Here is a 57,671-nt window from a genome sequence, read left to right as displayed (position 1 = left end):
TGTTTCAGACAAGGATCTTTTGAATAAAGTAGTGAAGGTAAAGCACAACATCCCTTCCCTACAGGGTATTTTTACTTTTGACAACATCAGTGGAGCGGCCAACTGGCGGGAAATCCTTGATCTTGGTGAAGACGATTCTACCCAGATTGAGGTGGAAGATCTTGCCAATACCATCAATCCTGAAGATTTAGCAACCATAATCTACACTTCCGGAACCACAGGAAAACCAAAAGGCGTAATGCTTACGCACCATAATATTGTTTCCAATGTATTGGGTTCCATGCCGAGAATTCCTAAGAAAAAAAGCCTTGATTATAAGGATACAAGAGTGCTGAGCTTCCTTCCAATCTGTCATATTTTTGAAAGAATGCTTTTTTACCTTTTCCAGTACAATGGTTTTTCCATTTACTTTGCAGAAAGCATCGAAAAAATGGGTGAAAATGTAAAAGAAGTGAAACCTCACTACATGAGCGTTGTCCCTAGACTTGTGGAAAAAGTATATGATAAAATTTATGCAACCGGCTCATCTGCAGGCGGCTTGAAACAAAAAATATTTTTCTGGGCTTTAAATTTAATCTCTAAAAAGAAAACCGTTTCAAGGCCATCAGGATTACAGGAAATCATTGCTGACAAGCTGGTTTTCAAAAAATGGAGAGAAGGTCTTGGAGGCGAAATCATCACATTGGTTTCAGGATCCGCGGCTTTATCTACAAGGCTGAATTTAATGTTCCAAAATGCCGGAATTCCTATTCTGGAAGGATATGGTTTAACGGAAACATCCCCCGTAATATCGGTAAACAGCTTCGAGAAAATGAAAATCGGAACAGTGGGTTTACCACTTGACAATCTTGATGTTAAGATACAGGAAGACGGAGAAATTACCGTTAAAGGGCCATCAATTTTCAAAGGTTATTTTAAAAATGAACAAATGACTGAGGAGACTTTTACAGAGGACGGCTATTTCAAAACAGGCGACATCGGACATATCGACAGCGAAGGATTTTTACAGATTACTGACCGTAAGAAAGAGATGTTCAAAACTTCCGGAGGGAAATACATTGCACCGCAAACCATTGAAAATCTGGCTAAAGCATCGAAATTCATAGAACAAATCATGGTAGTAGGTGATGGTGAAAAAATGCCAACTGCATTTATTCAGCCTGATTTTGAGTTTGCAAAAAGCTGGGCAATGAGAAATAACCTGAGCATTGGTTCTACACCGCAGGAAATTGCTAAAAGCCCTGAACTTAAAGAAAGAATCAAGAAGGAAATCGATGATATGAATGAGCATCTCGGAAACTGGGAACAGATCAAAAAAATAGAGCTGACACCAGAAGTATGGACCATTGAAAGCGGACTTCTTACTCCAACCTTAAAGCTGAAAAGAAAAGCCATAAAAGAGAAATTCATTGATCTTTACAATAAGATGTATGAACATCATGAGTAAATAATAACCGCTTCTTTTGAGGCGGTTTTTTTTATGTCATTGCTCCTCGCAAGGACATAAAAAAAGCTGCTTCAGAATTGAAACAGCTTTATATTTTTAAAATCTTAATTAAATTAGAATTTAATCACAGATTTCATTTTTTCGTTTTCTTCCATTACCAACTCGTCGTCAACAAGGATTTTCCCTGAATGCTCATCAATAATAATCTTTTTTCTCTGGGCAATTTCCATCTGCTTCTGAGGCGGAATTGTAAAGAATGAACCTTTTGGAGCTCCTCTTTCAAGGCCTACTACTGCAAGTCCATTCGGAGAGTTTGTTCTGATTCTGTTGTAAGAAGCCAATAATCTTTCATCGATTTTAGCTGCAAATTCTTTAGACTGCTCGATCAGATATTCTTCTTCTTTCTTCGTTTCAGAGATCAGGCCGTCTAATTCTTCTTTTTTGAATTTCAAATGATTTTTAAGCTCATTGATCTTATCGTTCAATTCACTTAATGTTTCATTTTTGTGACTGATCTTAGCACCGAATTCTTTGATTCTTTTTTCTGCAAGCTGAATTTCAAGTTCCTGATATTCAATCTCCTTGCTCAATGCTTCAAACTCTTTATTGTTTCTTACATTATCCTGCTGAGATTTGTATTTTTCAATTAAAGTTTTTGCATGGTTTATTACTTCATGCTTTGTTTTGATCTGATCGTCCTGATCTTTGATATCTGCATGAAACTTTTCAGCTCTTTTTTCAAGACCTTCGATTTCAATCTCAAGATCCTCTACTTCGATTGGCAATTCTCCTCTTGTATTTCGGATTTCGTCCAATCTAGAATCAATGATCTGCAAATCGTATAAAGCTCTTAACTTCTCTTCAACTGAAATATCGTTGGTTTTTGCCATATTTTAAATGAAATAATTTACCGGGTTTGTTTTCTCAATAGATTTTGAGATTGCAAATGTACTAAATTTTTGTGACAAAATTTCAAATAATTGTTGAGTTACAAATTGTTCTGATTCAAAATGCCCTATATCACAAATCATCATTTTTGATTCTACCAGGAAAAAATCATGGTATTTCACATCTCCCGTAAGATAAGCATCACATTTTTTGGAAATTGCAGACCGAATGCCGCTTGCTCCCGAGCCTCCCAAAACCCCTACTCTTTTAATTTTTTTATTGTTAAAATCAGAATGGCGGATTACTTCAAGATTAAATTTTTCTTTTACCAGCTTTAAAAAGTCCGTTTCTTCCATTGGCTCTTCAAAGTCTCCGTACATGCCTAATCCCGCGTGATGATTGGTATTATCCAGACTGTAAATCTGATGGGCAACCTCTTCATAGGGATGCGCATTTTTCATTGCGGAAAGAATCTGCCCCTGCTTATAATCTTCAAAAATCACAGAGATCATATCTTCATCTGCATTTTCACGGATATTTTGCTGTCCGGAGAACGGATTTGACCCTTCTACAGGCCTGAAAGTACCGTTTCCATTGATCGTAAAACTGCACTCATCATAAAACCCGATATTTCCTGCGCCGGCAGAAAAAAGGGCTTCTTTTACTTTTTCGGAATAATCTTTCGGAACAAAAACCGTCAGCTGCTTTAGATTATTTTTTTTAGGCTGAAGAATTTTAAGATCTTTCAGACCTAACTGAGAACATATTCCGTGATTCACCCCAAAAAAATCATTGTCAAATGCCGTATGAATGGCATAAATGGCAATTTTATTCTCAATAGCTTTTACCACTGCTCTTTCCACATAATTTTTTCCTGTTAAAGATTTTAACCCTGAAAAAACAATCGGGTGAAAACATACTATTAAATTACAATTTTTATGAATTGCTTCTTCCACTACATTTTCAAGAGCGTCATGACAAACCAGAATTCCGCTTACATCACGATCCCAGGATCCGCACAGCAGCCCCACATTGTCAAAATCTTCTGCCTGATGGATTTGTATTCTTTCTTCTATTTTTGATATTACAGTTCTTAGCTTCATTTTCTTAAAAAATTTGGAGTACAGCGAAGATATTAATTTTTGGATTAAAATTTTTGTTTTATTGGAAGAGGCTTATAAATGTATTTTGCTGATCTCAATATTAAAATTATTAACTTTACCTTGATATAAATAAACAAAATGGAAAGAGAACATAACCTTGTTCCCGGAGATAAATTTTGGAAAAGGTATCTTTTTAGAATAATTTACCGCTCCGATACGAGGCTCGGAAAGCTGTTTGATATTGTTTTGCTATGCCTTATCCTCATTAGCACCTTTATTATCCTCATGGAAAGTGTACCGAAGCTTGATGAAAGATTTCATTACACCTTCATTGTTCTTGAGTGGATTATTTCATTGATTTTTACAGCAGAATACTGGTCCAGGATTGCTGTTATTAAAAACAAGAGACATTACATCTTCAGTTTTTTCGGGATTATTGATTTTCTGGCGCTGGTTCCGTTTTATCTGAGCTTTTTCTTTCCGGTTACTAAATATTTCCTGATTTTCAGAATGCTGAGAATGCTGAGGGTTTTCAGAGTCTTTAATCTTATGGATTTTATGAATGACGGAACTGTCATCGTAAGGGCCTTAAAAAACAGCTCGAGAAAGATTTATATTTTCCTTTTATTTCTTATTATTTTCTCTGTAATTGTCGGTTCGCTGATGTTTATGGTGGAAGGCGGCAGGCCGGGCTTTGAAACTATTCCGCAATCCATTTACTGGGCCGTGGTAACGGTAACTACCGTGGGATATGGTGATGTATCACCTATTACGCCCATGGGTAAATTTTTTGCCGTGATCCTGATGCTGGCCGGTTATTCCATCATTGCAGTACCTACCGGGATTGTAACCGCCGAAATGCGAAACAAAAGACAAAACCTGGAAAAGATATGTGAAAGATGTGGAAATGAAGATATTGATGATGATGCACGATATTGTAAGCAGTGTGGCAAGAAATTAGCTTAATATGAAATATCATAGTAATCTATTAACCAAATACCGCAAAAATCATGGAACCTAAAAAGAAAAACAAACCAAACACTTTAGTAGTAATATTATTTTCATTAGTTGTTTTAATGGTCGTAATTTATTTTATTCTTGTAACATTTTTCCCGGCCGTTTTTTCAAGTCTGAATACAGGAGATCTTCAGCCAGTGCAGGACAGATGATAAGTGATTAATAAATATAAACTATTATAAAAAACTTGTTTAAACTTCTTATTTTAACCACGAAAGACACAAAAGATTTTGATATTTTATTTAAAGATTGATTTCTTTTGCTTCTTATGGTTAATTTAAAAATTAGTTTAACAACTTTAAAAAGAAAAGACGACCGAATAAACGGCCGTCTTTTTTGGTTATATATTTTTTATCCTTTAGATATAATTAAAAATTACTTTTTAATTGTTTTGATTGTCTGTTTAGAACCATCTTTCATATTAAGTGTAACTAAATACATTCCCTGTCTCAATTCCCCAAGTTGAAGAGCAGAAGCCGGATTATCAATTACCCTTACCAATCTTCCTGAAATATCAGAAATAGATACTGATTTTACATTAGAAGCATCTGAAATGTTTAATACATCAGAGAATGGGTTTGGATAAAGCTTGATTGTATTTTTATTAGCTTTTACATCGCTGGTTGCTAAAACTCCTTTTGTGATATTAATAGAGAACGCCCCTTCAGGCTCATCTTGCCAGCTTCCATACTGTCCTACATTCACATAATATGTATTTCCTGCAAGTGTAGGGATAGAAACTGTTTCCGTACCTCCCTGTCCACCGTCGTCCACAGTATCCTCACAAGATAAAGCTGAGCAGCTTCCGCTGTAAACCCCGATCTGTGGGTCAAAATCACTTCCTGCAGGCATTGTAACAGTGATATTAAATGTATCTCCGTCTCCTACGAAAGTAAACCATGTTCCGTCATTCATTTCATTAGAACAAGAAGTAATCATTCCTGCGTTGTTTGTAGAACCTGCACCATCTACCTGGTTGTAGTCATACGGGAAAGTAGTAGCCGTAAGTGCTCCAAAACAATCGTCATTTACCGGTGGCGGAGGGAAAGTTCCTACACAGATATCAAAACTTTGATGGCTGCCTGTATCACCGTAGCTGTATACTCTTACCCAATATGTTTCTCCCACAGTAAGACCTGTAACAACTCCTGATGGCGGATCTGAACAATAGATACTGGATAACGCTCCACATCCTCCACTGAAGACCTGGAAGTAAGTATCTGTATCATCAGCATTAGAACCGACAGACTGAACATTAAGAAGAGAAATTTTATGAGTAGCTGCAGTTGCTGTAAATTTATACCAAACGTCATCATCTGCAGTTCCGTAACAAGGATCAGGAACAGTTCCTGAATCTGTAGCCCCGATTGTATATCCCGGAGTTACCGTACCGCAGTTCAGGTCAGAATTCACCGTTAAAGTAACTGCTGTCGCGCACTCATCATTAGTAGGTGCCGGCGGCGCAGATTTAAACATAATTTCAGAACATCCTGAAGACTCTCCTCCTGTTCCCACTGCGATTACTTTCACATAATGCATTGTATTCGGTGCAAGAGGTGTCGCAGGCATATAGCTGTTTGTAGCTGCAGATACCTGGTTTGCCACATCTGTACCACCCGGAGTAGTCCCAATGGAAACCTTATAACTTGTAGCTCCTGAAGAATTATTCCAGGTAATAGTAGGTGTTAAAGGAACGAATGTAGCATTATTAGCCGGATACGTTACGATAGGACATGCAGGAATCGGGCTTGCAGTTAAACCAAGAAAAGTGGTAACCGATTTATAATTCCTTAGCACTCCATCAGTAGCCGGCGGAGAAGCCGGATCCGGATCTGTATAATCATTTCTGTAATACAGTGTAGAGTTTGGAGCTCCATTATACACGTAGATTGCTTCATCATAATCGTTATCATCATAACCTGCAGAGTTTTCTTCTGCCGCAAGTACAAGATTCGAAGTATTGTTGTAAGCAAACGGTGTAGCGAAAGTAATCTCTATCACTCCATTGTTATTGGTTACAGTTCCCGAATAGACCTGGGTTAATTGAGCCAAAGGCACCCAATCCGTTTCAGAAGTGAAGGAAGTTTTAGTAGTATGCCCCAGATAAACCACCCATTGGGAAGAATTGGCGATTGACATCGAAGGATCCATATAAAACTTAAGACCAGTAATATTTCCTGCGGCATTGGCATTGATTTCCTGCTTTGTGAAAACCTGCTGCACATAGGAATATCCGTAATAGGTGCTGATAGGCGCAACACCAGTGTCCGTACTTCCTGTACCCAGATCAATCTGGGCAGATAGATTCATACTTAAAAATATCAAGCATGAGAGTAGAAATTTTGTCATAAATAAGGGTTTTTGCTGATTTGAACACTAAATTAATAATAAACTTTCGATTAAAGCATTAATATTTTAATTTTTTTAAAAAAAATATAGCGACTAGAAAAAATCCAGCCGCTATATTATCTATAAGAATAATCAGAAAATTATTTTTTTATTGTTTTTATTGTTTGCTTAGAACCATCTTTTAATTCTAAAGTAACCAGGTACATTCCTTGTTTTAATTCTCCTAAATGTAACTGTGCACCAGGATTAGCAATAGTTTTCACAAGTCTTCCTGAGATATCAGTTATCTGAACATTTTTAACGTCTTTAATATCAGAAATATTCAATACATCAGAGAACGGATTCGGATAAAGCTTTATCTGGTCTTTCTTAGCAGATGCTTCATCAGTAGCTAATAAAGAAGCGTCATAAGCAGAAAGCTTAAACTGTCCCGTTGTGCTTCCCCCTCCTGCTGTTCCTGTATATCTCCAAACACTAACATATAATGTAGTTCCCGGCGTCTGACCTGTAAGAGTAACTAATGAATAGTTATCTACCCCAGCGTCATCATCACAAGCAATGCTAGTAAGTGATCCGCAAGTACCTGAATGCACTGAAAGTATTGTATCCGTGAAACCAGAACCTGTAACACCCTGAGTTTCAATTTTAAGATTTCCACTCGCAGGAACTACAACGGTATACCATACATTATCTCCTCTGCTTGTCTGGCAAGAAGTAGTTCCGTCTGTTAAAGCTCCGGCATTTGTGGTAGTTATTGCATTAGCTGCAAAATTTCCTCCTACTGTTAAAGCTATTGCTCCGGAGCAAACGTCGTTTACAGGCGGTGGCGGCGGAGTTCCGACACAGATATTAAAGCTATTGCTATATCCTGCGCCGTTGCTGTTGTATACTCTTACATAATAAGTTTGTCCCGGAGTCAATCCACTTACAACAGTAGTGTTTGAAGTACCGCAAACTACACTTGCCAAAGTTCCGCAAGTCCCGCTAAGAACCTGGGTATAAAGACTTGTAGATGAAGAGCTTCCTGTAGATACTACATTGGACAAAGTAATTACATGCGCTGTAGAACTTGCTACAAATGTGTACCAAACATCATCATCTGCAGTTCCTGTACATGGAGAAACAGCTAAATTTGAGTTGGTGGCACTTAAAGTAGTACCTGCAGTAGTTGATCCGCACGCTAAATCCGGGTTAACTGTTAAAGCAACTGCAGAATTACATTCGTCATTTGCAGGTGGCGGCGGCGGAGTTCCGATACAGATATTAAAGCTTGCGTTTGCTCCGCTTCCTGCGTAGGTATAAACTCTTACATAGTATGTTTCACCAACCGTTAAACCGGTTACCGTTCCTGTATTTGGGTCAGAACATAGTAAGCTTGTCTGAGACCCGCAGGCTCCACTTAATACCTGAAAATACATATCTGTTGCAGAACTTGTTCCTGTAGATACTACATTTGATAAAGCAACTACGTGTACTGAGTTTGTTGCAACAAATTTAAACCAAACATCATCGTCCGGATTTCCGTTACAAGGCGTTGCAGCCATAGATAATGAAGCTCCTAAAGTATTTGCAGGCGTTGTCGCTCCGCAGTTAAGATCAGGATTTACAGTTAGTATCACTGCTCCGGCACAATTGTCATTAGCAGGCGGCGCAGCGGCCGTAGTTGTAAATGATCTTACCGTACACCCCGTTGAGCTTGAAGCCGTGTTATAAGCCGTTACCAAATAATAATATGTGGTAGAAGCACTTAAAGCCGAAGCAAAGGTATATGAAGTAACATTTCCTAAATCAACATTATTTAAAACATCTGTACCCCCAGAAGTTGTCCCTACTGTAAGCCTGTATCCGGTAGCTCCCGTTACTGTTCCCCAAGAAATAGTAGGAATAGTTGAAACTCCGGTAGCAGCTGAGCTTGGTGAGCTTACTGTAGGACACGGCATTGCAGCAGTAGTAAACATATTTCCATTACAAGCTACCGCCTGTCCGATGGCATTTTTAGGGATTACTGTTACGTAATACGGTGTAGAATAATTCAAAGGTGTAGCCGCAGGAATTGAATAGGAGGTAACATTTCCTACATCTACCCCATTCATGATATCTGTTCCGCCAGGCGTTGTGCCAAGATTTACAACATAGCTTGATGTAATAGGGGTAGCAGCCCATGTAATAGTAGGTGTTACGGAAACTCCGGTAGCCGCATTGGCAGGTGCCGAAATTGTAGTACAAGAAGGTACTGTAGTTGGAGGCGGCACTGTAGCATCAAAAGCAATATGTGGCCTTCTGTAATCTGATGAGGTAAGAGTTGCCCCGAAAGCGGAAGAAGTAGTTACATACTTTGTAGTATTGCTGTTTGACGTATTTACGCATGGTGAAGAGTATTCATACTCCCAGTTGATAGTAGACGTCTGGCCGGTAGCCTGAACATACTCTGTGAAAACCGCAAGATTACTTCCTGCAGTATAAACAAAATTTGCAGAATGCTGAAATTTTTTGAATCCTGCAGTGCTTCCCACAGCGGTATCAGGATTGGAATCATATACCAGAGTAGCACCAGTAATGGCAGTAGCCCAATCCAAAGCTCCGGAACCAAAATCCGTTGCTGTAGTATTTTTAAGATAAATTTTAAAGGTTGCGCTGGAATTCAAAGTTCCGGAGGAGCTCAATCTTTTCAAATAAGTGGAAGTAATAGTTCCGTCTGAGATATTGATAAGCTGCGAAGAAGGAATAATAAAAGCTCCACGGCTTTTTGCATTAGCTGTGGTATTACTGTTTAGCGTTCCATAGCTGTTCGTCCCGATCGTACCGTTACATACCGGTACGGTGTACGTTTGTCCTGAATACATCTGACAGGTGAATCCCGCCAGCAATCCAAATAAAAGTAATAGTTTTCTCATACTTAGTAAAAATTAAATTAGGGAGTAAATGTAAAAAAATTATTAAATAAAATTAACAAATATTAAAAAATAATTAACAATAACTTAATAAAATAAACGTTTGATTAATAAAAGATCATATTTATATTGGTTAAGTTATATAAATCACAAAATATTGATAATTTTCAATGAATTAAAAATCAAATATTTACAAAATAACTCTACTTTTATGATACCACATTTTATACATTTCAGAATAACTTCACCATCATTATTTACTCCATATTACTTAATTAATTTAAAATAATTCAAAATAAAAAAAGTGACTTAAAAGCCACTTTTTATCATTTATAAAAGAAAATAATTCCCTTTTTTAGTTTAAATAAAACTCATATTTATTAAGCAACTGAATTTCTTTAATCAATTCACCACTCAAATTGACTGAATGTTTCATGGACTGCACCTCAAGATGCTCCACATGTGATTCGTCATCATTATTTTTAATATAAAATTTAAGTTTCTGGCTGCCCTGATTTTTTTCCAGAACATTTCTGAAGAATGCAAGATCTTCCGGCCTGAAATCCATCACATCCATTACCAGAGAAATGCTTTTTGCAAACCTTTCAAAAGCCTCCTGAAGCTCAATTACGTCTACTACATTTACAAATACACGCCCGTCTTTCACCTGGGCAAATTTTATTTTAAAAATAACAAAACGCTGCACTTCAAGCTTTTCCTTCAACCTCATATAATCCCGGTCTCCCAATCGGAAAGAATATGACCCGGAATAGTCCTCAAGTGTCACGAAGGCCACTTTTTCACCGCTTCGGAAACCATCCTGAACCCTGTATTCCGTAATAAGTCCGGCTACAGTATATTCTTTTCCGCCGCCACCATTTTCTCTTTCTTTCTGTATGGTTTTCCAGTCTTTCTTCTTTTCTTCGAAAAGCTCTTCCTGCTTATTGGCAAACGCCTGGTCTTTGTAAGCATCCACCTCATCAAGGTTCAGGAATTGGAAAACTCCTTTTGGTTCTGCTTTTTTTGTGATTTCTTCTATAATCTCTTCCTCTTCACCCGCAATAATATCATCAGAAACAATTTCTACCAGGTCAGCCACATCTTCTACCACATCCTTTTCTAAAATAGGCACTTCATCCACCACCACTTTTGCTTCTTCATCCTTTTCCAGCACGGCTTTTTTAGAAAGCTGCCCCTGCATGAACTGAAACTGATATTTGAATTCATCCAGCGGGTGCGCAGAAAGGTAGAACCCAATGATTTCTTTTTCTTTATTAAGCTTGTGCATATTCGGCCACTCCGGGCATGGTGCCAATTTCGGCTGCTCGATCTGAACTTCTTCAGCAAAATCTGCAAAAAGGGAGTTTTCCATCTCATTTTTACTTTCCTGGAAGCTTTGCCCGTATCTTATCAGACGCTCAAGATTGGTTCTTCCGGCCATATCAATATCAAAATACTGTCCTCTGTGGAAATTGTCCAACTCATCGAAAGCTCCCGCTAACACTAAACTTTCCGCTACCCTTTTGTTCATCTGGGAAGGCGGAATCCTTTCAAAGAAATCATAAATATTTTTAAATCTACCATTAGCCCTCTCCTTTGTAATCGCTTCGCTCGGCCCTTCTCCGATACCTTTTATCGCACCTAACCCAAAACGGATCTGGCCTTTTTCGTTTACGGAGAATTTGTATTGAGATTCATTTACATCAGGACCCAAAACATCAACGCCAATACTTTTACAATCTTCCATGAACATGGTGATTGAGTCGGTATTGTTAATGTTATTACTCATCACACTCGCCATATATTCCGCAGGATAATTTGCCTTTAAAAATGCTGTCTGATAAGCAATAAAGGCGTAGCAGGTGGAGTGAGATTTGTTGAAGGCATACTCCGCAAACGCTTTCCAATCGTTCCAGATTTTTTCCAGCCTTTCTTCATCCAGGTTATTTTGTCTTCCTCCTTCAATGAATTTAGGATACATCTTATTAAGAACATCGATCTGCTTTTTACCCATCGCTTTTCTCAGCGTATCGGCTTCACCTTTGGTAAAATTGGCCAGTTTTTGAGATAAAAGCATTACCTGCTCCTGATAAACGGTAATTCCGTAAGTTTCCTTTAAATATTCTTCCGTTTCCGGTAAATCATAAACAATTTCTTCTATTCCGTGTTTTCTGTTAATGAAATTCGGGATATATTTAATAGGCCCCGGACGGTAAAGCGCGTTCATGGCAATAAGATCGGCAAAAACAGTTGGCTTAAGCTCCCTCATATACTTTTGCATTCCGGGACTTTCATATTGGAAAATCCCTACCGTTCTTCCTTCTTTAAATAACTGATACGTTTTATTATCATCCAATGGAATCAAATCCGGATCAATATCAACACCATGTCTGGCTTTAACAAGTTTTAACGCATCTTTAATAATAGTCAAAGTCCTTAACCCAAGAAAGTCCATCTTAAGAAGACCTGCACTTTCAGCAACAGAGTTATCAAACTGAGACACTAAAATATCTGCATCTTTCGCAGCAATGGTTACAGGAACCAGGTTACTCACATCTTCCGGAGTGATGATCACTCCACACGCGTGAATCCCGGTATTCCGGATGCAGCCTTCCATTTTTCTGGCACTCGCCAGTACATCGTGACGCGGATCTGTGGGACTATCCAGAACGAATCTCATTTCATCAACGAGCATCTGTTCTTCTGGCCTTAATTTATCATATTTTGTTAAAGCTTTGGCAATGTTCATCCCTGGTGTGGAAGGGACAAGCTTCGCAATATTATTGGTATCAGGAATCGGAACATCCAAAACCCTTCCGGCATCTTTAATCGCTGATTTTCCTCCGAGAACAGAGTAAGTAATGATCTGCGCTACCTGATTTTGTCCGTATTTATCAATTACCCACTTGATAATTTTATCACGCCCTTCATCATCAAAGTCAATATCAATATCCGGCATGGAAACCCTTTCCGGATTCAGGAATCTCTCGAAAAGGAGATCATATTTAATAGGATCCACATTGGTAATCCCGATACAGTAAGCTACCGCGGAACCTGCCGCCGAACCCCTTCCGGGACCTACCCATACTCCCATTTTACGGGCTTCATTACAGAAATCCTGTACAATAAGGAAATAGCCGGGATAACCTGTATTGGCAATTACTTCAAGCTCGAAATCAAGTCGTTCTTTTATTTCATCGGTGATTTCAGCATACCTTCTTTTTGCCCCTTCATAGGTTAAATAAGTAAGATAGGCCATCTCACCGCGCTTGCCGCCATCAACCTCATCTTCCGCATGGATAAATTCGGCAGGAATATCGAATTTCGGTAGAAGAACGTCCCTTTTAAGAGTATAAGGCTTGAATTTCGCAAAAAATTCTTCGTACGCTTCAAAAGCATCTGGATATGCAAGGAAAGCTTCTTTTATTTCATCTGAATTTTTGATATAATATTCTCCGGTAGCAAGTCCTCTTCTCTTTCCGAAGCCTTTACCAACTGGCGTTGACAGTTTCTCGCCATCTTTGATACAGCTTACGATATCCTGAATATTGGAATCGTCTTTATTGGTATAAAAAGTTTCGTTCTGTGCTAGTATTTTAACATTATATTTATCTGCAAAGTGCAATAAAACATCATTTAAATGCTCTTCTTCCGGTAATTTGTGATTCTGGATCTGAACATAAAAATCATCTCCGAAAGTTTCTTTCCACCATTTGAAAAGCTCCTCCCCTTTCTGTTCGCCGGTATTTAAAATAGCATCGGGAATATCACCATTAATCCCTGAGGTTAAAGCAATTACACCTTCTTTATATTGCGCAATCAACTCACGGCTAATCCTCGGAACTCCAAAATAAAAACCTTTCAAAAAGCCTATACTGGAAAGCTTTGCTAAATTTTTATATCCGTTAAAATCTTTTGCCAGAAGCACAACCTGTGTTCTCCTGTCCGGATCATCTTTGGTAAACTGCTTCTGCTCATAGCGGTCTGAAATATAAAATTCGCAGCCTACAACGGGAATTAAAGGCTCAGAAGACGGTTCCGCTTCAGTAAATTCTGTTCCGTTTTCTTCCGCTTCCTGCTTTTTTGCCATGTATTCTTTATGCTTTTTCGCCCGGTCTCCATTAGCTCCTTCCACCGCCGAAACAAACTTGAAAGCTCCCATCATATTTCCCAAATCCACCATTCCTACGGCCGGAAAATTATCTTCTGTTGCTTTTTTAATCAGATCATTGATGCTGGAAGTGGCAGTAAGTGTCGAGAAAACACTGTGATTATCGAAGTTGAAATATTTTCCAAGATCAATTTCATCAATGCTTCCGAAATCCTGCTGCTTTTTCTTATTGTGAAAATCCGCAACCTGCCTTCTGATAACGATACTGAAAGGCTTAATAGGATCCGGGTACAGCGTTTTAAAGTAGGTAAGCTGATCTTCAGAAATTTTCAAAACTTCCGCCGGAATCACCCCGATTCTCATCATTTCGAAGAAAACCTGAGCCGTTGCATTCACGTCGGCTGCTGCATTGTGAGCCTCGTCAAATTTATTGCCGTACAGCTTTTCGTAAAGCTCTTCCAGTTTCGGAGATTTGTATCTTCCGTTTTTTCCACCTCCAAGCTGGCAATAGTCTGTTCCCAGGATCATGGTATCAGCCTTAGGTTTTTCCTGAAGGTTGTCTTTAATATTTTTTCTGAAAAATTCTGCTCCTACAATATTATAATCAAACTCTACATTATGTCCGGAAACCACTCTCACTCTTTCCAGTACAGCAGCAAATTCTTCCAAAACTTCCTGCAGATCCCGGCCTTCTTCATTGGCAATTTTTGTGGTTATCCCGTGAATCCTTGCGGCGTTGAAGGGAATATCATACCCTTCAGGTTTTATAATATAATCCTGATTCTCAATCAATCTCCCGTCATCATCATGCAGCTGCCATGCAATCTGGACCATTCTGGGCCAGTTATCTGAGTCTGAAAGCGGTGCGTTGAAATTCTTTGGTAAACCCGTGGTTTCTGTGTCAAAAACTAAATACATTTATAATTTTTCAGCTTTAATAAAAAGAAAGGTAAAATTACTGCATTTTTTGATATCATTTTTAAATTTAACAAAAGCTATCACTGTTTTTATAGTTTAAAAATTTAATCAAATTAATTATTTCTAATAAATAATTTTTATTAAAAGCGTATAAAATAAATTAAAAAATCAACAATATGCCATTTTCATTAAACATAAATCAAATTAATGCTAATTTTAATATATATTTGTCAAAATTTTTTACAAATTATGAAGAAACAGTTACTTCTTGTAAGCACTTTAGCTTTTACAATTTTTAGTGCGCAGAAAAATGATGACTTAATGAGAGAGTTCCGTAAACAAACCCAGGAAAACAATCAAAGGTTTGAATCTTATGCGGCAAAACGTTACAGATCTCAAAGAACTCCAGAAATTGAAAAAGAGATTGAAAAAGAACGCAGCCTCCTAGCTGGTTTTTATCCCTCCGGACAACCTTACTTTCTTGAAGCTGATGATTTGGATCAAATAAAAAACTCTAATGCAGATTATCTTCAAAATGGAACAATTTCCGGCTTAACTGGTTCTTTTAATGGTGAAAACATTAAATATACAGTTTTTGATGGAGGAAGAGCTTTCCAGGGGCATGTTTTTTTTAACAATATCCCAAATAAAGTAAACAATAAGGAAGCTTCCACCATGAACTACAGTGCACACGCTACAGCCGTAACAGGTTTTATTGGTGCAAAAGATTATCCTTATACTTTAACATTTCCTAATGGTACTACCAGAGTTACTAATTTCAGAGGTATAGCACAGAATGCAACATTTGATAATTATTCATTTGCAACCACTGTACTACCCGGCAATACTGCTTCAAGTAATGTATTTGAAAAAATACTTATTGCCCAGCCAAAAATATCCAACCACTCTTACGGAACAAATACTGGATGGGATTACTCATACATCAATGGTACAGATGCATGGGTTTGGAATGGTGATTTTACAAGTCCAAATACAAGTTTCGACGTACAGGGAACTTATCTTTATAATGACCAAAACTATGACAATATAGTATACATTAATCCATCATATGTTATTGTAAAATCTGCAGGAAACTCATATGGAATGGGCCCTACTGGAAATACAATGCCTAAATATTATGAGAATGCAACTGGTAATTTAGTACAATTCTCTGCTACCGATGTTATTCCGCAAAATAATTGCGCACAAGGGTATGACTGTATAGGACCAGGTTCACTGGCTAAAAATATTATAGTAGTAGGTGCATCAGACATACTTACCGCAGCAGATAAGAGATATGCCTCAGCAGCCGACGTTATAAAATCCGACTATAGCAGCGCAGGACCAAGAGATGACGGAGGAATTAAACCAGATATCATCACCACCGGAACCAACGTAACACATGCTTCTACAGCTGAAAATACAACAGGAAGCAATTTAATAAGTACAGGGAGTGGAACATCATATTCCGGACCAATAGTAACGGGTATTATAGGTGTTTGGATGCAGGTGTACAAACAGCTATTCCCTACTCTTGAGCTTAATGCCGCTTCAGCAAAAACCCTTATGATCCATTCCGCTTCTGAAGCAGGAACTGTAGGCCCTGATCCATGGAACGGATGGGGATATATAAACTCTAAAAAGGGCGCTGAATTATTGGTAGGAAAGTCCAATAACACCGTTATCTTTAATAATGAAACCTTAAATAATGGTACCAACAATAAAAAAACAGTAACAGCATCAGGTACCGAGCCTTTAAAGGTTACTGTTTCATGGATTGATCCTGCTTATGTTATCCCATCTAACCTTACCTGGGCGCAGGCATACAACAATAGAGCTTCAAGACTGGTTAATGACCTGGATGTAAGAATCATTGATACTGTAAACAATACAGTTTATTATCCTTGGAAACTGAATGCCAATGCACCAATGACTCCTGCTACAAAGGGTGACAACACCGTTGATAACGTAGAACAGGTTGTGATAGAAGCTCCTACAGCAGGCCGAAACTACAGAATTGAAATAACCAATAAAGGAAACCTTGTTAATAACAGCGGTGCAGGTGCTCCTCAAAACTATTCAATCATGGTTACGGGATATTCTCAGGAGATATTAGGTACTAATGACACTGTTAAAAACAGCCTGGCCATTGCTCCTACCATTACAAAAGATTTTGTAAAAGTATTGAAAGCTCCTAAGAAAAGCACTTTCACTGTGTATGAGCTGACTGGTAAAAAACTACAGACCGGAACAGTGAACAGTGACGAAGCAAGCATTGATCTATCATCTTACCCTAAAGGAATTTATATCGTTGAAGTAAAAACAGACAAAGAGGTAATTTCCAAAAAAGTGATAAAAGAATAGGGGAATTCTTAAATAATTTATTGCAAAACACTAACAGTTGTTAGTGTTTTGTTTTTTGCTTATCTTTGCTTTCTATGGAAAATACACTTCACGAGAAAGTTTCTCAGGATATTTTGCTTAAAGCTTTTAATCACATGATGCTTGCAAAAGCAATGGCAGACATTTATGAAGAAAACAGAAATGTTACCAAATACGTTCATAGCACATCAAGAGGCCACGAAGCCATTCAGCTGGCAACCGCTTACCAATTAAAAAAAGAAGACTGGGTTTCTCCTTATTACAGAGACGAGAGCATTCTTTTAGGAATTGGCTTTGAACCTTATGAACTCATGCTTCAGTTATTAGCAAAAGCCGACGATCCTTTCTCAGGAGGAAGATCATATTACTCTCACCCTTCCAGCAGGGACGAAAATAAGCCAAAAATCATTCACCAGAGCTCAGCAACCGGAATGCAGACCATTCCTACTACCGGTGTTGCTCAGGGAATAAAATATATTCAGGATTTTAATTTACAGCAATTTGAAAATAATCCTGTAGTAGTCTGCAGTCTTGGAGATAATTCCGTAACGGAAGGTGAAGTGAGTGAGGCGCTTCAGTTTGCAGCTTTGCACCAGCTTCCTATTATTTTCCTTGTTCAGGATAATGAATGGGGAATTTCCGTAACCAAAGAAGAAGCCAGAACCTGTGATGCCTATGATTTTGTAGCGGGATTCACAGGACTGAGCAGAATGAGAGTAGACGGAACAGATTTTGTGGAAAGCTTTGAAGTAATGAAAAAAGCTGTTGATTTTGTACGAAATGAAAGAAAACCACTTGTTGTTTGTGCAAAAACAGTTTTAATCGGCCATCACACTTCCGGAGTAAGAAGAGAATTCTATCGAGACGAAGAAGATTTAACTAAACACAGAGCTAAAGATCCGGGAGAAATCCTTAGAAATCAATTAATTGATGCCGGAATTGATGAAGAATTATTAAAACAGATTACCAAAAAAGCAAGAATTGAAGCTGAAGAAGCATTCGAAAGAGCTCAAAAAGCAGAAGATCCGAAGCCTGAAACGGTAATGCAGCATGTTTTTGCCCCTACTCCAATTACAGAAGAGATAGGAACACGCGAACCGGAAGGCGGCGAAAAAATCGTGATGGTAGACGCAGCGATTCATGCTATTCAGGAATTGATGTGGAAGCATCCCGAAGCATTATTATACGGACAGGATGTTGGTGAAAGAATCGGCGGGGTTTTCCGTGAAACGGTAACCTTGGGTAAAAAATTCGGAAGCAAAAGAGTTTTCAATACAGCCATTCAGGAAGCCTACATTATCGGTTCTACAACCGGAATGAGTGCAGTCGGATTAAAGCCGATTGTGGAAGTTCAGTTTGCAGATTACATTTATCCGGGAATCAACCAGCTGATTACGGAAATTTCAAAATCAAATTATCTGAGCCAGGGTAAATTCCCTGTCAGCAATATTATCCGTGTCCCAATCGGAGCTTACGGCGGTGGAGGACCTTACCACAGTGGAAGCGTCGAAAGTATTTTAGCCAATATTAAAGGGATTAAAATTGCCTACCCGAGCAACGCCGCAGATTTCAAAGGACTTTTAAAAGCCGCTTATTATGATCCGAATCCTGTAATAATGTTGGAACATAAAGGTCTTTACTGGAGCAAAGTTCCGGGAACTGAAGATGCTAAAACCATTGAACCTGCAGAGGATTATATTTTACCTTTCGGAAAAGGAAAAGTAATCATTGAAGCAGATAAGGAAGAAACCGAAAAAGGCAGAACTTTATTGGTTGTAACTTATGGAATGGGCGTTTACTGGGCAAAAGAAGCATCAAAAAAATTCAATGGAAGAGTTGAGGTTATAGATCTAAGAACCTTAATCCCACTTGATGAAGAATTGGTTTTTGAAAGGGTAAAAGCTCATGGAAAATGCATTGTTTTAACTGAAGAACAATTAAACAATTCCTTTGCAGAAGCCTTTGCACACAGAATTTCCAAAAACTGCTTCCAATATCTTGATGCGCCTGTAGAAACAATGGGTTCACTGGATGTTCCGGCCGTTCCGATTAACTTAGTCTTGGAAAAAGAAATGCTTCCAAATGCAGAAAAGCTTTCCGCCAAAATTGAAGAAATGCTGAAATATTAAATCAGACAAAATATAAAAACCTCTAAATTATAGAGGTTTTTTTGTGCATTTTTATTATTTTTAATATTCTTGCACTAAACATTGAACGCCCATGATCACAACAAAATATGTCAATTACAGACAAGTTCTCAATTTATCCGGAATGCATCTTATCTGGATCTCCGTCTGGTGTACATTAATTGCCGTTCTGTTTCATTTTTTCCACTGGCAGTGGATGACGATTCCCTGGGTTCCGGTAGCATTGATCGGTACCGCAGAGGCATTTCTGGTTGGTTTTAAAAACAATCAGGCTTACGACAGGCTTTGGGAAGCCCGTAAAATCTGGGGCGGAATTGTGAACTCCAGCAGATCATTTGCTTCGATGGTTTATGCCTTCAATACAAATAATGAGGAAGTGGGAACTTTTGATCTTGAAGACCGAAGAAAAAAAATTGTTTACAGGCATATTGCATGGCTTTATCAATTCCGTGAGCAGCTTTTGATACCTACCGAGTGGGAACATATCAGTGCTGAGGAAGAAACACACCACAATATCAACCAAAGGAGAAACAGGCTTATAAAAGCAGGATTTCCCGACTACAGCAGGACTCCTCTTTTCCTTAACAAATACCTATCTGAAGAAGAAGCCGAGCGCCAGTCTGAATATAAAAATTTCGCTACACATCTAATTTCCCAGCAGGCAAAAGATATCAATGACTTAAAAAATATAAATGCCATTTCTGATTTTAATCAAATGCAGCTGCAAAATTCATTAAATGATTTTTACGGTTTTCAGGGGCAGGCGGAAAGAATTAAAAAATTCCCGTCACCAAGACAGTTTGCCAGTACAGCCTTTGTTTTTAATGTACTTTTCATTCTGCTGCTTCCATTGGGCCTCGTGAATGAATTTGAAAAGCTGGGAGACTGGGGAATCTGGACCTCCATTCCTTTCTGTATTATTATCGGCTGGATTTATATCATTATGGAACTTGTGGGAGATTATTCCGAAAATCCTTTTGCAGGATTAATGTTTGACGTTCCCATGCTCTCCATCTGCAGAACCATTGAAATTGACCTTCTACAAATGACCGGGGAAACAGATCTTCCTGAACCGATTTCGTCTAAAAATGGCGTTTTGGTTTAAATATTTCTTTTCTGATTTAAATTCTAAAGTGATCCATACAAAGGTTGTGAAATAAACGTAATTAAAATATCAAACCTACACCTAAAATTCACAAAACTATTGCCGTCGTATTTTTTACCTCAGAAATCATAAAAGAGCTGTGAGTACTCGCTATGTGCTGTAAAGTAGTAAGCTTTGTGAGCATAAAATTCCGGTAATCTTCCATATCCTTCACTCCTATTTTCAAAATATAGTCATAATCACCGCTTACATGGAAACATTCCGTGACTTCCTGCAGATTCATGATTTCCTTTTCAAACTGAAGAACATATTCTTTTTTATGCTGAGTCAATTTCACATGACAAAGTGCAATAAAATCTCTGTTAATTTTATGACGGTCAAGTAAGGCAACATATTTTGAAATCACACCCGTATTTTCCATTTTTCTAATGCGTTCATATACTGCTGTTATCGAAAGGCCAAGCTTATATGAGAGTTCTTTTGTGGTTTGTTTCGCATCTTCCTGCAAAAAAAGGAGCAGTTTCTTATCAATTTCATCAAAGGTCATAGATAAATTTTTGTTAAAAGTTTATATTAATTAAATATAATAAACTTTTTTTCTATTAAATATTATATAATTAGATTTATATTCTAATATTTTAAATTATCCTTGTAATTATTCTGTAATTCATTCATTTTTATCAGAGAAAATTTAAGCAATGAAAGACTTTAATGCAGCTAATGAAATCCAGGATTTACAGTATTTCGGTGAATTCGGTGGGGTAAATCCATCAATTTCAGACAGTTCAACGTATACATTCCTTTCGGCAAAAACCATGTTTGACACGTTTGAGGGAAATGCTGAAGGGTGTTATCTGTACTCAAGACATTCTTCGCCTATGAATCTTTACCTTGCACAGGCATTGGCAAAACTTGAAAACACGGAAGCCGCCAATGTTACCGCATCAGGAATGGGAGCTATAACCTCAGTATTAATGCAGGTTTGTAAAAGTGGGGATCACATCATTTCAAGCAGAACAATTTACGGTGGAACGTATGCTTTCATGAAAAATTTTCTACCTCCCTTTCAAATTGATACAACGTTTGTTGATATCAATAATTTCGAATCCATTGAAAATTCAATCAAAAAAAATACAAAGATTATATATTGTGAAAGTGTAAGCAATCCCCTGCTGGAGGTTGCGGACTTGAGAAAGTTGTCAGAAATCTGCAAAAAGCATAACTTAAAACTGATTGTTGATAATACTTTCTCACCACTTTCCATCTCCCCTACCTTGTTGGGAGCGGATATTGTGATCCATTCTTTAACGAAATTCATTAATGGAAGCAGCGACACTGTAGGCGGAGTTTACTGCGGAACCCAGGAATTCATTAATGATACAAAAAATGTGAACACCGGAGCATGCATGCTTCTGGGGCCGACAATGGACAGCCTGCGGTCTGCAAGCATCCTGAAAAACCTGCGTACGCTGCACATCAGAATGAAACAGCACAGCCATAATGCCATGTATCTGGCGGAAAGATTTGAACAGGATGGATTAAGGGTTGTTTATCCCGGATTAAAATCTCACAAAAACCACGAATTAATGAAAAGTATGATGCATGAAGAGTACGGATTCGGGGGATTATTAACTTTAGATGCCGGAACTACTGAAAAAGCTAATGAGCTGATGGAACTCATGCAGCAGGAAAACCTTGGGTATCTGGCGGTAAGCTTAGGCTTTTACAAAACATTATTCTCCTGTTCAGGAAGCTCAACCTCATCGGAGATTCCAGAGGAAGAGCGAGCCGCAATGGGGATTTCCGATGGATTGATAAGATTTTCAATCGGTCTGGATCACGACATTGAGCGCACTTACGAAAAGATGAAGGAATGCATGCTAAAAACAGGCGTTCTCAACCATGAAACCATATCCATATTCTAGTTATTGTTAATAAAGACTGTTCTGAATCGGCAGTCTTTATTTTTTTAATTTTGATTCACGATTATTCTGGATTAAAATAGAAATTTTAATGTAGAAATCCTTTCTTTATCAGAATGACAAACTAAGCCTTTAGTTATAATTAAAAATTTATTTTCTATGAAAATGTTTCGGGAAGGCATCTTCCGGTTTCATCCTGAAAATATTTAATAATATCCACGATTTTAAGAAACCGTATCCATAGGAAAACATTTGGATATAAGTGGAAATGACTGCCATTCCTGCAATGCTGATATTTTTAGTAACAAATAAAGCATGGAAAAGCACCATAAATGTGTATAACCCGTAAAAGGCAAGGATGATTCCGCGGCCTAAAATAAAATATTCCAAAAAGCCGATTATATAACCTAAAAGAAACAAAGTTGGAAATGCAAATGAAATTTTTACATAATTCGGATGTCTTTGGTTGAGAATTGGCCTTGCACATCCAAATTGATACACCTGCTTTGAAAACTTCCCAAAATCTACCCTGCGTTTATGATAAACAGCAATATCATCAAAAAATGCCGTAGTAAATCCATTTTCCCAAAGAGTCATCGAAAGATCCGGATCCTCACCGATTCTCATTTCTGAAAAGCCTCCCACTTTTTCGAATACTTCTTTTTTCACTCCCATATTGAAGCTCCGCGGCTGAAATTTAGAAACCGCTTTTTTACTTCCCCGGATTCCACCTGTTGTAAAAACAGAGGTCATGGAATAGGAAATTGCTTTTTGCATCAGATTGAAGCCTTTATGCGCTTTATCTGCTCCACCAAAGGCATCACAGGGAATTTCAAGGATATCTTTTTTAATATTTTCAATGTAATCTTTCTCTACAATCACATCGCTGTCTACAAACACCAACCATTCATTCTCTGCACGTCTGGCACCGTAATTCCTGCTAAGCCCCGGTCCGGAATTATCTTTTCTGAAATATTTTATGTCTAAAATCTGTTCAAAATTATGAATGGTAGGCTTTAAATCAATCAGCGAGCCATCATCTACAATAATAATCTCAAACTCTTTATCCGTTTGCTGGGTAAGAGAGTTCAATAACTCGAAAAGCTCATCTTTTCGGTTGAAAATAGCGACGACGATGGAAATTGTAGGCTTCAAATTGAAAATTTTTCAAAATTACTTATTCAGGGATGAATGCGCAAAAAAGTTTTACTATAAATTAAACGCAAAGCACAACAAAATAATATCAATACCATTAATTTTTATCCCTTTCACGAAAATCAATAAACAAAATTGACATTTTAAACAAAATAAATTGACATTTTGAACAAAATTATCCTTCCTGCAACAGTATAACTTTGTCTCAAGAAAAATGTAAAACAATTTTAAAATGAAACAGAATAATTTACAACAACCACTTCATTCAGGTTTTGATGCACAGTCTACTGCGCAAGATGTTATTAAGGGAATTAATCTTTCAGGAAAAACAATAATCATTACAGGAGGATACGCCGGAATTGGCCTGGAAACTACAAAAACACTGGTTTCTGCAGGAGCCACCGTAATTGTCCCGGCAAGAGATATGGAAAAGGCCGGAAAAAACCTCACCGGCATTGAAAATATTGAAATTGAAAAGCTGGATTTGATTGATCCCGAATCCATTAATGCTTTTGCCGAAAAATTTATTTCTACGGGAAGAAAATTAGACTTATTAATTAACAATGCAGGAATTATGTGGGTTCCTTTAAAAAGGGACAAGCGAGGAATTGAATCACAACTGGCAACCAACTATCTGGGACAGTTTCATCTTACCGCTAAGCTGTGGGAGGCTCTGAAAAAGGCCAACGGAGCAAGAGTTATCAACGTTTCCTCTTACGGCCACCAGATGTCCCCTTTTGATTTTGAAGATCCTAATTTTGAGAATAGAGAATACCATACCCTGCAAGGCTATGGACAATCAAAAACCGCAAGCAACCTTTTTGCTGTCGCACTTGATGAGAAAGCCAAGAAACATAATGTAAGAGCATATTCCCTGCATCCGGGCTCCGTCTACGGAACAGATTTAGGAAGGGAAGAACCGACTGAACTGTTCATCCAGATGGGAACTCATGATGAAAGCGGAAATATAAAACCGGAAGTTAAAGACAAATTAAAAACCATTTCACAAGGTGCCGCTACGACGATTTGGTGTGCAACAAATCCTTTACTGGAAAATATTGGAGGAGTTTATTGTGAAAATTGTGATATTGCAGAGATTGACAATGGGCAAATTGAACACAGATATGAAGATCCTTCCACAATTCGAGGAGTTCAGCCTTATTCCATTGATCCTGAAAACGCAGAAAGGCTCTGGAAGCTGAGCGAAGAAATGATAGGCTTAAAATTCGATGCGGAATAATTGTTTTACTTAAATTTATCCTGAAATTAAAATAAATGGATTTTCATTTTAAATATATCACACCAGATATCAAACTTTCAACGTATGATGACAAGCTCTTTAAAACAGAAAACGTTTTTGAGTTTCATATACTGGTGTGGTTTATTTCCGGAGAAACGAAAATAATTCAGGCAGATAAATCCTATCTTTTCAAAGCCGGAGACATTTTCCTGATCCCGAGAAATCATCTTGCTACGATAATAAACTATCCTAAAGATGGTCTTCCGCATAAAGCTGTTGTGATGCATCTTACGAAAGAAAGATTGAAAAATTTTTATTCAAATATTGAAATCGGAGAAAAAAATATTCGTGGAGAAACACGGATTTACAGCTTTGAAAAACATCCGCTTCTGGAAAGCTGTTTAGCATCATTGATTCCTTATTTTGATATGAAAGAAGCCTTTCCTGAGAATATTGCTTCGTTAAAAATAACAGAAGCCATCAGTATTTTGAGGGAAATTGATAAAAATATTGATTTTCTTCTTGCAGATTTTGAAGAACCGGGAAAGATTGATCTGGTGAACTTTATGGAGAGAAATTATATGTTCAATATGTCTCTGGATAAATTCGGATATTTGACAGGAAGAAGCTTATCTACCTTTAACCGGGATTTCAGGAAAGTTTTCAACACAACACCTCAGCGCTGGCTTACCCAGAAACGCCTTGAGCTGGCTTATTATCACCTATCTGAAAAGAATAAAAAACCTTCAGATATTTTTATGGAAGTGGGTTTTGAGGATTTTTCACATTTTTCTTATGCGTTTAAGAAGCAGTATGGTTTTGCGCCGTCGGTGGTTAAATAAATATTCCAGATTTAAAATAAAAACAAAAAACCAAAGAAATAAAAAGCAATATTACAGAACTACTGAAAAACAACCATTGGAAAACACTTTTGAAATAATATTTTCCTAAAACATACAGAATAAAAAACAGCAAAAGTGAAATAGCTAAACCTATCAGTGAAATGACTATTAAAGTTTGGGTATAGTTCTCCACCGGCAGAGGATTTTTAAAAACGAAAAACAACAGTAAGCCGGAAATTAAAAAAGCAGCTGCACTAATTTTTTCTTTAAGATATTTTATTTTCTTTTTGGTTTTTGAATTGTTATTATAATTAGTATTTGAGGATGAATTGCTTAATAAACTCAACGCATCTAATATCAATCCAATAATATCCAAAAAATTCCAATTCATCTTTCTGAGTTTCGGCAAAAATATAAATTATTGTGTAATAATTTACCCATAAAAATAGTATTTTTGAATAAAACACAGCATGAATCAATATTACGTATACATTTTAAAATGTTCAGATGATTCCTATTATACGGGATTTACCAGCAATATAGAACAAAGATTACAATATCATGAAGAAGGTATTAATCCAGATTCTTACACATACACTAGAAGGCCATTTGAACTGGTTTTCCATACGGTTTTTAACGATGTAAATCAAGCAATTGCATTTGAAAAACAGGTGAAAGGCTGGAGTAGAAAAAAGAAAGAAGCTATCATAAATGATGAATGGGAAAAGCTCCCAAACCTTTCTAAGAGAAAAACTCCGAATAAATAAAGAACTTAATTAATTATCCTTATTATACAACAAAGGTTAACTTTAAAGGTTAATATACTTTTGAAACTCACTGTCAGGCTGAGGTTCTCAAAGCCCATAGTTAAAAGCCCTTCGAGAGCCTCAGGGTGACAACCCTAATACTAACGATTATTTTATTGATACTCACTGTCAGGCTGAGGTTCTCGAAGTCCATAGTTAAGAACCCTTCGAGAGCCTCAGGGTGACAACCCTAATACTAACAGTTTTACATTTTATTGATACTCGCTGTCAGGCTGAGGCTCTCGAAGCCCGGAAAAATTACTGATTTTCCAGTTTATGCACTTTTCTCGTTCCCTCATACATCTCATACTGCAGAAATCTAGTTTCCAGCTTCCCATTGAAAAGCTTGATTTTTCTTGAAGGGCGTAAACCAATTTTCTTCACCGCTTCCAGATCAGATGAAATTAGCCATGCCAGCGTATTCGGATAATTTGTTTTGAAGGTATCCCCTATTTTTTTATAGAAATCATCATCATTGATAGAAATTCTTTCATCATACGGCGGATTGAAAACCATCAATAAAGGGAAAAGCTCTTTTTTGGAATCAAAGAAGTTCTGTTTTTTCACTTCAATTACATCTTCCATCTCGGCCGCTTCTATGTTGATTCTTGCAGCATTCAGCATTCTCGCATCGATGTCGTATCCAACAATTTTTCCGGTAAATTCCTTAATCCTTCCGATTCTGAATTCTTTAATTTTAGCAAATAAATCAGCGTCATAATTTTTCCAGTTTTGGAAAGCGAATCCTCTTCTGAAAATCTGCGCCGGAAGATCCATGGCAATCATTGCCGCTTCAATAAGCAGCGTCCCGGAACCACACATCGGGTCCAGGAAATTTCCTTTTCCGTCCCATCCGGCCAATTGCAGCATTCCGCTGGCCAATACTTCATTAATCGGTGCTTCACCCTGCTCTTTCCTGTAACCTCTTTTAAATAAAGGATCTCCGGAAGAGTCCAAAGAAATAGTAATTAATTCACGGTCGATGTGAAGGTGAAATTTTATATCCGGATTCCTTGTCTCAACATTCGGTCGCCTCTTAAATTTTTCCTGAAAATAATCTACGATCGCGTCTTTCATTTTAAGGGTTACAAATTGGGAATGCTTAAAAGTTTCAGAATTCACTGTAGAATCAATCGCAAAAGACTGGTCTACATCCATAAATTCTTCCCAGTCGAATTTAAAAAGCCTGTCATAAAACTGATGCTGATTAAAAGCTTTGAATTCATGAATCGGAACTAAAATTTTTAAAGCCGTTCTTGCGGAATAATTAATTTTATACAAAAACCCTAAATCTCCTTCACAATTTACAGCGCGGTTTTTTACTTCTACTTTTCTTCCGCCTAATTTTTTGATCTCTTCAGCTAAAATCTGTTCCAGTCCGAAGAAAGTTTTTATCTGTATCTGTATGTTTTCTATGTCCATATTTTTTTTAATTAAAAGATTTAAAGATTAAAAGATTAAGGATTCAATTTTTAAATTAATTGAATTTTTCAATATTTAAATCTTTAAAATACTTTTCCTTTTACCGCACAAAAATAGTTATTTTTGCATTATGGAATGGTTTGAATCTTGGTTTGATACCCCTTATTATCATTTACTTTATAGCAACAGAGACTATACGGAAGCAGAAAACTTCATTACAAAGCTCACTACAGAGCTGCAGCTTCCGCCTAATTCTAAGATTATAGACCTTGCATGTGGAAAAGGAAGACATTCGGTTTTCCTGAATAAGCTGGGCTATGATGTTTTGGGCCTTGACCTTTCCAGACAGAGTATAGAATATGACAAACAGTTTGAAAACCAACACCTGATCTTCGATGTTCATGATATGAGAAACCCGATTGATGCAGATCCAATGGATGCTGTTTTTAATCTTTTTACCAGTTTTGGGTATTTTGACAATGAAAATGATGATAAAAAAGTGTTTCATTCGGTTTACAATGTGTTAAAACCCGGTGGTTTTTTTGTATTGGATTATCTTAATGAAGAATTTGTAAGAAGCAAAATAGTTCCGGAATCCACCATTGTAAGGGGAAATATAGAATTTAAAATTTTAAAGAAAATCGAAGGAAGGCATATCATCAAAGATATTCGCTTCGAAGACAAAGGGCAGCAGTTTCATTTTTTTGAGAAAGTGAAGCTTCATACTTTAGATGCCATTAATTCCTATGCAGCAGATTGCGGTTTCGAAAGAGTCAAAATCTGGGGAGATTATCAATTGAACGAATTTAATAAAGAAACTTCACCACGTTGCATTAATTTATTTAAGAAAAACTCATGATAACCGTTGTTTTACTGATCTTAAGCGTCATTGCAGGCGTATTTCTTGGAAAATATTTCGGTAAAAAAGAAAAACTGGCAAAAAATCTACTGATTTTAAGTGCCGGATTTTTAATTACCATCTGTCTTAATGAGGTTTTCCCGCAGGTTTACACTTCTGAAACGGGCAGCAGCCTTGGCATATTTGTCATTGCAGGCGTATTGCTTCAGATGATCCTGGAGGCTTTAACCAAAGGCTTTGAACATGGGCATTTCCATCATCATAATGAGCATAATATTCTTCCTGTTGCTTTAATGGTGGGGCTTTTTATCCATGCCTTTATTGAAGGAATTCCTCTTGCGAATGAAGAACATGAGCTTTCGCCTTATCTTTTGGGAATTTTATTTCATAACCTTCCTATTTCGTTTATTTTGGGAGCTTTTTTATTCAACAGAAAAGATGAATCCAGGTCCACGCCGTCTTATCCTTCTTTCCTGATTGTTGCCTTATTTGCATTAGCTTCTCCAATGGGGATGCTGCTTGGTAATTATTTTAATCCTGATTTGCAGCCTTATTTCCTTGCTATCGTTGGAGGAATTTTCCTGCATATTTCATCCGTCATTATTTTTGAGAGCAATAAAAACCATAATATCGACTGGACTAAGATCGGCTTGGTGATATTGGGAGTTTCTTTAGCTTTAATTATGCACCTTTTCCACGATCATTCTCATGTGGGACATCATCATTAATTGAATCCAGTTATAAGTTGACACCACTTAAAATTTCTCGAATAGCATAAATTATTTATATTTCTCCTTATAACACTTGATTTTTTACATTAAATATTAACATAAGTATCAATTCATTTTATAATTTGTTCATTCAAAACTGAATTAAAAAAATATTTCACACAACCCGGTGAAATAAATGAAAATTTTAAAACAGCTATTGTGACAAATATAATTTATTTCATTTATTTTTATATATAAAATAATTTTATACAATTTAATTTAAATATAAAATAATATTTTAGCATAATTTAACAAAATAAATTTAAATTACTTGAAAAATTTTGTACATTAGCAATGACCCAAATTGCACATGTATGAAAAAAACAAAAAACCTTACCAAGGGAGCAATCTTTTTTTTGATGGGCGGATTAGTATCTGCACAAACCAAGCAAAAAACTGACACACTAAAAGAAACCCAAATAGAAGACGTTGTAATTGTAGGATACAAAGCACAGAAAAAATCCAGTCTTACAGCAGCTGTTTCTGTAGTTTCCAACAAGAAATTACAAGATTCCAACAATTCTGATGTTTCGAGTATGCTACAAGGGAAAGCCGCCGGGGCGCAGATCATGCAGAGCGGGGCTCCCGGCTCGACTGCTATCGTAAAAATCAGAGGAACTTCTACAATTAACGGCCCTACTGCCGCACTTTGGGTAGTAGATGGTGTTATCATGACAGGAACTCCTAATCTCGATCCAAACCAAATTGAGAGCATTAATATTTTAAAAGATGCCACTTCCACAGCGTTATACGGTTCACGTGGAGCCAACGGGGTTGTGCAGGTATTTACAAAATCCGGCAGTTCGGGAAAAGGAAGCTTAAATGTATCTATGAATACGTCTTTCAACACCTTTACCAATGGAAAGTTTAAACTGATGGACGGGGTACAGCTGTATGATAACTTTTATTCTTTAAAAAATGTACCTGACGATGCTGTTCCGAGCAGCCTGAGAACGCCCGGATACAACTGGCTGAAAAACGGAACCCAAACCGGAGTTGCGAAAAACTACACCGTTTATTTCAGAGGAGGCTCTCAAAACTCTAAAACCTATATTTCAGGGAATTATTATGATGAAACCGGAACGGTAAAAGGCTATGATTACAATAGATTATCTTTTAGAATTAATCATGAACAGACGGTAAAACCGTGGTTAATTTTAAAACCTAAAGTAAGCTTATCGTATACTACCGGAAAAGATGTAAGAGCTTCTTTATTCGAAATGTACCTTAACTTGCCCTGGGACAAACCAATAAATGAATACGGGAATTATGTAAATCCAAATACGGATACCTGGTACGGAAGAGATCATGCCAACTATCTTTATGACCTGCAATGGAATTATGGCAAGAACAATCAGTTGGATCTGATTGGAAATATGGATGCGGAAATCAAACTTACTGATTATTTAAAGTTTGTTACTACCAACAATGTTACCTACAAAAATCTCAATACCATGTATTATGTCGATCCCAGATCTTTATCCGGCGAAAGTACAAAAGGACAATCGTCAGAATCTGAGATCAGAGATATCAGTAAGTTTTTTAACCAAATGTTGAGATTTGATAAAGACTTTGGCGTACATAATGTTAATGCCCTTGCCGCTTACGAATATACCGACAGATTTTACAAAACCTCTACCGCAAGTGTTTATGGGATAGTTCCGGGAACAGATGTTTTTGACACAGGAGCAATCACAGGAGTAAAACCTTCAGGAAGTAAGTTTGACAGAGCCTACAACGCACTTCTATTCAATGCTGAATATGTATATGATAAAAAATATTTTGTTCAGGGATCTTTAAGAAACGAATCTTCCTCGGCCTTTGGAGCAAGCCATAGAAGTGGATTATTTTATTCTTACAGTGTGGGTTGGAATGTTAATAGAGAGAAATTCTTTCAGGTTAAACCAATTAATGAATGGAAATTAAGAGCAAGCAGAGGACTTGTAGGAAATACTCCGGCTCCTAATTACGGATGGCAGGATCTTTATGCTCTAACACAAAGATATGACGGACAGATCGGTGCAACATGGTATCAGCTGGGAAATCCCGATCTTACATGGGAATCAATTATTCAAAACAATATTGGAACAGACATTAGAGCATTTGACAACAGGCTGAATATAAATATTGATTATTTTAATAACAAAACAAAAGACTTGCTGGCATTAATTACTCTTTCTGCTTTAACAGGTGTTGACAGACAATATCTCAATATTGGAGATGTAAAAAATAAAGGTTGGGAATTTAATGTAAGTTATGCCATTATTAAAAATAAAGACATTACCTGGGATTTAGGATTTAATGTAAGTACTTACAAGAACGTTGTCACTTCCACACGAAATAACGGAACGCAGGTTTTATCAAATAACCATGCTACCATCCCAGGATATGATGTGAATTCTTTCTATATGAGAAAGTGGCTGGGTGTAAACCCTGATAACGGAATGGGATTGTGGGAAATTGTAAATGCTGATGGAACTACAAGCGCTACTTCCAATTACAACCAGGCTACAAGGCAAATTGTAGGTACTGCAACGCCGGATTATTATGGCTCCATTTTTACCAATCTTACCATAAAAGATTTTTATCTGAATGCTAACCTTTATTTTTCTCAGGGCGGACAGATCTATAATTATTACAGAGAATTTTTCGATTCTGATGGCACTTATCCTTATTATAATCAAATGGTTTTTCAGGAAGGATGGAAAAGATGGGAAAAACCGGGCGATATTGCCACACACCCAATCGCTTTATTTGATAATAATAATTTAACGAATAATACCTCGTCACGCTATTTGGAAGATGCAAGCTTTGTAAAATTAAGATCTTTAAGACTTGGATATAATCTGCCCGCTTCTTTAACGGAAAAAATAGGCATTAAATCCGCAAGCATTTATTTCATGGGAGAAAATCTGTTTACAATCACGAAATTCTCGGGTGTAGATCCTGAAATTGGCCCTGCGGACGGACAGACTACTTATTCAGGCGGCGCAGGAGCTATCTATCCGGTTCCAAGAAGATATTCTTTAGGCTTAAACTTTTCTTTTTAAAATTTAACATCATGAAAAAAATATTTATTTCATTAGTAATGCTGTCATTAGCTTCATGTAATATAGACCGCTCACCCTATGATTCGAAGGAATCTGATGTTGTATTATCAGATGCAACAGGAATACAGACAATTACCCTTGGAAACTATGCATTATTGAAAGGAGATGGCGGTTCGGGAGGTTTTTATAACAATCTATACCGGTACAACGAATATAGTGGAGACAATATTGATATCAGCGGAACTACCTCAGATAATTTTTTCTATTACTACAATTACAAAAACATTAAAAATAACTACCGTACCAACACAACATGGAATACCGGATATAAAGCTATTATCGGGTGTAACCGGATTATTTCTAAAATTGCCCAGGGTAAAGATGCAGAAACAGATCAATTGATTGGGGAAAACTATTTTCTGAGAGCGTATGTCTATTTTTCCCTCATTAATATGTTCGGAAGGCCGTATAACCAAGGAACTGGAAATTTGAGTGTTCCGTTAAAAACTTCTGACGATGTCAATGATCTTCCTCCGAGAGCCACAGTCGGTGAAGTTTATGATCTGGTTGTAAGCGACCTTAAAAAAGCAGAACAACTCATGACTGTGAATAAATCTCACATTTATGCTACTAAGGAAGCTGCACAGGCATTATTGTCGAGAGTTTATTTATATATGGAAAAAAATGATCAGGCTATAGAATATGCAGATAAAGTAATTAATTCAGGGAAATTTGCAATGTTATCCAAAGCAGAATTACCTTCATATTCTACAAAAACTCCTGAAAGTAATACAGAAACTATTTTTGCTTTTAAATTTAATAAAGATGGCGATTATACAGATGGTTGGGAAAGTATTGGATCCATGTATTCCACTATTCAGAATGTGGGTTGGGGTGAAATGTATCCTTCTTCTACCTATTTGGATCTCATCAATAAGCATCCGGAAGATGTAAGATTAAAATTCATTGCGCCTAAATATGCATCACCACAAGTTCCGGTTGCCTATTGGGTACAGAAAGGAACAAACGCTTCCGGGGGTATCAATTACAATTATGTTTTCCAAAAGACTTTCCAACAAAACGGAAATACATATTTCACAATGAACAATGTGAATTATCAGGTTTATCCGGAAGTGACCCCAGATAAAACAAATCATTATTTTATCAATTCTGCAGGGGATAAAGTGTATGTTTATTTAGATTATGACATAGAAAAAAGAAATGGTTACCCTAAATTCTTTGTTTTAAAATGTTCTTTGCAGGAAGGAGTTCCACAATTGTGGTCTCCACTTGTTATAAGATTAGCCGAAATGTATTTGAACAGAGCTGAAGCTTATGCTAAAAAAGGAAATACTACTGCTTCATTAGCTGATGTAAATGTAATCCGAACCAGGGCCGGAATTCCGGCTTACACTTCCGTTCCTGCAGGACAAACTCTTTTAAACACGGTTCTTGATGAAAGGCGTCTGGAGCTGGCTTTTGAAGGACATCGCAGAAACGATGTGTACAGAAATAAACTGGATATGAACAGAGAGTACCCGGGTTCGCATCTTAACGGGACAAATCCTTTCTACATCATACCTTACACTCACAATAGAGTTATAGAATACATTCCTGAACAGCAAATACAGATTCAGCCCAATTTAATTCAAAATCCTGATTAATAATAAAATAAAAGCTCCGAATCTAAAGATTCGGAGCCTCAATTTAATCACTCATTACATAATCCGGAAATTAGAATTTCCATCCGAATGTAAGAAAGAAGTTATTTCTGTTATTTTTCACATCCGACACCACATAGCCATCGCTTGCAATAAGACGGTTCGGTTTCGGTGAATAATATCCGTCCTCAAAATTACTGTCAATCACCCCTCTTAATAAAGGATTGCTGTATTTTGAAGTTATATTTTGATAAGAAGCATCTATATAGAATGATTTGAAATCATATCCAAGACCTACAGATAAGGCGTTTCTGTCATTTAATATCAGATTATTATATGATTGATCCGCCAAACCTTGTCCGTCATCAGTATATCTGCTGATGGTAAGCGCATCAAACGGGCTGGAGGTATAAGCATACCCTCCTCTCAGTCTGAATTGCTTAATTCTGTATTCTGCTCCTATTTTTAATTCTGATAGATTCTTATAATCATCTTTAAAGAAGCTGTTTAAATCTCTCTCGGCCGGGCCGTAATCTTTATACTTCGGCTTCGTTAAACCTAATGTATAGTCCACATTCAAGGCAAAACTTTTGCTTGCAATGAAAGCCGCACTTACAGTTGCCTTAAGCGGAGAAGTGAATTTTCTGTTTTCTGCCGCGTAATCATCTCCATAAATGGCATCATTATAGAAATTATAGCTTCTGTCGATATCCCAGAAAGTTGGCGTTTCTAAAGCCGCACCAATTCTGAAATTCGGGCTAAGCTTACCGATAACCCCTAATGAAGCAGAAAAACCGCTCCCTCTTTCTACAAAAGGTGTATTCTGCTTGCTGAAATATTCTGCCGAGCCATTATCCAGAGAATTGAATATAGCTGTATCAGACTGGTCTATTGAAGAATTAAAGAAATTTAATCCTGCTCCCAAATAGATGTTATTGTTATAATTTGCTCCTACACCCACGCTGGTTTTGGATAAATAGCCGTATCTGTCGTATGCATGTCTTCCGAACGAAGAGCTTCCGCCATCTGCAAAATCATAGATCAGATTACTGTTTCCAGGTGTTTCGATATAGTTTTCAATCGACTGGTTCGAGTAGTTGACCCCAACGTTAATGAATTTCCAAGCACTTTCCGTCATCAGCTGGAAGGTCATTACCGCCCCTATGTTTCCGAGATCTCCTTTATTAATATTGTATCCGTAAGAAGAACCTGCATAAGAAGATGTATTCTTATTGCTCATGATAGACAATGTACCGGAAATTTCTCCTGAAATTGCCACACCCAGACCCGCCGGGTTGGTAAGTAAAGAATTCGCATCACCTCCCAAAGCCCCATTCGAGCCTGCCATCGCATTAAACTTTGCAGAACCGATATTTGGCGAGCTTGAATATACATCCACAGTATTTCTAATCACAGAAACATCTTGAGCCCGCGCAAAAAATGCAGCAGAAATACTCATTATTGCTAAAGATTTTTTTAACATTATTTTTTTGAATAGTTATTAATTTTTAAATATTATCTGCCACCTCGGAAGCCACCGCCTCCACCGCCGCCGGATCTGAATCCTCCGCCGCCGCTTCCTCCGCCGAAGCCACCGCCTCCTCGGAAGCCGCCACCGCTGTTGGAATTATTATATCCGCCATTATTTCTGAATCCTCCGTCATTTCTTGGAGCCTGCTGATTGTAGTTAGGTCTTACCTGAGTTCCCGGGTTTCTGAAACCACCTTGGTTTCTTACACCATTCTGACCTCTGAAACCTCCGTTTGCAGGAGCTTGTCTGAAGCCTCCGTTTGTTCCGTTAGAATTTCTGAAACCACCTGTATTTCCGTTGCTGTTTCTAAAGCCTCCTGTATTGGAATTATTTCTTCTGAAACCTCCTGAATTCATACCGTATTTATTGGCAAAACCTCCGCTGTAGCTGTTGAATCCTCTGCCTCCTGAAGCACTTCTTCTGTAGATTGGGTTGTAATACCCACCGTAGTAGCCGCCATATCCCCAATAAGGATATCCGTAGTAGCCGCCCCAGAATGGATCATAGATACCGCCCCAATACGGAGAGTATCCCCAACCCATATTCCAGCCCCACGAGCTTCCCCAGCCCCATGAAAGTCCAAGACCCCAGCCGCGATTCCAACCCCAATATGGGCTGTAACCACCGTACCATCCCCAAGGATAACCCCACCCCCAGGAATTGTCATAATAGTTGGTTTCACTTCCTGCATACATTCCCCAGTCTGAGTCTGTTGCAGTGCTGTTCCAGTTGTAATTATTCCAGTCGTCATATTTTCTTTCTCTGGAATTAACTTCTGCGTTCTGAATCACGTTTGAATCATCCTGATAATAGTTGTAGTCTTCTCCTACTCTGTTTCCTCTATCATTGATGATCACGCCTTCCGGCAGTGTATCTTTATTAGGGTCGTAATAAACGCCATCTGTCTCGCTGTAACCGCCCATCTGAGCACCGCAGGACACAAGTAATAATCCGCCTGATATCGCTAAGATCCCTTTGGATTTTAACATACCAAGCAAATTTTTATGTATATTTCTTTTCATGATAACGTAAAAATTTTTAATTTAAATTATATTTGCAATCTGTACCAAAAATGTACCAAATACCGGTACTAAAAATCTATCAAAAATAGATTTTTATTTTTAGATAACAATAATAACGAAAAGTTAAAAAAATTAAAAAAAATAATGGCAAAATTAACCTCAAGAAGCGAAGATTACAGCAAGTGGTATAATGAGTTGGTGGTAAAAGCCGACCTTGCTGAAAACTCAGGAGTAAGAGGATGCATGGTAATCAAACCTTATGGCTATGCAATCTGGGAAAAAATGCGTGACGAAATGGATAAAAAATTCAAAGAAACAGGCCACGTAAATGCTTATTTTCCCCTTTTTGTGCCCAAGAGCTTATTTGAGGCTGAAGAAAAAAATGCAGAAGGTTTCGCTAAAGAATGTGCCGTTGTTACCCACTACAGATTAAAAACAGATCCTGATAACCCGTCTAAACTGATTGTAGATCCGGATGCCAAGCTGGAAGAAGAGCTTATCGTACGTCCTACTTCAGAGGCCATCATCTGGAATACTTATAAAAACTGGATTCAGTCTTACAGAGATTTACCTATATTAATTAACCAATGGGCGAATGTTGTCCGTTGGGAGATGAGAACCCGTTTATTTTTAAGAACGGCAGAATTTTTATGGCAGGAAGGCCACACCGCTCACGCCACAAAAGATGAGGCCGTAGAAGAAGCAGAAAAAATGAATAAAGTATATGCAGATTTTGCAGAAAACTTTATGGCAATGCCGGTAATTCAGGGGCTAAAAACTCCTTCCGAAAGATTTGCGGGGGCTGATGAAACCTATTGTATCGAAGCATTAATGCAGGACGGAAAAGCTTTGCAGGCAGGAACTTCACATTTCCTTGGACAAAATTTTGCAAAAGCATTTGATGTAAAATTCACAAACAAAGAAGGGAAAATAGAGCATGCATGGGCTACATCATGGGGAACTTCAACACGTTTGATGGGAGCTTTGATCATGACGCATTCTGATGATTTCGGATTGGTACTGCCTCCTACCCTTGCACCGATTCAGGTGGTGATTGTTCCGATCTTTAAAGGGGAAGAGCAGCTGGAGCAGATCAGTGAAGTAGCTTTAGACATTCAGGCTAAATTGAGAGCAAAAGGTATTTCCGTGAAATTCGACAATGACACTCAGAATAAACCGGGCTGGAAGTTCGCAGAATATGAATTAAAAGGTGTCCCTGTAAGAATTGCAATGGGACCAAGAGATCTTGAAAATAAATCTGTGGAAATTGCAAGAAGAGATAATTTAACGAAAGAAGTCCGTTCTATAGAAGGATTGGATTCTTATATCGAAGAATTATTAAAGACTATTCAAAAAGATCTTTATACAAAAGCAGCAAACTTCAGAAAAGACAACATCACGAAAGTTGATACTTATGAAGAATTCAAAAAAGTTCTGGAAGAAAAAGGCGGCTTTATCTATGCTCACTGGGACGGGACGGCAGAAGAAGAGGAACAGATCAAAGATGAAACAAAGGCTACCATAAGATGTATTCCTCTGGATGATGATATTGAAGAAGGTGTTTCCCTGATTTCAGGAAAACCATCAAAAAGACGGGTTTTATTCGCAAAAGCTTATTAAAATCCAATTTAAATTAAATTAATAAATCTTTAAGAATCCGCGTGATTTTTAAAGATTTTTTTGTTTAAATGATATTTTGGCAAAATTTTTATTAAATTTATAACACATTAATCTCAAAAATATATTATTATGTCTTTAAACATCATTGATTTAATTAAAGGCCAGCTAGGCCCTGCTTTAGTATCCCAGACTGCATTGCAGTACGGAGAAAGTGAATCCGGAATTTCTAAAGCAATCGGAGGACTTTTACCCGCTGTGGTGGGAGGATTGGCAAACAATTCGGATAACCAGGGCGTACTGAATGCCATTACAACAGCTTCTTCAAGCGGTATCTTGGGGAACCTGATGGGAGATTCTTCCAACAACACCTGGATTTCCGGTCTGCTGACCTCTATTTTTGGTGATAAAGTGAGCGGCGTTGTAAATGCTATTGCCACTTACGCTGGTATCAGCAACAATTCTTCAAGCTCTTTACTGAATCTGGTAACCGGAGCTACCGTAGGCTCAATCGGGAAATATGCTGCTGATAATAATTTGGATCAATCCGGTATTTCAAGACTTCTTGATGACCAAAAAGGGATTGTTTCTACATTATTGCCTGCAGGACTTTCTCTGGCATCTTTAAACGTTGGAGATTGGGCTGCAAGATATAAATTCGATAATGATAATGACCAGATTAAAACCCCCTCTCACGAAGAGCCGGCCATAGAAGTTACCAGAAGTACTGCTCCCAACGGAACTTTCCCGGAGAGAAATAACGAAGGCGGAGGATCTATCTGGAAATGGCTTCTTCCTCTCCTGCTTTTGATTGCAGCGGCTTATTTCCTGTGGAAGCAGTGTGAGAAAAAAGAAAGCACTACTACTGTTACAAATACTGACTCCACAGGTACAATGCAGGATACGGCTGCAGCAGTTTCTTCGGCAGATACAGCTTCAATGTCAACTTCAGCATCAGGAAAAGTAGATGAAAATATCGACCTGAATGGTACGGCATTGAAAGGTTACAAAGGAGGAATGGAAGATCAGATGATCAATTTCATGAAATCCGGGGCATATACCAACGCAGCAAATGATGACGCTTTGAAAAACCAATGGTTTGATTTTGATCATGTAAACTTCAAGCTGGGAAGCGCAAATGCTTTAGAAGCAGGTTCAGAAGGCCAGCTTCAGAATCTTGTAGCTATTTTGAAAGCTTATCCTGATGCAAAGATAAAAATTGGAGGGTACACTGATAAAACCGGAGATGAAGCTAAAAACATAAAACTTTCTGCCGACAGAGCCAATTATATTAAAACGTGGCTGGAAAAACAAGGAGTCGGAAGTCAGATACTTGATGCAGAAGGCTACGGCAGCCGATTTGCGAAAGCTGATGCCAGTGCTTCTGATGCGGAAAGAGCTTCAGACAGAAAAATGTCTGTAAGATTTGCGAAATAATCTTTTAGAACAAATAAAAATTTATTCCCGAAAAATTGTTTTCGGGATTTTTTATGTGAATGGTTTTGTGTTTACATTTATTTAATTAAATTTGTTAGTCATTTCTAACATTTTATGAATCTGAATTTGAAAAGCGCCTGGCGAAAAGATAAAACATCACATTCTCTATCCGAAGTCTATTCTTCGGTGAAAGTTCCTAAAAACGGTAGTTTCTGGAGAAAATACCTGGCTTTTGCAGGCCCTGGACTTATGGTTGCCGTGGGTTACATGGACCCCGGAAACTGGGCAACTGATATTGCCGGAGGTGCTCAGTTTGGGTACACCCTCCTGTCTGTGATCCTTATTTCCAATATTTTTGCGATGGTTTTGCAGCATTTATCTGTGAAATTGGGTGTAGTTGCAGAAAGGGATCTTGCGCAGGCCTGCCGTGATCATTTCAATCCTACCACTAATTTTATTCTCTGGGTTTTCTGTGAAATTGCCATTGCAGCCTGTGATCTTGCAGAAGTAATTGGTTCTGCGATTGCTCTGAATTTACTTTTCCATATTCCATTAACATGGGGAATTGTCATCACAACAGTTGACGTATTGATTATACTTTTACTGCAGTCAAAAGGTTTCCGATGGATAGAAAGTATCGTCGGCGGCTTGATTTCCATTATTCTTGCCTGCTTTATTTATGAGCTTTTCATTTCACAGCCTGCTGTTAACGAAATTTTAGGTGGATTGGTGCCGAAAGCGGAAATCATCCAGAATCCGGCCATGCTTTATATTGCGATCGGGATTTTGGGTGCAACTGTAATGCCCCACAATCTGTATCTTCACAGCAGCATTGTTCAGACAAGAGATTACCCGCGAGACAGGAAGTGGAAAAAAGAAGCGATAAAATTTGCAACTTTAGACAGTACAGTTTCTCTCATGCTGGCTTTTTTCATTAATGCCGCTATTTTGATTTTAGCAGCAGCCACCTTCCATATTACCGGAAACAAACATGTTGCGGATATCCATGATGCTTACAAAATGTTAACACCTATTTTAGGAGTTTCAATGGCAAGTATTGTTTTTGCAATTGCACTGCTTGCTTCCGGACAAAACTCGACTTTAACGGGAACTCTCGCCGGCCAGATCGTAATGGAAGGCTTTCTGAATATCAGGTTAAAACCCTGGCTAAGAAGATTAATTACAAGATTAATAGCTGTAATTCCGGCTTTAATTGTAACCATCATTTACGGAGAAAAAGGAACAACGGAATTATTGGTTCTAAGCCAGGTTATCTTATCCATGCAGCTGAGCTTTGCGGTGGTTCCGCTTGTGATGTTTACGAGTGATAAAGCAAAAATGGGCGAATTTGTTAACAAGCCTTTCTTAAAAACCTGCGTTTGGATCATTTCTTTCATTATCATCATTCTAAATCTTTATCTTTTGTACCAGACATTTTTTGGATAATGTCATTGCGAGGAGCAAAAGCAATGAAGCAATCTCCCATAAGCACAAATAAATTAGCCTTCGTAAAATTGGATTATCTGATGATAATTTTATATTTATTTATTTTTAAAATATATCATAAGATTGCTTCATTGCTTTCGCTCCTCGCAATGACTGGAAAGAAGTAAATAAGAACCAGCCGGAAAAATTGACCATTGGTTGCTAAGTCCTGATTTCAATTTCTGCCTTAATGTCCAGATTTTTTTCTTTGGCAGAATGTTTGTCAATAAAAAGGAAAATAAATATTGAATTATGGACAATCAGGATATTAACGAAGAAAGCATCAATAATCAAGAAAATACGAATACTCAAAACGAAACGCCTTCTGAAGACAATGTGACAGCAAAACCTACTGCAGAGGAACTTTTGGCAGAAGAGAAAGACCGTTACATCAGATTGTACGCAGAATTCGAAAATTATAAAAAAAGAACCAGCAAAGAGAAAATGGAGTTCTTCCAGTACGCGAATCAGGATATGATGATCTCTATGCTTGGTGTTCTGGATGATTTTGAAAGAGCTCTGAAAGAAATCGCTAAAAACGGAAACCCTTCTGACCTGCAAGGTGTTGAGTTAATTTACAACAAATTCAAAAGCAAGCTTACTGAAAAAGGCCTTAAAACAATGGAAGTAAAGGCTGGTGACAGCTTCAATGTAGATTTCCATGAGGCAATTACCCAAATTCCGGCTCCATCAGAGGATCTGAAAGGTAAAATCGTAGACGTAATCGAAACAGGATATACGCTGGGAGATAAAGTGATTCGTTTCGCTAAAGTGGTTACAGGAAATTAAAACATAAGCAATAAGTAATCAGTAATAAGCAATTTTGTAAATTACTCATTACCATTACTAATTACCCATATAAAAAGATGTCAAAAAGAGATTATTACGAGGTTCTTGAGATCAGCAAATCTGCATCAGCCGACGAAATAAAGAAAGCATACCGTAAAATGGCGATCAAATATCACCCGGATAAAAATCCTGGAGATAAGGAAGCCGAAGAAAAATTCAAGGAAGCAGCAGAAGCCTATGAAGTTCTGAGTGATGAGCAGAAACGTGCAAGATACGACCAGTTCGGCCATGCAGGAGTTGGTGGAAACGGAGGTTTTGGAGGCGGCGGTTTCGGCGGCGGAATGAATATGGAAGATATTTTCAGCCAGTTTGGAGATATTTTCGGTGGCGGTTTCGGAGGATTTGGCGGCGGAGGCGGCCGTCAGCAGGTGAAAGGTTCTAATTTAAGAATCAGAATCAAGCTGAGCCTTGAAGAAATGGTAAACGGAACTCAGAAAACCATTAAAGTCAAAAAAATGAAGATGGCGGAAGGCGCCACTTCAAAAACCTGCCCTACCTGCGGCGGTTCCGGAGTTCAGCTGAAGGTGATGAACACTATGTTTGGCCAGATGCAGACCCAGACAACCTGCGGAACCTGTCAGGGAATTGGGAAAGTTGCAGATAAAATTCCGGCAGGAGCCAATGCACAAGGTCTTGTAAAAGATGAAGAAGAAGTAACAATTAATATTCCTGCAGGAGCCAGAGACGGCATCCAGCTTAATGTAAGAGGAAAAGGTAATGATGCGCCGTTTGGAGGTATTCCGGGGGATTTATTGGTTATCATCGAGGAAGAAGTAGATAAAGTAATTAAAAGAGAAGGTGATAATCTTCACCAGGAATTATATATTTCATTTGCAGAAGCGGCTCTGGGAACCAAAAAAGAAGTTCCTACTGTTGGCGGAAAAGTAAAAATCACCGTAGATCCGGGAACTCAGTCCGGAAAAATCCTCAGACTGGCAGGAAAAGGTCTTCCAAGCATCGACAGTTATGGAAAAGGTGATATGTTTATCCACATCAATGTATGGACGCCTCAAAAGCTCACTAAAGAGCAAAAAGATTTCTTCGAAAAGCAAATGAGCAGCGGAGAAATGGTTGCAGAACCTTCCGGAAAAGAAAAAACTTTCTTTGATAAGGTGAAAGATTTATTTAATTAAGATATCTAAAGCATCCCAAAGGTTTACAAAGTAAATCTTTCGATAAAAAATAAGCGGTTTCAATTTTTGAAGCCGCTTATTTTTTTATAATGTAATAACTATTTACGTTTAACCAAAGAAACAATCCCCTTCCCCATTGTGAAAAGAAGAACAGCTCCCAAGCCGCCTATCAGGCCAAAAGTAAGCTCTTTTAAAACATCAGGCCAGGTTGAAAATAAATGATGAAGGAATTCCACTCTGTGTGCAAAAATACCGCCTGCTACCATAATCAAAGCGATGGTACCAATGATTCCTAAAGCTTTAATGACAATAGGCAAAGCTTTTACTAACAAATGCCCGAGCTGACCGAAAAAGCCCTTATCATTACTTTTTTTAATCAATTTAAATCCTGCATCATCCATTCTCACGATCAGCGCAACAATACCGTAAACCCCAACTGTGGCAATAAATGCAACCAAACTTGTTACTAAAATCTGAGTAATAAAAGGGTGATTTTCTTCCAATACAGTTCCCAGAGCAATAATTACAATCTCAATAGATAAAATAAAATCTGTAGTAATGGCGGATTTTATCTTTACTTTTTCTAAATCTTCCGGATTTTTTTCGTCTTCCTCAATCTCTTCTACCACTTCATGTCCTTTTTTGGAACGGTGAAAAAGGAATTCGATAATTTTTTCCACCCCTTCAAACGCTAAATACAGACCTCCGAGAATCAGAACATAGTTAATTGCCGGAGAATAAAGCCAGTTGAGCAGAAATACGATGGGCAGAATGATCAGTTTATTGATAAAGGAACCTTTTGTAATAGCCCAAAGCACAGGAAGCTCCCGTGAAGAAAGGAAACCTGTAGCCTTTTCTGCGTTTACAGCAAGGTCATCCCCTAAAATTCCTGCTGTTTTCTGAGTAGCTATTTTACTAGTAACCGCCACATCATCCATCAAAGCAGCAATATCATCCAAAATTGCAAAAAAACCAGATGCCATAAGATTTTAATATTTTTTTAATAATTGTTAAGAGCAAAAATAATTATTTAATTCGACTTTTAATATGACCGGAATGCTTTCTTTGTACTTTATTTAAAGTTAATGTATAACAACAGAGTTTAACCAAAGTAAAAATTTTGCATCAAAAAGCAGGATTACGTCTGATGACATAAAACTAAACGTAAACCTGCTAACAATCATTTAATTTAAATTTCAAAATCCACCTTATTTCTGTACATTTATTTTATGAAAAAGCTGATACTTAAATATCATTTCTTTGTTTTAGGCTTAATCGGCTTTATATTAAATTCATGCAATACAAAATTCCGGGTTTGGGTAGGAACGGGTAATGAACAGAAAATCTACAACCTGAAATACGGGGAGCATAAAAAACAAAAAATGGATGTTTTTCTTTCCTCTGGCTATACCGAAAATTCTCCTGTAGTAGTGATCGTACATGGCGGTGCCTGGAAATACGGAAGAAAAGAACACATGATCCACATTCAGAAAATGCTTTTTAAAAATAATATTCCGAGCATTAACATGAATTACAGACTGGTTTCGAAAAAAATCACCTACCGCGAACAGCTGGAAGACATTGATTCTGTAATTAAAAAGTTCAATTCTCTGGCTCAGAATGCAGAACTTCAGCCGGACAATTATATTATTCTGGGAGAAAGCGCCGGCGGACATCTGGCTTTATTATACGGCTATCAAAATCCGGATCATATTAAAAAAATTATTTCTTTAAGCGGCCCTACGGATTTTTATTCCCGGGAATATCTCAGCTCCTTTTATTCAAAATACTCTTCGCCCACCATCCAGAAAGCTGTGGGTGAAAAATTTTACCGTAAAAACTTATCCGAAGAATTTAAAAAAGCCAGTCCGATTGCTAACATATCGAACGTTCCAACCTTGATTTTTCAGGGAAATCAGGATTTTTTGGTTAATCAGAAGCAGGGATTGGCTTTGGACTCTGCTTTAAGTGCCAGAAATATTCCGCATAAGCTTGTTTTTATGGAAAATTCAGGTCATGCTCCGCGTTTTTTTAGCAAGAAGAAAAGGGATAGTATTATTTATCCAAATATTTTGAACTGGATTAAGAATGAGTAATGAGCAATTGATACTTTTATACTAAATATTTGAAAATGATAGCTTGGATTTTTTCAAGAATAATTTTTGCTCTGAAATATATTAAAAAACCCACTTGAAAAGCGGGTTAGTAATTTATAGTATTTTAATTTTATTCTTCGTCTTCATCAAACTTGTGATTTTCATATTTCGAGAAGTCCTGTTTTTTCCCGAACAAAAATTTGATGATAATCGGTAAAGTAGTGACTAACACGATAACGATGATAATTAATTCTAATTTTTTCTTTAAATCAATTCCAAATTGCTCAATAAACAGTTTATCTAAATAATGCCCCGCGAAAATCAGAAGGAAAGACCATAAAACTGCACCAATAACATTATCCCTTAAGAAATCTTTTTTATCCATCTTTACAATTCCTGCCACGATAGGGGTAAAAGTTCTTACAACCGGTAAAAATCTAGCCATAATAATCGCCAGTGCCCCGTTTTTTTCAAAGAAATCATGAGCCTGGTATAGATATCTTTTCTTGAAAAGCATTGTATCCTGCTTTTTATATAAAGCCGCACCTGTTTTTCTACCGAAATAATATCCTACTTCATTACCAATGATAGCAGCAGCAGCTACACTGCTCGCCAAAATAAACGTATCTAAAAAATCGCTCCCTGTGGAGCCAAAAGTCTCTTTGATAATATCAACAGCATAAATTCCCGAAACGAAAAGCAGAGAATCTCCCGGTAAAAAAAATCCTACAAAAAGCCCAGTTTCAGCAAAAATAATAAACAAAATAAGCCAAAACCCTCCAAGTTTTATATAAAACTCAGGGTTTAATAAATCTCTCCAACTATTGTAATCTTCCATACGTTTTGATAAGTAACAAAAATAAGATTAATAAACGTCAATCAGAAATTTATTATGAGATTTTAACTAAATTTAAACATGACATTTATAAGTCCATATCATCGTCTGAAACCGCCGTTCCGTCGGCCATCAGAAAAGCTTTCAGGAATGGGGTGATATTTCCGTTCATTACAGAATCTACGTCAGAAGTTTCATGTCCCGAACGTACGTCTTTTACCAGTTTATAGGGGTGCATTACGTAATTTCTTATCTGGCTTCCCCACTCTATCTTCATTTTGTTGGCTTCGATCTCGTTACGGGCTTTCATTCTCTCCTCCAATTCCATTTCATAGAGCCTTGAACGCAGCAACTGCATTGCTTTTTCTTTATTCTGAAGCTGTGAGCGGGATTCTGAGTTCTCAATAATAATTCCGGTAGGTGCGTGGCGAAGACGAACAGCGGTTTCTACCTTGTTTACGTTCTGCCCTCCCGCTCCGGAAGACCTCATCGTTTCAAATGAAATATCAGCAGGATTGATGTTGATTTCAATCGTATCATCCACCAAAGGATAAACATACACTGAAACAAAACTTGTATGGCGTTTCGCATTACTGTCGAAAGGAGAAATCCTTACCAGCCTGTGAACTCCATTTTCCCCCCTCAGATATCCGAAAGCAAATTCACCGTCAATTTCAAGCGTTACAGTTTTTACACCCGCCACGTCGCCTTCCTGAAAATTAAGCTCGCGGATTTTATATCCTTGTTTTTCTGCCCACATGGTGTACATTCTCATCAGCATGGAAGCCCAGTCGCAGCTTTCCGTACCTCCGGCTCCGGCGGTAATCTGGAGAACGGCAGACAGCTCATCCCCTTCATTGGAAAGCATATTTTTGAATTCCAGGTCTTCTATTTTTTCCACCAGCTTCGGAAATGCTTCATCCAGTTCTTTTTCGGAATCCGGATCTTCCTTCGCAAATTCCGCTAAAACCTGCAGGTCTTCAAACTGGGTATTGATTTCCTCATAATCTTCCACCCACTTTTTCTTGGAACGAAGCTGTTTCAGAAAACTTTCTGCTTCCTTTGGATTGTCCCAAAATTCCGGAGCGGCGGTTTTCTCATCATCATTGGAAATTTCTATCTTCTTTTTTTCGATCTGAAGATATTTATGAAGGTCGTCAATTCTGGATTGAATTTCTTTTATCTGGTCGTTGTTGATCACGAAGTTTTATTTTTTGCAAAAATAAAAAATTTTTATTCCCTCAGATTTTCACCTTATTAAAACTACCGGTTTATGCGCCATTGGTTAACGGCTTTTGTCTGGAGGTTATACTTCACCGCAAGATATCTTAACACCGTTGCAACAATAATGGCTGTAGTGGCAGCAACTTCAGCATCAAAACCCAGCCATACTCCCAATAAAATAAAGATGGCTATGGCTACAATAGAATTTACAGCATAATATTGTCCCGGCTTAAAAAAATGAGATTCTTCCTTCATCAGTATATCCCGCAGCAAACCGCCCCCAATTGCATTAATAAAACCAATAATGAAAGCGGAAAATATACTTAACCCTAATACAATCGCTTTCTGGGTTCCAAAAATAGCATACATCCCGAGAGAAATAGCATCAATAATGTTAATAAGTACCGTAAAATGCCTGCTATACCGATATAAAAGCATCCCGATGCTGCCTGCAAAAAAGATGCATACAAGATATTTATAATCTAATAGCGGAGCCGGAACCCCATTTTGAAGAAGTGTATCTCTTATCAGGCTTCCGCCTGTGCTTGTCACCATGGCAACAATATAAACTCCTACAAAATCATAACCTCTTTCAATAGCTTTGATAGAGCCGGAAAAGGCAAAAAGAAAAACGGCAAAAAGATCAAAAAAAACGGGAAGCATATAGCTTCCATGCAGGCTGGCGTGTAACATTTCGTGTTTTTAAAAGGCTCCAAATGTACTCCTTTTTCATTTTTTTCCCTTGCCAATTTTATTAAATTAAAAAAAACTGTCCTGATTGAGATTAATCAGGACTAGTAATAGAATATTTTAAATCAAATCTATTTTATGAATTAAAAATTTACTTTTCAGAATCATTTTTGTCGGCATCTTCTTCATTATGCGAAAAACCGATAGCTCTTCTTGGTTCTTCAACCACTCTGTAAGCATCGAGCTCGGTTTTTAAGCTCTGAATTCTGTATTGAAACTGATCGAAATTATTCACAATAACATCTTTCAGAAAAACAGCCACCTGATCAAGGTATTCTCCGGTAAGCTTTCCGGCAGCATCCCTCAAAGCACGGTTGAGAAGGTTCTGATCTATTATAAGATTTTCATTTCTGGTTCTTTCATAGAGATTTTTAATTCTCTTCTTAAGGCTTTGGGTAAAATCAATCAGCATAGTATTGCTGAAAGCTTTCATTTGTGACGAAATCTCGTGCCAGAAAGGGATTTTATCAGCTTTGTTGTTTTTTAAAATTTTAAATAAAAGAGAATCCTGATCAAGATTTTTTGTCATTGCATATAAGATGATTTCAGATCTTTCCGTACGGTTCGGCGGGAAAACGGGAATCATAACATCAAATCTTCCGGGAGCAAGAATTTCCTCATCAATTTCCGAAACAGAATTTGCAGAGCCTACCATCAAAACATCTTCCTGCTCAAATTTACTGATGTGGTGAAGAATAATTTCCTGTGTTTCCAGATTGCAGGAAGCCACATCGGTTTCCGCTTTTCTTTCCATCATTATTTCATCAAAATCTTCCAAAAACAGCAAAACTTTGTCTTCTTCCATCATGGTCACCAGAAAATCGTTGAAATTCGTCCTGCTTCCGTCTACAAAGGAAGTTCCCAGGTAGAATTTTTTAACTTCCTTGAACTTGTACCCGATGATTTCCGCAATTTTATTCGCCCAGAAAATTTTTCCGCTTCCCGGAGGCCCGTATAAAATAATTCCGGATGGTTTATTGATTCCCCAGTCTTTGATCTGCTGAGGATTTAAAAATGGTTCCAACACACCGGAAATATGAAAAAACAAATCTCTGTAACCAATAAAATCTCTTTGCTGCAGGCTTGTTTTCTGCCCGAAGTAATTATAGACAAACTGGTAATTTCCACCCAGCTTATTATCTATTCCGTAGCTTGAAATGGATGATTTGAAAAAGCCGTTATCAAAAATATTAGGATGTGTTTCCTTGATTGCTTTTTCCACCTTATCTTTTGGCTGATTGATGGTTTCTGCAATCTCCTCCAGGGTCTTTGTTTTATCTAAATCCTTTTCGTAGATCTTTAAAAATTCTATATTCTCGCGGGCAAACTTTTCAAAATCTTTTTTTAATTCAAAATTTGTACTCATGCAGACTCCAAGCTCGAGATCAAAATCCTGGATAAATTGTTTGATGGCTTCCACCGAAATATCCAGCTCTTTTGCCAGTTCAATTAACTTCATAAATTCCTGATTAATTCTATCAAATTTAATATTTAAAATAAGGATGCGCAATAGGCTTTAAGCAGGAAGCAGGAATTCATAATTCAAAATACATCATTCATAATTTATATTTATAATTTTTTGTAACGTTTCATCATTTATATAGACTACTACTATGTAAAACAAATTACATGGAAAAAATTTTGTCAGTAAAGAATTTGACTAAAAAATTCAAGAGAATCGCTGTAAACAACATTTCCTTTGATGTAGAAAAAGGTAATGTTTACGGACTTTTAGGGCCAAACGGAAGCGGAAAATCCACCACTTTCGGGATGCTTCTTTCAACCATTAATCCTACAAGCGGAGAATGGTACTGGTTTGGGAAAAGGGGAACTGATCCAGATACATTAAAGAAAATCGGGGCCATCATTGAACAGCCTAATTTTTACCCTTATCTAAGCGCAGAAACCAACCTGAAAATTGTTGCCGAAATTAAAGAAACACCTCAACAGAGAATTGATGAAGTGCTGAAAACCGTAGGCCTTTTTGAAAGGAAAAAAGATACTTTTAAAACCTATTCTCTGGGGATGAAGCAGCGTCTTGCCATCGCTTCTGCAATGCTTAACAACCCTGAAGTTCTGATTCTTGATGAGCCTACCAACGGGCTGGATCCTGAAGGTATCATCCAAATCAGGGAAATCATCAATAATATTGCAAAACAAGGCATTACGATTATTATTGCAAGCCATTTACTGGATGAAATTGAAAAAATATGCAGCCATGTAATTGTCTTAAAGGAAGGAAATTCCATCTACTGCGGACGAGTGGACGAAATGACGGCTAACAACGGCTATTTTGAGTTAAAAGCTGACAATAACACATTGCTTTTAAATGCTTTAAATGAGCTTCAATGGTTTACTTCCGTACATCAGGACGGTGAAATTCTGAAGGCACAGATTAAGGATGATACTTCTATTTCGGCATCTTCCTTAAATCAGAAACTGGCTGAAAAAGGGATTTTCCTGTCTCACCTTACCAAGAAAAAACTGTCTTTAGAATCTCAATTCCTTGAACTTGTAAAAAACACGAATAACCATGCTTAAACTATTAAAACTAGAATATTATAAAAACTTGAATTACAGACCGTTCAAGATTTTTACAGCGCTTTATTTTGCCATTCTTATTGCATTGCTTTTTATAGGACTGGTAGATATTAACCTTTTGGGAAATCCCATCAATTTAAAAGAGCAGGGTATTTATAATTTCCCCGAAATCTGGAATTTTACCACTTGGATTGTTGCATTACTGAAAATTTTCCTGGGGTTAATCATAGTTTTCTCCATTTCGCAGGAATTCAGCAACCGGATGTTCAAACAAAATACGATTGACGGATTAAGCAGAAAAGAGTTTATCGGTTCAAAACTTTTAACCATCACTATTTTTACGGTGGTTTCAACATTTCTGGTCTTTGTAATCACCATGTTTTTGGGATACAAGTATTCTAAAATAACCGATTCTGCAAAAGTTTTCGAGGAAATATTCTTTATCGGGAATTATTTTGTAAAGCTGTTTACCTTCTTCTGTTTCCTGATGTTTCTTTCAATATTATTAAGAAAATCCATGTTTGTTTTTCTTGGTTTCTTCGTCTACTGGATTATTGAAGGGATTTTAATTGGGCTTGAAAGTTTCTCAAAAATCAGCGGACTGCAAGGTGCAAAGAGAGCGGAAGTACTGCAGAATGACTTTTTTTTCACGCATCTTTTGCCGCTGGAAAGCATGTCCAGCCTGATTCCTAACCCGATGATGCGCCTTGAGCTGGCTAAGATGATGGGATTAAAATATGAGTTTCACTACCCTACAGAAAGCTTAATTGCATGTATAATATGGTGCGGAATTTTTATTTTTTCGTCTTACTGGATTTTGAGAAAAAGAGACTGGTAGTTTTTAAATTTGAAGGATTAAAAGATTAAAAATTAAGATTAAAGATTTAATATATTAAGTGGTTCGTTTAGAATCACTTTTTTTATTAATTTTATCTGGATGATGTCATTGAGAAAAATATTTTATGTTCCGGGGTTGATCAGTGCCTTGATTATCCCTGTGCTTTTTTGGTATTACATGAGTCCTTATATTGATGAAACTAAATATACTGCAATGGATTTCGGACTTCCTGTAAAGTTGAAAAAAGATAAAAGTAATTTAAACTCTACCCTTGAACCAATAAGAGATTGGAACTATAAGAAAATTATTATTGATCCAGGCAAAGCAAAAGAAAACTCAGGCTTTTATGTTTCTGAAGTTAAAAAGCTTGAAAAAAGGAATGAAAAAATACCGGGATCGAATTTATTTTGGGTGAAAATAATACTTACGGAGATTTTGCTTCTTTGGTTAATGATATGGCAATTGCTAGACATGAGACTTATGGATTGGATTTGGAGAAAACAGGACATTTCTTTGTTCCTGTAAACTACAAAGATCCCAATGCTGAAGAATTCGAATGTCTTCTATGCAATGATGTTCTTATAACTTATGAAGACCCATCTGTAAGAGAAGGGATTTTATACTTTATTAAAAGAGAATATTATAATGCTTTTTTTCAAAGTATTTCTAAACTTCCAGGGGGAGCTTATTATATCATCTTTGCATTTTTACTATTTCTAAATATTTCAATGTTGAGCATTAAAGACAGATTTCAACTTCAAAGAATTCACTAGGAGATTCTTCCTTCGTCAGAATGCCATAAGAGACGGTCATTAAAACAAAAAAGACTGCCTTTCGACAGTCCTTCAATCACCTCACTCTTACACTTATTTCTTATCTTTTTCAAGTAAAGAAATATATTCTCCGTAACCTTTTTCTTTCATTTCAGCTTTCGGGATAAACTTCAGCGAAGCACTGTTGATACAGTAACGAAGCCCGCCTTTGTCTGCCGGGCCATCATTGAAAACATGTCCCAAATGTGCATCCCCGGTTTTACTTCTCACCTCCACTCTGGTCATACCTGCGGATCTGTCCAGTTTTTCGTCAATTAATTTTTTAGTAATTGGTTTTGAGAAACTAGGCCATCCACATCCTGATTCAAACTTATCCGTGGAAACGAATAACGGCTCTCCCGTAGTAATATCTACATAAATCCCTTCTCTGGTTTCGTCCCAGTATTCATTCTGGAAAGGTCTTTCCGTACCGTTTTCCTGGGTAACTTTATATTGTTCTGCAGTCAGTTTTTCTTTTAAAACTTTTTTATCCTGCTTTTGATATTTTGTTTCCTTCTTAGGAAGCGGATTTGCATTTCTTGCCATTTCGAAAAGTCCCGGTTCAATGTGGCAGTAGCCTCCCGGATTTTTATCCAGATAATCCTGATGATAATCTTCTGCTCTGTAGAAGTTTTTCAATGGGATTGTTTCTACTAAAACCGGCTTGCTGTAATTTTTTGCCAGTTTTTGAACCTCTGCTTTCACAATTGCTTCCGTTTCTTTATCTGTTGAATAAATCCCGGTTCTGTACTGGTCTCCCCTGTCATTTCCCTGCTTGTTTAAACTGGTAGGGTCAATTGTTTTAAAATATAAATCGATCAATAATTTCAAGTCTACCTGCTCAGGATCATACTTCACTTTCACGGTTTCCGCAAAGCCTGTGGTATGGCTTATTACTTCTTCATAAGTAGGATTTTCCTTGTTTCCGTTTGCATAGCCCACTTCTGTGCCTACCACGCCGCGAATTTGTTGAAAAAAGTGTTCTGTTCCCCAAAAACATCCCCCTGCAAAATAAACTTCTTTTACATTTTTAGTATCCATATTGGTCTCATTTTCTTTTTTAGTTGTTGTGGATTTTTGTTTTGCGTCTCCACAGCTGTTCGCAAAAACTGCTATTCCCAGAAGCATTCCGAGTAATATTAGTATATTCTTCATTTTTATCTTTTTATTCATTTTTATCTTTTTATTCATTTTTTATCATTTAAAATCATTAATCCAAATCCCAGCAGCATAAGGTCCTTCAAGATGAAAAAATCCGTAACAGGAACTCCGTCCACTATTTTCCAAACACCGGGTGTGGTAAATAAATAGCTCAGGGTAACCAGAAATGTGAGGATCATGCCTATTCCTGCAAACTTCTTTAGTGATGCAAATTTCAAACTAAAAAGCAGAAGTAATGCAATGATAATTTCTATCACTCCGATAGTATTTGACACTGCCTGAACGCTTGTAAAATTATATACGAAAAAAGTCAGGAAATGGTTTTCTATTAAAGGTTTTATTGCGGCTGCCTCGGTGGGGGTAAATTTAAAAATACCTATCCACAGTAAAATAAGCGCTGCTCCGAAAAGTGAAATGTAATACCCGGCCCGGGCCGTTCGGTTTTGGCTGATGGTTTGTGTAGTTCCGTTCATTTTTTAAGGTTTTGAATTAATACTTGTTTATTTTCAAAAGTATAGTCGGAACAAATTCAAAAACCTGACAATATTTTTATTGACTGTCTAATTTTTTAAGCATATTATCTTTAAACCTCTGAATTTCAGATTGATTAATATCAATTTTTTCTTCCTGTGAAAGTTTTCTTTTTAAAATATCATATAAAATTTCCAGTTTTTCTTTGTAAGCTCTGCACCATTTGCAGATTTTCAGATGCAGGTTAAGCTTCCGGCTTTCTGTAGGGGAAATACTTTCTGCGTTCCGTTTTTCCATTAGTAAAGTGGCTTCACTGCATGGTAAAAATATAATATGGATTATTTTTTTTAGCATTTTAATCATTTATGATTGGGTAAACCAGTTAAACTCCAGACATTCTCTCAGCTGCATTCTGCTCCGTTGCAAAATCTTCCAAAGATTAGTCGTGGAAATGTTTAGTTCCTGACTTACTTCCGGTGCTTTTTTTTCTTCAAGATAATATAATTTCATGGGAATCTTCCATCTGGAGGGCAAATCTTCAATACAATCTTCTAATGTTTTATTAAAATCTTTATCATCGAGAAGCTCGGTTTCCTTATTTTCTGCATTCCAATCATTCAAAACATCATTGTTTTTCCATGATCCGGATTCATCAAAAAAGTGATCCAGCTTTATTTCCGGTTCGGATCTGTATTTTTTACGGTAAAAATCTGCCACACGCCGGTTCAGGATCGTCATGAGCCAGGTCAGCGGCTGGCTTTTCCCTTCAAAAGAGTCATAAGACGAAAACGCAGCTATAAAAACTTCCTGAACGATATCTTCCGCCTCCACTTTATCTGAAAGCAGATATACTGCCCTTCTCAGCAATGGTTCGGAGTATTGTTGCACCCAGTTTTTTAAGATTTCGTTTTTTGTCATATTCAATTTTATCTTTTCAGATATTAGCGAAGATAATAAGTTAAAGGGAAAATGCAAAGTTTTGTTAATAGTTTGCTTATTCATAAGTTTGTCATTCCTTAGGAATCTCAACCCGGATTTATTGATCAGCATTGATTTTCATGACTACAACCCTAGCCCCGATTGCAGCATTGTTTGAGCTCATTTTTCAGGTTTCGGGGGTGGCGGCAAAGCCGCCACCCCCGAAACCTGAAAAATAGCGAGTGCGGAAAGCGGGAAAAAGCTCCTGAAATAAACAAGTTGGAGGGATAATAGAAGTTTCGATGCAAATAAGAGATTCTTCACTTCGCTCAGAATGACAATGTTTAAGCTCAAATTATTACAAATGGAGTAAAACCTAAAACAATATTTTTCTATTGCTTTAAAAACATTAAATTTGCATCTTATCAAAAATTTGTAAAAAGCAAAGCAATATATATCATTATGACATCACAAGAGATTCGTCAGAAATTTTTAGATTATTTTAAAAGTAAAGGCCACCTTATCGTTCCTTCGGCTCCTATTGTGCTGAAAGACGACCCTACCCTAATGTTTTCCAACTCAGGAATGACGCAGTTCAAAGATTATTTTTTAGGTTATAAAGAGCCTAAAGCCCCGAGAATTGCCGATACACAGAAATGTCTGAGGGTTTCAGGGAAGCATAACGATCTGGATGATGTTGGTAGAGATACCTATCACCACACCATGTTTGAGATGTTGGGGAACTGGTCTTTCGGTGATTATTTCAAAAAAGATGCTATTGCTTTTGCCTGGGAATTGCTGACGGAAGTTTACGGAATTCCAAAAGAAAACCTGTACGTAACCATTTTCGAAGGCGATGCTTCTGAGAATCTTGAGAGAGATCAGGATGCCTATGATTACTGGAAAGCTGTAATTTCTGAAGACAGAATTATCAACGGAAACAAAAAAGACAACTTCTGGGAAATGGGGGCAAGCGGACCTTGCGGACCTTGTTCTGAAATTCATGTAGACTTAAGAAGTGAGGAAGAAAAAGCTAAAGTTTCCGGACTTGAACTGGTGAATAATGACCATCCTCAGGTTGTGGAAATCTGGAATCTGGTTTTCATGCAGTACAACCGTAAAGCAGACGGAAGCCTGGAAAATCTTCCTGCAAAACATATTGATACCGGAATGGGCTTCGAACGTCTTTGTATGGCGCTTCAGGGCAAATCTTCAAACTATGACACCGATGTTTTCACTCCTTTAATTGCTAGAGTTGAGGAACTTTCAGGTAAAAAATACACCGGAGTTTTAGAAGATGAAAAGGACATCGCTATCCGTGTGGTGGTAGACCACATCAGAGCCGTTTCTTTTGCTATTGCAGACGGGCAACTGCCTTCAAACGGAGGAGCCGGCTATGTGATCAGAAGGATTTTGAGAAGAGGAATTTCTTATTCTTACAGATTCCTGGATATGAAAGAGCCTTTCCTTTACAAATTAGTTACTGTTTTACAGGAACAGATGGGTAAATTTTTCCCTGAATTGGAAAAGCAGGGAGTTCTGGTAACGGAAGTTATCAAAAGTGAAGAAGAATCTTTCCTAAGAACCATTGAAACAGGACTGATCAGAGTTGAAAAATTAATTCAGCAAACCATTTCTGCAGGTAAAAAAGTATTGCCGACTGAAGAAGTTTTTGAATTATATGATACTTACGGTTTCCCGGATGACTTAACAAGAATTATTGCTGAGGAGAAAGGGTTAACTATTGATGAAAAAGGATTCGAGGTTGCTTTAAATGAACAAAAACAACGTTCAAAAGCAGATTCTGCCCAAAAAGTATACGACTGGGTAACGCTGGAAGAAAGAGAAGAGAACTTCGTTGGTTATGATCAAATTGAATCTGAAACCTACATTACAAGATACAGAAAAGTAGAAAATAAAGACGGAGAATTTTATCAGGTTGTGTTAAGCAGCTCCCCTTTCTACCCTGAAGGTGGTGGACAGATTGGTGATAAAGGTATTCTTGAAAATGCTACGGAAAGCTTTGAAGTTTTAGAAACAAAAAAAGAAAACGGATTGATTATTTCTTTAATCAGCGGCCTTCCAAAAGATGCAGGAGCACTTTTCTATGCTAAAGTAAATGCATCAGACAGGAAAAACTCCCAGGCAAACCACTCTGTAACTCACCTTTTACACGAGGCGTTAAGAGAAGTTTTGGGAACGCACGTTGAGCAGAAAGGTTCATTTGTAGGTCCTGATTATCTGCGTTTCGACTTTTCTCATTTCAACAAAATGACGGAAGAGGAGCTTATATTGGTTGAAGACAAAGTAAATGCTAAGATCAAAGAAAGCATTGCATTGCAGGAATTCAGAAATATTCCGATTCAGGAGGCGCTGGACAGAGGAGCTATGGCTTTATTTGGCGAAAAATATGGCGACAGCGTAAGAATGATCCAGTTTGGAAGCTCAAAAGAACTTTGTGGTGGAACTCACGTAAAAAATACAATAGAAATAGGCCATTTCAAAATTGTTTCCGAAAGCTCTGCAGCTGCGGGAATCAGAAGAATTGAAGCTATTTCGGGAGATAAGGCAGAAGAATATTTCAAAAACCTGGAAAAACAAATTTCCGAACTTTCTCAATTGCTGAAATCTAAAGATATTGTAAAATCTATCGAGAAATTAATCCTTGAAAATTCAACATTAAAAGCAGAAGTTGAAGCTTTAAAAAAGGAAAAAGCAAAAGGTGAAATTAACGACTGGAAAAGTGCTTATGAGCAAAAAGGTGAGAAACTACTTTTAGTGAAAAGAACTTCCTTGGATGCCGGTTCTGTGAAAGACATCGTCTTCCAGCTGAAAAAAGAAATCCCAACTTCTATAACGGTTATCT

Annotated in this window: 44 protein-coding genes (2 of these 44 cut by a window edge); 25 read left to right on the top strand and 19 right to left on the bottom strand. The window is 37.4% G+C overall.

Features of this window, described 5'->3' with window-relative positions; all coding sequences use genetic code 11:
- Positions 1–1,447, top strand: the 3' portion of a protein-coding gene (locus H560_RS0100905) for an AMP-dependent synthetase/ligase (protein ID WP_027378290.1). The gene continues 332 nt to the left of window position 1, outside the view; only the last 1,447 of its 1,779 coding nucleotides appear in the window; the start codon falls outside the window, past its left edge; the stop codon is at positions 1,445–1,447.
- Positions 1,448–1,560: 113 nt separating this feature from the next.
- Here H560_RS0100905 and H560_RS0100900 read toward each other — a convergent pair whose 3' ends face one another.
- Positions 1,561–2,337, bottom strand: a complete 777-nt coding sequence (locus tag H560_RS0100900) for a zinc ribbon domain-containing protein (protein ID WP_027378289.1) — start codon at positions 2,335–2,337, stop codon at positions 1,561–1,563.
- Positions 2,338–2,340: 3 nt separating this feature from the next.
- The gene (locus H560_RS0100895; protein ID WP_027378288.1) at positions 2,341–3,438 is read right to left on the bottom strand and encodes a Nif3-like dinuclear metal center hexameric protein; all 1,098 of its coding nucleotides are present in this window, start codon (positions 3,436–3,438) and stop codon (positions 2,341–2,343) included.
- 138 nt (positions 3,439–3,576) lie between these two features.
- Between H560_RS0100895 and H560_RS0100890 the strand changes: the two genes are divergently transcribed.
- Positions 3,577–4,404: an ion transporter gene (locus H560_RS0100890; RefSeq protein WP_034752027.1), complete on the top strand. Its 828-nt coding sequence runs from the start codon at positions 3,577–3,579 to the stop codon at positions 4,402–4,404.
- 44 nt (positions 4,405–4,448) lie between these two features.
- Complete coding sequence (locus H560_RS23075; protein WP_162143841.1) at positions 4,449–4,607, top strand: hypothetical protein; 159 nt, start codon at positions 4,449–4,451, stop codon at positions 4,605–4,607.
- A 223-nt stretch (positions 4,608–4,830) separates the two neighbouring features.
- Here the strand turns inward: H560_RS23075 and H560_RS0100880 are convergent, their stop codons facing one another.
- The 3 genes from H560_RS0100880 to dnaE all read right to left on the bottom strand — a co-directional run bounded on the left by H560_RS0100880 (position 4,831) and on the right by dnaE (position 14,724).
- Positions 4,831–6,804, bottom strand: coding sequence for a T9SS type A sorting domain-containing protein (locus H560_RS0100880; RefSeq protein ID WP_081413901.1), 1,974 nt, complete (start codon positions 6,802–6,804; stop codon positions 4,831–4,833).
- A gap of 140 nt (positions 6,805–6,944) precedes the next feature.
- A complete protein-coding gene (locus H560_RS0100875) occupies positions 6,945–9,698 on the bottom strand; it encodes a T9SS type A sorting domain-containing protein (protein WP_027378285.1) in 2,754 nt (917 codons plus the stop codon).
- A 352-nt stretch (positions 9,699–10,050) separates the two neighbouring features.
- Positions 10,051–14,724, bottom strand: coding sequence for a DNA polymerase III subunit alpha (dnaE, locus tag H560_RS0100870; RefSeq protein ID WP_027378284.1), 4,674 nt, complete (start codon positions 14,722–14,724; stop codon positions 10,051–10,053).
- A 249-nt stretch (positions 14,725–14,973) separates the two neighbouring features.
- Here dnaE and H560_RS0100865 point away from each other — a divergent pair, with 249 nt between their 5' ends.
- From H560_RS0100865 to H560_RS0100855, 3 genes are all read left to right on the top strand, one after another.
- Complete coding sequence (locus H560_RS0100865; protein WP_027378283.1) at positions 14,974–17,088, top strand: S8 family peptidase; 2,115 nt, start codon at positions 14,974–14,976, stop codon at positions 17,086–17,088.
- Between the two features lie 74 nt (positions 17,089–17,162).
- Positions 17,163–19,235 (top strand): alpha-ketoacid dehydrogenase subunit alpha/beta, encoded by a 2,073-nt coding sequence (locus tag H560_RS0100860; RefSeq protein WP_027378282.1) that lies wholly within the window; start codon positions 17,163–17,165, stop codon positions 19,233–19,235.
- A 91-nt stretch (positions 19,236–19,326) separates the two neighbouring features.
- Entirely contained in the window at positions 19,327–20,358 is a 1,032-nt protein-coding gene (locus H560_RS0100855; RefSeq protein ID WP_027378281.1) for a bestrophin family protein, read from the top strand.
- An 88-nt stretch (positions 20,359–20,446) separates the two neighbouring features.
- On the opposite strand, the gene H560_RS0100850 is transcribed toward H560_RS0100855, so the two are convergent.
- Positions 20,447–20,905, bottom strand: coding sequence for an Lrp/AsnC family transcriptional regulator (locus H560_RS0100850; RefSeq protein WP_027378280.1), 459 nt, complete (start codon positions 20,903–20,905; stop codon positions 20,447–20,449).
- 151 nt (positions 20,906–21,056) lie between these two features.
- On the opposite strand from H560_RS0100850, the gene H560_RS0100845 reads away from it, so the two are divergent.
- Positions 21,057–22,283 carry an aminotransferase class I/II-fold pyridoxal phosphate-dependent enzyme gene (locus tag H560_RS0100845; RefSeq protein ID WP_027378279.1) on the top strand — a complete coding sequence of 409 codons (1,227 nt, stop codon included), beginning with the start codon at positions 21,057–21,059 and terminating at the stop codon, positions 22,281–22,283.
- 147 nt (positions 22,284–22,430) lie between these two features.
- Here the strand turns inward: H560_RS0100845 and H560_RS0100840 are convergent, their stop codons facing one another.
- Entirely contained in the window at positions 22,431–23,435 is a 1,005-nt protein-coding gene (locus tag H560_RS0100840) for a glycosyltransferase (protein WP_027378278.1), read from the bottom strand.
- A 232-nt stretch (positions 23,436–23,667) separates the two neighbouring features.
- On the opposite strand from H560_RS0100840, the gene H560_RS0100830 reads away from it, so the two are divergent.
- The 3 genes from H560_RS0100830 to H560_RS0100815 all read left to right on the top strand — a co-directional run bounded on the left by H560_RS0100830 (position 23,668) and on the right by H560_RS0100815 (position 26,284).
- Positions 23,668–24,675: an SDR family NAD(P)-dependent oxidoreductase gene (locus H560_RS0100830; protein WP_027378277.1), complete on the top strand. Its 1,008-nt coding sequence runs from the start codon at positions 23,668–23,670 to the stop codon at positions 24,673–24,675.
- A gap of 35 nt (positions 24,676–24,710) precedes the next feature.
- Positions 24,711–25,517, top strand: coding sequence for a helix-turn-helix domain-containing protein (locus H560_RS0100825; protein WP_027378276.1), 807 nt, complete (start codon positions 24,711–24,713; stop codon positions 25,515–25,517).
- Between the two features lie 470 nt (positions 25,518–25,987).
- Positions 25,988–26,284, top strand: a complete 297-nt coding sequence (locus tag H560_RS0100815) for a GIY-YIG nuclease family protein (RefSeq protein WP_027378274.1) — start codon at positions 25,988–25,990, stop codon at positions 26,282–26,284.
- 297 nt (positions 26,285–26,581) lie between these two features.
- Here H560_RS0100815 and H560_RS0100810 read toward each other — a convergent pair whose 3' ends face one another.
- Positions 26,582–27,745 carry a THUMP domain-containing class I SAM-dependent RNA methyltransferase gene (locus H560_RS0100810; protein WP_027378273.1) on the bottom strand — a complete coding sequence of 388 codons (1,164 nt, stop codon included), beginning with the start codon at positions 27,743–27,745 and terminating at the stop codon, positions 26,582–26,584.
- A 130-nt stretch (positions 27,746–27,875) separates the two neighbouring features.
- Between H560_RS0100810 and H560_RS0100805 the strand changes: the two genes are divergently transcribed.
- From H560_RS0100805 to H560_RS0100790, 4 genes are all read left to right on the top strand, one after another.
- A complete protein-coding gene (locus tag H560_RS0100805; protein WP_027378272.1) occupies positions 27,876–28,604 on the top strand; it encodes a class I SAM-dependent methyltransferase in 729 nt (242 codons plus the stop codon).
- Entirely contained in the window at positions 28,604–29,332 is a 729-nt protein-coding gene (locus H560_RS0100800) for a ZIP family metal transporter (RefSeq protein WP_027378271.1), read from the top strand. The genes H560_RS0100805 and H560_RS0100800 overlap by 1 nt, the downstream gene beginning before the upstream one ends.
- Before the next feature lie 356 nt (positions 29,333–29,688).
- A complete protein-coding gene (locus H560_RS0100795) occupies positions 29,689–32,424 on the top strand; it encodes a SusC/RagA family TonB-linked outer membrane protein (protein ID WP_027378270.1) in 2,736 nt (911 codons plus the stop codon).
- Between the two features lie 11 nt (positions 32,425–32,435).
- Positions 32,436–34,088, top strand: a complete 1,653-nt coding sequence (locus H560_RS0100790; RefSeq protein WP_027378269.1) for a RagB/SusD family nutrient uptake outer membrane protein — start codon at positions 32,436–32,438, stop codon at positions 34,086–34,088.
- Positions 34,089–34,158: 70 nt separating this feature from the next.
- Here the strand turns inward: H560_RS0100790 and H560_RS0100785 are convergent, their stop codons facing one another.
- Together H560_RS0100785 and H560_RS0100780 are read right to left on the bottom strand one after the other, a co-directional pair.
- Positions 34,159–35,568 carry an OmpP1/FadL family transporter gene (locus tag H560_RS0100785; RefSeq protein WP_027378268.1) on the bottom strand — a complete coding sequence of 470 codons (1,410 nt, stop codon included), beginning with the start codon at positions 35,566–35,568 and terminating at the stop codon, positions 34,159–34,161.
- Positions 35,569–35,600: 32 nt separating this feature from the next.
- Positions 35,601–36,638, bottom strand: a complete 1,038-nt coding sequence (locus H560_RS0100780; protein ID WP_027378267.1) for a hypothetical protein — start codon at positions 36,636–36,638, stop codon at positions 35,601–35,603.
- A gap of 144 nt (positions 36,639–36,782) precedes the next feature.
- Between H560_RS0100780 and proS the strand changes: the two genes are divergently transcribed.
- The 5 genes from proS (at position 36,783) to dnaJ (ending at position 43,159) form a co-directional block, all read left to right on the top strand.
- Positions 36,783–38,258 (top strand): proline--tRNA ligase, encoded by a 1,476-nt coding sequence (proS, locus tag H560_RS0100775; protein WP_027378266.1) that lies wholly within the window; start codon positions 36,783–36,785, stop codon positions 38,256–38,258.
- Between the two features lie 129 nt (positions 38,259–38,387).
- Positions 38,388–39,692, top strand: coding sequence for an OmpA family protein (locus tag H560_RS0100770; RefSeq protein ID WP_027378265.1), 1,305 nt, complete (start codon positions 38,388–38,390; stop codon positions 39,690–39,692).
- A gap of 114 nt (positions 39,693–39,806) precedes the next feature.
- Positions 39,807–41,138 (top strand): Nramp family divalent metal transporter, encoded by a 1,332-nt coding sequence (locus tag H560_RS0100765; RefSeq protein WP_027378264.1) that lies wholly within the window; start codon positions 39,807–39,809, stop codon positions 41,136–41,138.
- A gap of 291 nt (positions 41,139–41,429) precedes the next feature.
- The gene (locus tag H560_RS0100755) at positions 41,430–41,966 is read left to right on the top strand and encodes a nucleotide exchange factor GrpE (protein ID WP_034752024.1); all 537 of its coding nucleotides are present in this window, start codon (positions 41,430–41,432) and stop codon (positions 41,964–41,966) included.
- Between the two features lie 77 nt (positions 41,967–42,043).
- On the top strand, positions 42,044–43,159 hold the full coding sequence (dnaJ, locus tag H560_RS0100750) for a molecular chaperone DnaJ (RefSeq protein ID WP_027378262.1): 1,116 nt from the start codon (positions 42,044–42,046) through the stop codon (positions 43,157–43,159).
- Positions 43,160–43,257: 98 nt separating this feature from the next.
- Here dnaJ and H560_RS0100745 read toward each other — a convergent pair whose 3' ends face one another.
- Positions 43,258–44,142, bottom strand: a complete 885-nt coding sequence (locus H560_RS0100745) for a DUF808 domain-containing protein (RefSeq protein WP_027378261.1) — start codon at positions 44,140–44,142, stop codon at positions 43,258–43,260.
- 246 nt (positions 44,143–44,388) lie between these two features.
- On the opposite strand from H560_RS0100745, the gene H560_RS0100740 reads away from it, so the two are divergent.
- Positions 44,389–45,255: an alpha/beta hydrolase gene (locus tag H560_RS0100740; protein ID WP_027378260.1), complete on the top strand. Its 867-nt coding sequence runs from the start codon at positions 44,389–44,391 to the stop codon at positions 45,253–45,255.
- 130 nt (positions 45,256–45,385) lie between these two features.
- Here the strand turns inward: H560_RS0100740 and H560_RS0100735 are convergent, their stop codons facing one another.
- The 4 genes from H560_RS0100735 to H560_RS0100720 form a co-directional block, all read right to left on the bottom strand.
- On the bottom strand, positions 45,386–46,093 hold the full coding sequence (locus H560_RS0100735) for a DedA family protein (protein WP_027378259.1): 708 nt from the start codon (positions 46,091–46,093) through the stop codon (positions 45,386–45,388).
- An 85-nt stretch (positions 46,094–46,178) separates the two neighbouring features.
- Positions 46,179–47,291 (bottom strand): peptide chain release factor 2, encoded by a 1,113-nt coding sequence (gene prfB / locus H560_RS0100730; RefSeq protein ID WP_027378258.1) that lies wholly within the window; start codon positions 47,289–47,291, stop codon positions 46,179–46,181.
- 62 nt (positions 47,292–47,353) lie between these two features.
- Positions 47,354–48,007, bottom strand: coding sequence for a trimeric intracellular cation channel family protein (locus H560_RS0100725; protein WP_027378257.1), 654 nt, complete (start codon positions 48,005–48,007; stop codon positions 47,354–47,356).
- Positions 48,008–48,155: 148 nt separating this feature from the next.
- Positions 48,156–49,523, bottom strand: a complete 1,368-nt coding sequence (locus tag H560_RS0100720) for an ATP-binding protein (RefSeq protein WP_027378256.1) — start codon at positions 49,521–49,523, stop codon at positions 48,156–48,158.
- Positions 49,524–49,693: 170 nt separating this feature from the next.
- Here H560_RS0100720 and H560_RS0100715 point away from each other — a divergent pair, with 170 nt between their 5' ends.
- The 4 genes from H560_RS0100715 to H560_RS22860 all read left to right on the top strand — a co-directional run bounded on the left by H560_RS0100715 (position 49,694) and on the right by H560_RS22860 (position 52,216).
- Positions 49,694–50,605 carry an ABC transporter ATP-binding protein gene (locus H560_RS0100715; protein WP_027378255.1) on the top strand — a complete coding sequence of 304 codons (912 nt, stop codon included), beginning with the start codon at positions 49,694–49,696 and terminating at the stop codon, positions 50,603–50,605.
- Entirely contained in the window at positions 50,598–51,443 is an 846-nt protein-coding gene (locus H560_RS0100710; RefSeq protein ID WP_027378254.1) for an ABC transporter permease, read from the top strand. The genes H560_RS0100715 and H560_RS0100710 overlap by 8 nt, the downstream gene beginning before the upstream one ends.
- A 213-nt stretch (positions 51,444–51,656) precedes the next feature.
- Positions 51,657–51,968, top strand: a complete 312-nt coding sequence (locus H560_RS22865; protein ID WP_162143840.1) for a hypothetical protein — start codon at positions 51,657–51,659, stop codon at positions 51,966–51,968.
- A complete protein-coding gene (locus tag H560_RS22860; protein WP_162143839.1) occupies positions 51,935–52,216 on the top strand; it encodes a hypothetical protein in 282 nt (93 codons plus the stop codon). Before H560_RS22865 ends, H560_RS22860 begins: the two co-directional genes overlap by 34 nt.
- A gap of 93 nt (positions 52,217–52,309) precedes the next feature.
- Here the strand turns inward: H560_RS22860 and msrB are convergent, their stop codons facing one another.
- From msrB to H560_RS0100685, 4 genes are all read right to left on the bottom strand, one after another.
- On the bottom strand, positions 52,310–53,410 hold the full coding sequence (gene msrB / locus H560_RS0100700; protein WP_027378253.1) for a peptide-methionine (R)-S-oxide reductase MsrB: 1,101 nt from the start codon (positions 53,408–53,410) through the stop codon (positions 52,310–52,312).
- Between the two features lie 32 nt (positions 53,411–53,442).
- Entirely contained in the window at positions 53,443–53,889 is a 447-nt protein-coding gene (locus H560_RS0100695; protein ID WP_027378252.1) for a DUF417 family protein, read from the bottom strand.
- A gap of 76 nt (positions 53,890–53,965) precedes the next feature.
- Positions 53,966–54,184: a hypothetical protein gene (locus tag H560_RS0100690; RefSeq protein ID WP_228372393.1), complete on the bottom strand. Its 219-nt coding sequence runs from the start codon at positions 54,182–54,184 to the stop codon at positions 53,966–53,968.
- A 66-nt stretch (positions 54,185–54,250) separates the two neighbouring features.
- The gene (locus H560_RS0100685) at positions 54,251–54,805 is read right to left on the bottom strand and encodes an RNA polymerase sigma factor (protein ID WP_027378250.1); all 555 of its coding nucleotides are present in this window, start codon (positions 54,803–54,805) and stop codon (positions 54,251–54,253) included.
- A gap of 462 nt (positions 54,806–55,267) precedes the next feature.
- Between H560_RS0100685 and alaS the strand changes: the two genes are divergently transcribed.
- Positions 55,268–57,671: the 5' portion of an alanine--tRNA ligase gene (gene alaS, locus H560_RS0100675; RefSeq protein WP_027378249.1), read on the top strand. The gene runs 200 nt beyond the window's last position; 2,404 of the gene's 2,604 nt are visible here — the first part of the coding sequence; it begins with the start codon at positions 55,268–55,270; its stop codon lies beyond the right edge, outside the window.

Source organism: Chryseobacterium daeguense DSM 19388 (assembly GCF_000430825.1).
In the GTDB taxonomy this organism is placed as follows: Bacteria; Bacteroidota; Bacteroidia; order Flavobacteriales; family Weeksellaceae; genus Chryseobacterium; species Chryseobacterium daeguense.
This window is presented reverse-complemented; position numbering and strand designations above follow the sequence as displayed.

Excerpts from the sequence above, each read along its gene's own strand:
- H560_RS0100900 (WP_027378289.1), bottom strand. The coding sequence starts at position 2,337 with ATGGCAAAAACCAACGATATTTCAGTTGAAGAGAAGTTAAGAGCTTTA.
- H560_RS0100895 (WP_027378288.1), bottom strand. The coding sequence starts at position 3,438 with ATGAAGCTAAGAACTGTAATATCAAAAATAGAAGAAAGAATACAAATC.
- H560_RS0100890 (WP_034752027.1), top strand. The coding sequence starts at position 3,577 with ATGGAAAGAGAACATAACCTTGTTCCCGGAGATAAATTTTGGAAAAGG.
- H560_RS23075 (WP_162143841.1), top strand. The coding sequence starts at position 4,449 with ATGGAACCTAAAAAGAAAAACAAACCAAACACTTTAGTAGTAATATTA.
- H560_RS0100880 (WP_081413901.1), bottom strand. The coding sequence starts at position 6,804 with ATGACAAAATTTCTACTCTCATGCTTGATATTTTTAAGTATGAATCTA.
- H560_RS0100875 (WP_027378285.1), bottom strand. The coding sequence starts at position 9,698 with ATGAGAAAACTATTACTTTTATTTGGATTGCTGGCGGGATTCACCTGT.
- dnaE (WP_027378284.1), bottom strand. The coding sequence starts at position 14,724 with ATGTATTTAGTTTTTGACACAGAAACCACGGGTTTACCAAAGAATTTC.
- H560_RS0100865 (WP_027378283.1), top strand. The coding sequence starts at position 14,974 with ATGAAGAAACAGTTACTTCTTGTAAGCACTTTAGCTTTTACAATTTTT.
- H560_RS0100860 (WP_027378282.1), top strand. The coding sequence starts at position 17,163 with ATGGAAAATACACTTCACGAGAAAGTTTCTCAGGATATTTTGCTTAAA.
- H560_RS0100855 (WP_027378281.1), top strand. The coding sequence starts at position 19,327 with ATGATCACAACAAAATATGTCAATTACAGACAAGTTCTCAATTTATCC.
- H560_RS0100850 (WP_027378280.1), bottom strand. The coding sequence starts at position 20,905 with ATGACCTTTGATGAAATTGATAAGAAACTGCTCCTTTTTTTGCAGGAA.
- H560_RS0100845 (WP_027378279.1), top strand. The coding sequence starts at position 21,057 with ATGAAAGACTTTAATGCAGCTAATGAAATCCAGGATTTACAGTATTTC.
- H560_RS0100830 (WP_027378277.1), top strand. The coding sequence starts at position 23,668 with ATGAAACAGAATAATTTACAACAACCACTTCATTCAGGTTTTGATGCA.
- H560_RS0100825 (WP_027378276.1), top strand. The coding sequence starts at position 24,711 with ATGGATTTTCATTTTAAATATATCACACCAGATATCAAACTTTCAACG.
- H560_RS0100815 (WP_027378274.1), top strand. The coding sequence starts at position 25,988 with ATGAATCAATATTACGTATACATTTTAAAATGTTCAGATGATTCCTAT.
- H560_RS0100810 (WP_027378273.1), bottom strand. The coding sequence starts at position 27,745 with ATGGACATAGAAAACATACAGATACAGATAAAAACTTTCTTCGGACTG.
- H560_RS0100805 (WP_027378272.1), top strand. The coding sequence starts at position 27,876 with ATGGAATGGTTTGAATCTTGGTTTGATACCCCTTATTATCATTTACTT.
- H560_RS0100795 (WP_027378270.1), top strand. The coding sequence starts at position 29,689 with ATGAAAAAAACAAAAAACCTTACCAAGGGAGCAATCTTTTTTTTGATG.
- H560_RS0100790 (WP_027378269.1), top strand. The coding sequence starts at position 32,436 with ATGAAAAAAATATTTATTTCATTAGTAATGCTGTCATTAGCTTCATGT.
- H560_RS0100785 (WP_027378268.1), bottom strand. The coding sequence starts at position 35,568 with ATGTTAAAAAAATCTTTAGCAATAATGAGTATTTCTGCTGCATTTTTT.
- H560_RS0100780 (WP_027378267.1), bottom strand. The coding sequence starts at position 36,638 with ATGAAAAGAAATATACATAAAAATTTGCTTGGTATGTTAAAATCCAAA.
- proS (WP_027378266.1), top strand. The coding sequence starts at position 36,783 with ATGGCAAAATTAACCTCAAGAAGCGAAGATTACAGCAAGTGGTATAAT.
- H560_RS0100770 (WP_027378265.1), top strand. The coding sequence starts at position 38,388 with ATGTCTTTAAACATCATTGATTTAATTAAAGGCCAGCTAGGCCCTGCT.
- H560_RS0100765 (WP_027378264.1), top strand. The coding sequence starts at position 39,807 with ATGAATCTGAATTTGAAAAGCGCCTGGCGAAAAGATAAAACATCACAT.
- H560_RS0100755 (WP_034752024.1), top strand. The coding sequence starts at position 41,430 with ATGGACAATCAGGATATTAACGAAGAAAGCATCAATAATCAAGAAAAT.
- dnaJ (WP_027378262.1), top strand. The coding sequence starts at position 42,044 with ATGTCAAAAAGAGATTATTACGAGGTTCTTGAGATCAGCAAATCTGCA.
- H560_RS0100745 (WP_027378261.1), bottom strand. The coding sequence starts at position 44,142 with ATGGCATCTGGTTTTTTTGCAATTTTGGATGATATTGCTGCTTTGATG.
- H560_RS0100740 (WP_027378260.1), top strand. The coding sequence starts at position 44,389 with ATGAAAAAGCTGATACTTAAATATCATTTCTTTGTTTTAGGCTTAATC.
- H560_RS0100735 (WP_027378259.1), bottom strand. The coding sequence starts at position 46,093 with ATGGAAGATTACAATAGTTGGAGAGATTTATTAAACCCTGAGTTTTAT.
- H560_RS0100725 (WP_027378257.1), bottom strand. The coding sequence starts at position 48,007 with ATGTTACACGCCAGCCTGCATGGAAGCTATATGCTTCCCGTTTTTTTT.
- H560_RS0100720 (WP_027378256.1), bottom strand. The coding sequence starts at position 49,523 with ATGAAGTTAATTGAACTGGCAAAAGAGCTGGATATTTCGGTGGAAGCC.
- H560_RS0100715 (WP_027378255.1), top strand. The coding sequence starts at position 49,694 with ATGGAAAAAATTTTGTCAGTAAAGAATTTGACTAAAAAATTCAAGAGA.
- H560_RS0100710 (WP_027378254.1), top strand. The coding sequence starts at position 50,598 with ATGCTTAAACTATTAAAACTAGAATATTATAAAAACTTGAATTACAGA.
- H560_RS22865 (WP_162143840.1), top strand. The coding sequence starts at position 51,657 with ATGGATTTCGGACTTCCTGTAAAGTTGAAAAAAGATAAAAGTAATTTA.
- msrB (WP_027378253.1), bottom strand. The coding sequence starts at position 53,410 with ATGAAGAATATACTAATATTACTCGGAATGCTTCTGGGAATAGCAGTT.
- H560_RS0100695 (WP_027378252.1), bottom strand. The coding sequence starts at position 53,889 with ATGAACGGAACTACACAAACCATCAGCCAAAACCGAACGGCCCGGGCC.
- H560_RS0100690 (WP_228372393.1), bottom strand. The coding sequence starts at position 54,184 with ATGGAAAAACGGAACGCAGAAAGTATTTCCCCTACAGAAAGCCGGAAG.
- H560_RS0100685 (WP_027378250.1), bottom strand. The coding sequence starts at position 54,805 with ATGACAAAAAACGAAATCTTAAAAAACTGGGTGCAACAATACTCCGAA.